This is a genomic window from Xanthomonas arboricola pv. juglandis, assembly GCF_001013475.1.
Classification (GTDB): Bacteria; Pseudomonadota; Gammaproteobacteria; order Xanthomonadales; family Xanthomonadaceae; genus Xanthomonas; species Xanthomonas arboricola.
This window is the reverse complement of sequence record NZ_JZEF01000002.1, coordinates 236004-291837: the sequence shown is the minus strand read 5'-3', so window position 1 is coordinate 291837 and position 55834 is coordinate 236004. Positions and strand designations below refer to the sequence as shown.

The following is a 55834-nucleotide window of genomic DNA, read 5'->3' as shown; positions in this document are numbered from 1 at the left end:
ATGTGCTGGATCGGGAAGGGGGCGATGTCATCCTGCGTGTCCGTCACATGTCCCCCCTCCTTGTGCAGGAGGGTGACCAGGTCGAGTATGGCTAGGCGTTGGGAGTACAAGGCAAGCAGGCGACAGGCGCAATCCATGTGCACATGGAAGTGGATAGCCGCTACTACCAGCATTACGAAAACTATGTCGGCGACCTCGTAAGTGGCCGTCTGTCCATCGATGCAGCGAGACGGGACCACGGCATCGAGCCCAGGCCGTTCGTGGATGACGGGACAATCCGTATCGGTGAGTCGTCGGAGATGGTGCGGCAGGTGCAGCAGACATTGAATGCCGAAGGCTTTCGAGGTGCTGACAACCAGCCGCTGCAAGAAGATGGCGTCTACCGCCTTTCGATGCAGGCTGCCGTTATCAATTACCAGCAAGCGCATGGCCTCTCCCAGACCGGAGACGTCGACCCTGCAACGTTGCAGCAGATTGCTCCGCTCACGTTCCCGCCAGAGGTGAACAAGGACGATTACAACACTGCGCCGACGTATCAAAACATCCAGGGGGCCGTGCAATCACAAGACCCACTCCATCGCCAGGCAGAAGATGCCGTGCGCCGCCTGGAACAGGGGCTGGGCCGTGACTATGACGACAACAGTGCCCGGCTGGCAGCAAGCAGCGCGTATCTGGCCAGGGATAACGGGCTATCAAGGATCGATCACATCGTGCTGAGTACCGAGACAAGTTCTGTGCGGCAGGGCGAGAACGTATTTGTTGTTCAAGGGGCGCTCGACAACCCTGCCCACCTGATAGCGCACATGAAAACAAGCGACGCCATCGCACGGCCAGTAGAGCAGTCACTGAGTCAGTTGCAGGCGCTTGGCGAGACGCAACAGCAACAGCAACAAGCGCAACAGCAAGAACAGCAACAGGAACCTTCGATCACTCCACCTCATCGAATGGTGTGAGGTAGCAGCCCCGCTCACCGGCGGCATACCAGGCAAAACCCAGCGAATTTGTGTCCGCGTTTGTGTACGCGGCGCGCCAGCGTTATTCCGGAGGTGCGACGGTGACGACCAGCTCGCCGTTGCGCATGCGGATGTTGAGTTTGCTGCCGATGGTGAAGCCGAGTTGTTCCAGCCAGCGGCCGCGCAGGCGCAGCGTGGGGATGCGTTGGTGGCTGTCGGGGTAGTAGCCGTAGCCGACGGTGCAGTGTTGCGGGGCGCGCGGGTGGCCTGGGCGGCGCGGCTTGGTGGGATCGGGGCGGGGCTCGGGGATGGGGGTGCGCTCGAGGTAGGGCCGCGGCGGGATCGAGGGGTCGAGCGAGTGCCAGCCGATCTCGGTGGGTGGTGGCACCGTGGCGCGCTTGCGCGCTGAGGTGGGGCGGGACGTGGGTCGACGCATGGCAAAGCCCTCCTTGACGAACAGGCCCCGCCGCCGGGTGGCGACGGGATGTCGGGAGGTTAGAAACCGCTAAGAGTCGGCGGGCGTATTTCCCCGAAGGGTGTTGTATTAGCCGCCCTCCCGACGCAGGCATCGCGTCGGTTGCGCCCGCAAGACGCCGCAGGCACAAAAAACCCACCGGTTTGACGGAGGTGGGTACCGCTTCAACGTCGTTGACCTTGGCAAGGACGGCTATGGCATGGTCCAGCTCAAGGACAGTGGCGCACGCGGCGTTAGCTCTCCCAATCTGGCGGCACCGAATGAGCCAAGCCGCACATTGACCCCTGCAGAAGCGGGACACCCGGACCATGCCATGCATCAGCAAATCCGAGGCAAAGTGGAGCAGCTGGACGCCGCCAACGGCCGCACGTTCGACGCTACTAGTGAACGGATGACAGCCAGTCTGCTGACGTTAGCAAAAGACAACGGACTAACCCGGGTGGACCACGTGCTACTCAGCGAAAGGACCAGAGACCTGCCCGCTGCGCAGACCCTGTTTGTAGTGCAAGGCGATCCAAAGGATCCGGCCATGCTGCGCGCCCATATGCCAACGGCCGACGCCGCGCAGCGGCCTGTTCAAGAGAGCTTTACCCAACTGGAATCTGTCAACCAGCGACTAGCGCAGGAGCGCACGCAAGAGCTGGTAGTGGAACAGCAGCGCTCGCAGGAGCAACAACAGGGGGGTCCCATTCCGTCGCTTTGAGGCGATGACGTGCCCGCACTTGTCATCATCAAAGGTTAGCAGCCCTTGATCAACAAGGAACGGCGCTGATGCCTAAGTGAATCTGAGCCCGTCCTTCATTTTAACCACCCGTTTCCTGCGCTCTGGATCTTATCCGATCTACAGTTCCAACCGCTTTGCGGAAGCATGGATGAATATCAACTTCCTCAAACCTTGGCTGATGATTCCCTTGATAGGAGTACACAGTTTTACTTCCACCATCACCCCCAAGCACGAAGTCTCCAATGAAGCCTATTTCGTAGAGTATTTTCAGTAAACCTTGAACGTCTACGTTATCTGCGATCGCATTAAACCAAGGCTGATTCAACTCCGTTTCGACCAGCATGTCTAATACCATCGCTTCCAACTCATCAGCCTTTAGATGATATTTATAGCGGTAAAACTTTGTTTTCCAGTAGGAGAAAATATCTACGAGGCCGGGAAACTGATTGGAGTACTCAGTGCAGAGATCATCTAATTTCCACTCGGAGTAGCCTAGTTCAGCTGCCTTCAAAGCTTCAACATCTGGAGTGTCAGATTCACATTTTTCTGAGTAGTAGCGAGCAAGTTGAATAAGCTCTCTAGGCCGGCTGAGTGTTCGTTCAACCAGCCAATTATCCGTATTACTTGTCCCAATAGTAGTTGGAAAAACGGTTAAGAACGGGTTCGGAGATTCCGGCTCGCCAGCCTCCTTCCGATTGAAATTAATTCTCTCGCCAAGGAGCTGGATGAGACTATCCTTTTCCCAGCGGAGGCGCTCTATGTTTCGGTACTTGTCTGAGTGTTGCGTCTTTGTAATCAGGATTGAGTAGACATCTTCTCTAAGAAAGATACAAACAAAAGCATTGTTTGTTTTTGAGGAAATATAGTTCGCAGCTGTGAGCAATCCAAGAATCAAATTATTAGCTGTTTCAGAATTATTCCAACCTAGATCAAGGTCATCAACAAGAACTACAAAGCTCGCAGCTTTAGCAATTTCCAGGAAGTGGTGCTCGAGTGCCTCTACGTCTGCTACGTCTCGGAGTTCACGCTCAATATTTATTCCGAACTCCCCAAGATTTGTGACTTTGCCCTTTATGCGCGAAAGTACGTCTGCAATATTCTCAACAATGTCTTTAGATGTTCTATTTTGTTGGTTAGCTATATTTCTAGCAAACTCAAAGCTTTCAACACTGAATTTGTTGCGCTCTCCGTGGCCCACAGCGCAAATACAATCGAGATATATCTGCCTTAACCAAGTATGGGTAAATAGAATTTCCTCTCCCATTCCAGAGGTAAGATCCTTGTCATTAAGGATTGTTTTAATCGACTGGAATTTCGGAGACAAGTTAAGAATATGCGACTGCCTGGCATTAGCAAATGTGTCGCTAAGCTTTTTACGGACGGCACTCTTGCCTGCACCTTTTCTGCCAACCACCAGACTCTTCTGCTTCCTAGCAAGTCGATCTACGGCGTCTTGGCTGATGAAGTAGTGCAAGAGATTGGGGTCCTTTTCAGCACTATCGTCTCCCCAGTTTATATTAGAAATTTTCATCCAGCTCCTTTGATGCCTGGTGTTGGCGGCTAATGCTTAAATTAGAAATTCACCGCGAAGAGGTTTTGGCCTAGCGCTTTGAATCGCGTAAATATTTTTCGCAATGGGCTGAAACCTTAATAGACGTTTAGCAATCATTCGCCGCCGAGTATCCGTGTAACTGAGTTTCCGCGAACTATACTTAGGCATTGGCTGTACAGATTTAGCCAATAAGCTTTATCCTTGCTCTCGCTCATTATGCTTGAGTAGCTATCTACTTTCTCCATGAGTTCAAGCGCTACTCGCTCCTTAGAATCTGATTGAATGCTGATTGGTCCAGATATGCTTACAGAGTCACTTGCCATGGGCTTTCTCGTATGGATTTAATTGACAACCCTATTTACGCACTGCATCTAAAGAAAAATAGGTGAGATTAACTTATCATTTTAATTTTTGCCCTCATAAGTACGACTACAAATCCTATCAATCCTCACTCCGCACCAATCCTCGCCACCTTGAGACGGCGAACCGAAAGCACACGGAATATCAAAACTGTTGGGAATAAGATGGCAGCCACTCGAAACTGAAGCGTCGGCGCTGCTCCCTCTTTCGGCCAGAGGGAAAGCCAGATCGCGAGTGCGGCAAGGCAGCACAGTGTCAGCATCAGCAATCGCTTGGCAGCGCGTAAGGAGAACGGCATTGCTAACGCAGGAGCGGCCATCACCAGAAATCCGATGCCGCTGATCAATGCTCCCGTCTGTCCCTCACGTACCTGGCCTGCTGCAAATAGCGCCACCAGCAGTGCGCCTGTCGCCGCGAGCATGACGCCGGCAAGGCCGGCCAGCAGCTTCAGGAGTTTTTGATAGCGCATTCTTTGCTTCCTAGTTCTTGCATTACGCAGCACTTCCGAGTGGCGTTGGCTTGAGCCTGCTAGGACTTGTGACGCCGATAGTGGTTGTTGGTACTTGTGCTGCGGTAACTGCCGCCCTTGTGCGAGGCGCCGTGGCCTGCGCTGTAGTAACCACCGTGACTGGTGGTGTGGTGCGTGCCGGCGGCCCTGACGCGCGCTTGCGCTGTTGGGGTAAACACACCCAGTGCGGCAACAGTCAGTGCCACGATGCTCCATGCCTTGCTCAACATTGTTTCTTCCCCCTGAAGAAATGTGTGGCTTTGCGGCTGCGTTACATACTGCGTGGCTTGATCCTCGCCGAGTTTTTGGGTTGCGTCAATGCGCTTGCGCGAGTAATCGTTTGCTCTATCGGCTTTGCCCTCATCCGCCCTGCGGGCCCCTTCTCCCGCGTGCGGGAGAAGGGCTTGGTGAGTTTGGTTATGGGCTGCTTTTTGTCGTTGACGCGGTGGTTGGGCTTGGCAGCGGCAGCTTATTGTTGAGGTCGGTAATCTCTGCGACGTTGTTATCGGTGATGACGCGCAGTTGCGCGGCTTTTGCACTTGCGGCGTTGGTTAGCGGTAGGCGTACCTGCGTGGTGATCGGCTGCAGATTGTGTGGTGCCGCGAGTGCCGGGAATGGGGCTCTTGCCAGCGCCTTGCCACGCGCATCCTCCAGCACCACAAACCCAGCCGGTGCATCGGCGTGGCCGAGGCTGTGCACGGTCACCTCAATGGCATCGGCAGTCACCCGCACATCGCCATGACCAATACCCAGATCCGGGCGTAGTTCGACCGGGGTAGTTGCTGCAATGCGTTCGAGCTGCAGGATGGTGGTGCGGCCTGCGGGGAAGTCGATGTCGATGGCTGCGCTTTTTTCGAAAGCGCGCTCTTGCGTCTTGGCGTTGCTGTCGAGCTTGCCGTCATTGCCCTTGCTCACGCCCTGGGTGATGCGCCATTGGCCTGGGGCGATGTTCCAGCCGGTCATGCTGGCGTGCTGGTTTTTATTCGATGTGTTGTAGGCGATGACGGTGAAGCGGTCTTGCTGGGGTGCGGGGATGGCGATGGCTACTTGGGTTGCGGCCTCTGGATCGGCGAAGCGCCAGCTCACGGTGTGGCCGGGGTAGGTCTGGTTGCGCTTGAGCGCCACGCCGCCCAGGCGTGCGCGTTGCAGGTTGACGGTGGGGGATTCCACGCGGTCGCTCCACCAGTGGCCTTCGGTGTTCATGTAGAAGTTCTGCAGTTTCTCTCTTGCCTCGCTGCGGTAAATGGCGGCGAGATAATCCAGATTGCCGGTGTGCTCCCAGGCCGCATGGTGCGGGAAGTCCGGGGCGTTGCCGTCGTCTTTATTTGCGGCGTCGATGAGCTTGCCGCTCCAGTCGCTGCGCTTGCCCATGACATCCAGAAAATTCTCGTTGAGCAGCGACAGGCCGTTGGGGCCGCTGTTGGCGACGCGGTAGTTAATGGGTTTGAGATAGCGATCTTCGCCGGTGAAGCGGTAGGCGGCCCAGAAGGTGTGCAAGGTGTCGGCGCCGCCGCTGCCTTCGAACAGCTCGCCGCCGCGGGTTTTGCCGGTTTGCCAGTTGATCTCGTTGGGCAGCGCCCAGTTGCCCTTGGCGTTGGTGTAGGCGTGGGCGAGATAGCCGTCCGCCAGGCCGGTGACGATGCGGCGGCTGTTGGGGTCGGCGTTATAGCCGCCCAGCAGGATGGCCGGGTGCACGATGGGGAAGGAGTACGGTTTTTGCCATTGCCAGTTGGGCTCGCGGTAGACCTTGCGCCCGCCGAACCAGTTGCTGGCGAACAGCAGGTGGCCCTGCGGGTTGACCTGGATGATGGTGTCGAAGGCCTTGACCGTCTGCATCAGGCGCTCGACGGTGCGTGGGTCGCCCCAGTTGAGGTACAGCAGGGCGCTGTTGAGGTTGATGCCCTCCTCGTACGAATGCAGCTCGTCGGTTTCGATGGTGGACAGGCCGTTGGTGAACATGCCGTTGCGGTAGTTGGCATCGGACAGCGCCAGCATGGAGGCGTTGAGCATGTCCGGGTCCACGCCCATCAGCGCAACGCCGGGCCATTGCTGCACCAGGTCCGAGTCGTCGGAGATGCCGCCGCCGAAATCGCCGTAGGCCACCTGGCGCTGCTCGATCCACCAGCGGATGTAGCGGCGGGTGGCGCTGAGGTCCTGCAGCTGCCAGAACGCCCAGGCGGGCACGCCCTTGGGCACGCTGGGCAGTTCGACAGGCAACGCGCCCTGGTTGGCGTAGCTGACGTCGTTCCAGTACTGGCGGCCGAGGGCGTGGTCCGGGTCGACGCGCAGCAGGTCGGTGATGTCCGCGTCCAGGCGCTTGTAGAGCAGCTGGCGCTTGGAGGTGGTGTGCTCTTCCACCAGAAAGCCCCAGTTGTCCTTGACCTGGTTGAAGCGGTCGGCGACGTGCTCGGCGATGGCCTCGGCGCGCGGCTTGAACACCAGCTGCAGCTGGGTGCCGTCGAGCGCGTTGGCATCGAAGCCGGGCGCGGCGGCGGCGATGCTGAGCATCAGGCTGTCGTTGCTGAGGATTCTGTCGCGCAGGTCCAGCCACAGCGTACGGGCCTGGCCGGGGACGACGGCGACAGAGACATCGATCATGTCGCGCGCGGGCCAGATGGGGTCCTTGATGCGGATGTTGAGCGGGATGCTGCCGCTGTGGGTGGCCGGCAGGGTGAGCGCCGGCAGGGTGATGGCGATGCCGTCCAGGCCGTCGTGCATGTTCTCCCAGCCGTAGGACCAGCTGCGCATCAGCGCCTGGTCCGGCGGCGGGTCGCCCAGGCTGGAGGGCACCAGGATGTGCACGATGGGCTGCTGCGCGCTTGCCGCGGCCTTGTCGCTGGGGCGTTTGCGCGCCGGCGCCTTGGTGGGCAGCGCGATGACGGTCTGGCGCTCGCCGGGCGGGTAGCGGCCGGCGATGACATCGCGCAGCGGGGCGAGGTTGTCGTAGTCGGGCTGGATGTCGCTGCGCACGGTGTAGCTGAGTTGCGCGCTGCCCTTGGGTACCTCGCCCGGCTGCACGTTGTAGGCCCAGATTTCCTGGATGGGGGTTTCCTGCGCGGTGTTGGCAAAGCGCAGCGTGCCGCCGCGGCGCTCGGCGAACTGGTCCACGCTGCGCACCACGCCCTGGCTGCGCGCGAACAGTGGCTGCGGCTGTGCGTTGGCCGGGGCGTAAGTGGCCTGGCCGTAGGCGGCGCCGCGCAGCTCGATGCGGTTGACCGGCTCGTCCGGCAGGGTGAGGGCCAGCGCCTTGCCGCCTTCGACATAGGTGTTCCAGTCGGGTAGCTGGAAGTAGTCGTCGCGCCCGGGCAGGCGCGAGCGGTTGTAGACGCCGGGCCAGGTGGTTTCAGCAATGCCGTCGGTGGCCTTCCACATCCATTGCTTGAGGTCGCGTGCATCGGCGAACTCCACCTTGCGGATGCGGGTGACCGGCGCATCCAGTAGCGGCGGTGCGTGGCCGTTGTCCCAGCCGTAGCGGTGCAGGAAGGCGGCGTGTTGCGCGTTGCCGGTGGGTGCTTCAGCGCTGGCGGGCTCCTGCAGGCGTACCAGCGCGGCGGCGCCGCTGGCGTCGAGCATGCGGTCGTAGATGCGGATCTCGTCGAAGTCGCTGCCGCGCAAAAAGTTGTAGCGGCTCTGCACCTGGTGCGGCGACATCACGCGGCCGGCCAGGCCGAACTGGTCCAGCGCGGCGTCGAAGTCGAGCGCGCCGCCGTTGGCACAGGGCGCACCGCAGTCCACGCGGGCGGCTTCCTTTCCATCCACGTACAGGCGCACGCCGCGGGTTTCGTCCCAGGCAAACGCAATGTGGGTCCAGTCGCTGGCGGTGGGATTCTTGTCGAGCTTGAAGGAGACGCGGGTGCGCGCGAGGTTGGCGTCGGTGACGAAGGCATCGAAGCCGTGGCCGTTCCAGTCGATGCGCAGCCAGCCCATGTCCCAGCTGGTGTGGTCGGCGTAGCCGACACGGAAGATCACGAACGGCGCCTCGCCCACGGGATAACGCGAGCGCCAGAAGAAGCCGAGCGTGCCGCGCTGGGTGTAGAGGTTGCCGGGTGCGTTCCACGACAGCACGCCGTCGTCGGCCCATTCGATGGCGTTGCCGCGTTTGCCGGTGGGCACCAGGGTGATCTTGTCGCGGAAGTTGGGCACGCCGTCGCCGCGGGCCACATCGGCCTGCAGGTCGCGGTCGGCCGACACCCGGAACAACAGCTCCGGCGCGGTGGTGGTGGCCGCGCTCACCGGCAGCGCGATCAGGCACAGCATTCCCAACAAGAACTTCGACACGCTCACCTCGTCAATTCCAAAACGTAAAACAGCCACCGCGCTTGCACGCGGTGGCGACGACGCACTTACAGACCGTTGGCGGTGCGCCACTTGGGAATGTCGTCCTTCAACAGCTTGTCCGGCCAGGTGCCGTGCCAGGCATAACCGACGCGGCGCTCGTTGGGCACCTAAGGCAACGCATGCGCAGCGATCAGGCGTCGGATCGGGGCACGCTGCGCGTGTGCGCAGCGGGCAGACAGCGGGTCAGAACTTGTAGCGCAGGCCCAGCAGGTACTGGCGGCCGGTTTCGGCGTACTGCAGCGGCAGCTGGCCGGTACGCGGCGAGGACACCCATTCGTCGGAGGCTTCGTTGGTGAGGTTGATGCCTTCCAGGCTCAGCTCCAGCTGCTTGCTGATCTTGTAGCGCAGCGAGGCGTCGAGGATGGTGGTGCCGGTCATGCCGTGCACGCCGTCGACGTTGAAGCCGGTTTCCGCACCCGGTGCCTGGGTGAGGTAGTCGTCGCGGTTGGTGGCCGACACGCGCCCGGCGAAGGATTCGCCTTCGTAGAACAGCGTGGCATTCCACGACGAGCGCGACAGCCCGAGCAGGTCGTTCTTCATCACCGGTACGCCGCTGCTGGCCAGGTACTGGATCTGCGAATCGACCCAGGTGTAGTTGAGCTGCACGCCCAGGTTGGCCCACTTGCCCGGCAGGAAGGTGAAGGGCTGGGTGTAGTTGGCTTCCACGCCCTTCAATTCGCCGCCCGGGGTATTGAGCGGGATGCTGAAGGCGAAGTCGTCGTTGACGGTGGCGCCGGTGCCCTCCAGCAACGAGGCCGGCAGGCCGCTGCTGGAGTACGGACGCACTTCGCGCGCGGTCTGGATGAAGCTCTCGATGTCCTTGTAGAACAGGCCGACACCGAGCATGGCGCCTTCGTTGAAGTACCACTCCAGGCCGAGGTCGACATTGGTGGCTTCGATCGGGTCCAGGTCCGGGTTGCCGCCGGCCACGGTGCGCGCACCACCGGCCACCGCCACGGTCACGCCGGGGGTGAGGCTGCCCAGGCCGGGGCGGCTCATGACCTTGGCCGCGCCCAGGCGCAGCAGCAGGTCCGGAGCCAGCTCGGCGACCAGGTTGAACGAGGGCAGCGTGTTGTTGTACTTGCGGCCCACGGTGGTCAGCGCCGGTGCGTTGTTGATCAGCGCATAGCCGGTGGACTCCTGCTCGGTGCGCACATAGCGCACGCCGAAGTTACCCGACAGCGGGATGGCGCCCAGGTCGGTGGAGAACTCGCCCATCAACCACACGCCGCGGTCCTTTTCCTCGACGCTGCGGCTGTTGTTCACGCGCGGCGCCACGGCGAAGGTGCCGCTGTTGCTGTAGATGCCGAACAGGTCGGCCACCGCATCCAGGTTGGGCACCACCCAGCTGGACGGGCTGCCGTTGATGCCCTTGAGCCCGGCCTGTTCGGTCAGGTCGGCCGGCACGATGGTGCTGCCGTTGGCGAAGGTGGGCACGGCCAATTCGTTGGCGCGGCGCAGCTCGACGGTGCTGAAGCTGTAGTTCTTGGCCAGCACGCCGCCCTTGAGGCGGAAGCCGGGGCTGATGTTCCAGTTGAAGTCGATCTGGCCGGTGTCGAAGTCGTTGTCCACCGACTGCGGACGCAGGCGGATTTCGGCCAGTTCCCAACCGGCGGGGTTGGTCGGGTCGATACCGTAGTTCAGCACCGGCGCGCGGCTGTTGCCACGGTAGTCGTAGCTGTACCCGTCGACGTCGTACTTGTCCATGATGATGGTGGTCTGCACCGGGTTCTCGTGCGCAGAGCGCGAGGTACCGACCCGGGCATTGATGCTGAAGTCGTCGTTGAAGCGGTGCTCCAGGTCCAGGCTGACCTGGGTGAACTTGGTGTTCCACTCGTCGTGGCGGTTTTCCGAGCGGATATCGACATTGTCGAACTCGCCATAGACCAGCGCGTTGTTGCGGATCTCGCCGTTGCGCACGATGGTGCCCGGCTTGCCGTCGCGCTCCGGCCGGCGCGGGGTGAGCCCGTCGCGGTTGCGGCTGAAGGAGATCGCTTCGATATAGTGCTCGTCGCGCTTGGCGTCGATCTTGGAATACAGCGCGTCCAGCGACAGCGTAGTGCGGTCGGTGAGCTTCCACTGCAGCGAGCCGGTAACGCCCAGGCGCTGCTGGTCGTGGATCTGCTGGGTGTAGCGCGGGAAGCGCGGGTGGTAGACATCGGCCGAGCGCGCTGCGGCGTACGGCGAGGCGGCACTGAAGTTGCCGTTGCTGGGGCCGTTGGCCCAGCGGCCGGTGTTGGCGCCTTCTTCCAGCACCTCGCGCTCGGTGTAGGCCACCGACAGCAGGGCGCCGAAGGTGTTGTCGGCCCAGGTGTTGGCGATCAGCGCGGCCACGCGCGGGTTGGCCTTCTCGGCCATGGCGTTGTAGGCGGCCTGGCCGCTGGCGGCGAAGGTGAAGCCGTTGTAGTCGAACGGGCGCGCGGTGCGCAGGTCGACGGTGGCGCCGAGCGAGCCTTCTTCCACATCGGCCGAGGCGGTCTTGCGCGCGATCAGCTGCGAGAACAGGTCCGAGGCGAACACGTTGAAGTCGAAGCCGCGGCCACGGTTGGTGCCGCCGCTCTGGTCGCCGGCGCCCACAGTGGTGAGCGCTTCCATGCCGTTGATGCGCACACGGGTGAACTCCGGGCCCAGGCCGCGCACCGAGATGGCGCGGCCCTCGCCGGCCTCACGGGTGATCACCACGCCGGGGATGCGCTGCAGCGACTCGGCCAGGTTGAGGTCGGGGAACTTGCCGATGTCCTCGGCGACAATCGCATCGACCACGCCGGCTTCGCCGCGCTTGATGTCCAGGGCCTTTTCCACCGAGGCGCGATAGCCGGTCACCGTGACGGTGTCCAGGTCGACGGCCGGTTCTGCGGGCGCTTGGGTGGTTTCTTGTGCTGCCAAGTGGCCGCTCAGCGCAAGGCCGATCGACAACGCCAGCAAGGTAACCGGTGTCTTCCGGCTGGTGGTCCGTAATTGCATGTCCTCCCCTCCCAAGGGTCCATGAACAACATGAAAGTCTGGTTGTGAGCGGCAATGACACCGCTGGTCAAAACGACGTTACCAGCTGAATTCTCCCGTAACATCTTGCAGCGCAGCAGAAAACGTCACCAAATTTGCCCAAAAGGGGTGCAAGCGGTCACTGCGCGTCGCATCATGGGCCTCGCCCGGCGCGTTTGGCGCCGGGTAGAATGACACCGATGGTCATCCTGACGCGCAACGGTTCCCCCACACCGTGACGCACCACACAGCCGAGGTAATTGCCGCATGAGTCGTGCCCGTATCCTGTGCTTTGGAGAGTTGTTGCTGCGCCTGGGGGCGCCTGGTCACGAACTGCTGCTGCAGCAACCGCGGCTGGACGTGCACTGCGGCGGGGCCGAGGCCAATGTCGGCGTGTCGCTGGCGCATTTCGGCCATGACGTGGCCATGGTCAGCACGGTGGCGGACAACCCGCTGGGTGCGGCGGTGCTGGGCGAGTTGCGCCGCCATGACGTGGACACGCGGCATGTGCGGCGGGTGGATGGGCGCATGGGGCTGTACTTCCTGACCACCGGCGCGATCCACCGCCCCAGCGAAGTGGTCTACGACCGCGCCGCCTCGGCGTTTGCGCTGGCCCCGGCCGACGCCTACGACTGGCCGGCCCTGCTGGACGGGGTGCAGTGGCTGCATCTGTCCGGGGTCAGCCCGGCACTGGGTGCGGACGTGGCGCAGGCCACGCTGGCGGCGGCACGCGCGGCGCGTGCGGCCGGGGTCAAGGTCTCGTTCGACGGCAATTACCGGCCCAAGCTATGGCAACGCTGGCAGGGCGATGCGCGCGGCATCCTGCACCAGCTGTTCGCCTGTGCGGACGTGGTGTTTGCCGACTACCGCGACATCGGCGTGGTGCTGGGCGGCGAGTTCCCGCAGGACACGCTGGAAGCGCGCGTGGAAGCGGCCGCGCAACAGGCCTTTGCCGCATTCCCGCAGCTGCAGCTGATGGCCTGCACGCAGCGCGTGGCGCATAACGTGGACCACCACAGCCTGGGCGCACTGCTGGTGCCACGCAGTGGTGCGGTGGCGCGCGCGCCCAGCGAGGAACTGAGCCCGATCATCGACCGCATCGGCGGCGGCGACGCGTTTGCCGCCGGCGTGCTGCACGGCCTGATCGAAGGCTGGTCGCTGGACGACACGGTGCGCTTCGGCCTGGCGGCCGGCTGCCTGAAGCACTCGATTCCCGGCGATTTCAATCCGCTGTCGGTGGCCGATGTGCAGGCCTGCGTGGGGGATGCGCGGTTTGATGTGCGGCGCTGACGCGCTGACGCGCTGGGAATTGGGAATTGGGAATTGGGAATCGGGAATCGTAAGAGCTGAAAGCGCTGGCGCTTCAGTCTTCTGGTCGCCTATCTGGTTGAAACGCTGCAGCGTATGAAGCGCGCTGCAGCGCGACCTGACCAGAAGCGGTTAACAAACTACTGGGCGGGGCCATCAGGCACCCGCTGCATCTGTTGCCCACCCCACTTCAGATCGCCGCCTTACGCCTACCGCGCGCGCGGCGCTTGTTCGCGACCCATGCCATGACGGCGCTCACCAGCACCACGCCCACCGAGGCCGGTACGCTGAAAAACGAGGCAATCAGCAGCGCATCCTGCCAAGGAGGCGCCGAGCCGTCCTGCATCACTGCAGTGCACACGACCGCGGTTGTGATCGCAAAATTGGCGGTGGCTTTCAGCGCAAAGTGCACTCGCATAACGCGCAACAGCACGGCGCACACGGCGCTGACGAGAAATGCCAGTAAGAGATGAGCGATCAGTTTGTCCATCGGGTGCTCGTCGAACCAGTTACCGGGAGCCACGACGCAACACTGCAGCAGCGTGCCGTATCAACGCGCATCCCGCCGCAGGGCCGCGCAACGCCACCACGGCCGGACCTATTAAGACGGCCGGCATGATCTGCCGGCCGTTTTCAACCTCATTGGGCTGGGAATTCCAGGCGCGGAGCAACCGCTCTTGCGATTCTCCATTCCCGATTCCCGATTCACCCCAACTCGATGCAATCGAACTTCACGTCCGTCTCTACATCGGCGTCGTAATCCACATCGTCGCGCTCGAAGCCGAACAGCTTGAGGAACTCGTGCTTGTAGCCGGCGTAGTCGGTGAGCTGGAACAGGTTCTCGGTGGTGACCTGCGGCCAGAGCGCCTTGCAGGCGTCCTGCACGTCGTCGCGCAGTTCCCAGTCGTCCAGGCGCAGGCGGTTTTCGGCGTCCACCTCGGCGGGCTGGCCGTCTTCGCGGTACAGGCGCTCGCGGAACAGGCGGTCGAGCTGCTCGATGGTGCCTTCGTGCAGGCCCTTTTCCTTCATGATCTTGTAGACCATGGAGATGTACAGCGGCATCACCGGGATCGCCGCGCTGGCCTGGGTGACCACCGACTTGAGCACCGCCACGTTGGCGCTGCCGCCGCGCTTGGCCAGGCGCGCGTTCAACCGCTGCGCGGTGTGGTCCAGGTCGACCTTGGCCTTGCCCAACGCACCGTGCCAGTAGATCGGCCAGGTGATCTCGGTGCCGATATAGCTGAAGGCCACGCTGCGCGCGCCGTCGGCGAGCACGCCGGCGCCTTCCAGCGCGTCGATCCACAGCTCCCAGTCCTGCCCGCCCATCACGGTGACGGTGTCTTCGATCTCCTGCGCGCTGGCCGGCTCGATCGAGGCCTGGATGATGGTGTCCTTGTTGGTGTCGATGGCGGTGGCGGTGTAGGTGTTGCCGATCGGCTTGAGCGCCGAGCGCTTCACTTCACCCGTGCCCGGCAGCTTGCGCACCGGCGAGGCCAGCGAATAGACCACCAGGTCGACCTGGCCGCCCATCTCGGTCTTGATCAGCTCGATGACCTTTTCGCGCGCGGCATCGGAAAACGCATCGCCGTTGATCGACTTGCTATACAGGCCCGCAGCCTTGGCGTGCTTGTCGAACGCGGCGGAGTTGTACCAGCCGGCGGTGCCGGCCTTGCTGGGGCTGCCGGGTTTTTCGAAGAACACGCCGAGCGTGTCGGCACCGAAGCCGAACGCGGCGGTGATGCGCGAGGCCAGGCCGTAGCCGCTGGATGCGCCGATCACCAGCACCTTCTTCGGGCCGTCGTCGCGCACGCCGCGTGCGCGCGTGGCCGCGATCTGCTCGAGCACATTGCGCTCGCAGCCAAGCGGATGCGTGGTGGTGCAGATGAAGCCGCGCACTTTGGGATGGATGATCAACGTGGACTCCTGGTCAGCAAGATGCTGGCGGCATCTTAATCGCTGGCCTGCTGGCGAAACAGCCTGAGGCGCACCACACGCCGCTGTATGGCGTTGCGTGAAGCCCGCTTGCAGCGCCAGGCATGCCGCACGACCGGGCATGCATCTTCCTCGCACGGACGCGAACGAACGGCGATCACCATCGATTTCCTGCGTCAGCGCCTGTGCTACTTTTGCGCCTGCCGTGCCGTGCCTGGCCGCGCCTGATGGCGATCGTCGAGGCTCCTCCCACCGTGCGACCGGTATCCGAGCGAATGTCTCTTCGAAGCGAGCGCGTCACGCAGCTGGGCTCGGTCCCGCGGTTTCGGCTTGGGCCCTTGCTGGTCGAGCCGGAACGGCTTGCGCTGATCGACGACGGCCAGACCATCGCGCTGGAACCGCGCATGATGGAAGTGCTGATCGCGCTGGCCGAACGGGCCGGCGAGGTGGTCAGCGCCGAGCAGTTGCTGATCGAGGTGTGGCACGGCAGCTTCTACGGCGACAACCCGGTGCACAAGACCATCGCCCAACTGCGCCGCAAGCTGGGCGACGACAGCCGCCAACCGCGCTACATCGAAACCATCCGCAAGCGCGGATACCGGCTGCTGCCCAAGGTGGTGTTTCCCGACGATTATCGCGGTGCGGTGATGGGCACGCAGGTGTGGGGACACGGCAGCCCGTACGTGGGGCTGCAGGCGTTCGATCCCGCACATGCCGAGGTCTTCTTCGGCCGCAGCCATGCGATTGCGCAGGTGCTGGGCGCGATGCGCGCGCAATTGCACAGCCAGCGCGGGCTGGTGCTGGTGAGCGGTGCCAGCGGCTGCGGCAAGACCTCGTTGCTGCGCGCCGGCGTGGTGCCGTTGCTGGCGCAGCCCGGCGGGCTGGATAGCCTGGAAGCCATTGCGGTGGCGTATTGCAACCTGGTGCAATGCCGTGGCGGCGATGTGCTCGACACGCTGGCGCGCGCGCTCGGCGACTGGACAGCCGGCGGGCGGGCGGTGTTTTCGCCGGCGCAGATGGCGGCGTTGCCCGAGTGGCTGCAGCGCCCTGCCCCGCTGCATGCGGCCATTGGCGAGGCGATGCGTCAACGCGCACCAGCGCGCGACAGCGCGCAGACCCAGCGCCATCTGCTGCTGGTGATCGACCACGCAGAAGCGCTGGTGGCCACGCCCGGGATCACCGATGCCGACCGCGCCGCACTGGCCGCGGCCTTGCAGGTGCTGTGCAGCAGCGCGCAGGTGGCGGTGCTCATGCTCACCCGCAGCGATTTCTACCCGCGCCTGATCGACGCCTTGCCGCAGATCGTCGAACTCAAACGCGGCGACGGCCATGTGGATCTGCTGGCGCCGCGCGATGGCGAGATCGGCCAGATCATCCGCGTGCCGGCGGCCATGGCCGGGCTGCGCTTCGAAGAGGACCGCGACAGCGCCAGCCGGCTGGACGATGTGCTGCGCGATGCCACCGCGCGCCAGCCCGATGCCCTGCCGTTGCTGCAGCATCTGCTGCATGCCTTGCACGCGCAACGCAGCGACGACGGCCTGCTGACCTTTGCCGCCTACCGCGCATTGGGCGGGCTGGAAGGCGCCTTGGCGCACCATGCCGAACACACCTTCCGTGCCCTGCCGGCTGCCGCACAGGCGGCATTGGGCGAGGTACTGAGCTTGCTGAGCGTGATCCATCCCGACAGCGATGCGGTGACCGCGCGGCGTGCGCTGTGGTCGGCCCTGCCGGCGCACGGCGCAGCGCGCGTGCTGGTGGATGCCTTCGTGCAGGCGCGCCTGTTCGTCAGCGAGCTGGTGGCCGGCGAGCCGGGGTTTGCGGTCGCGCACGAGGCCTTGCTGCGGCAATGGCCGCGCGCGGCCGAGTGGATCCACGAAAACCGCCGTCTGCTGCAGGCGCGCAAGCGGCTGCAGCTGGCCGCACAGCGCTGGGCTGCCGAAGGCCGGCGCAGCGATCACCTGCTCAACAGCGGCCGCCCGTTGAGCGAAGCGCGCGAGGCGGCGCGGCGCATGCCGCAGGATCTGGATGCGCTGGATCACGCGTTCCTGCATGCCTGCGAGCGCTCGCAACGCCGCCGCCGCGGCCTGTATGCAGCGGCGGCGACCTTGCTGGTGGTGCTGGCGAGCGCGTCGATGCTGCTGGGCTGGCAGGCGCGGCAAGCGCAGCAGGTGGCCGAACAACGGCGCGACCAGGCCCAGCAACTGGTGAGCTACATGCTGGGCGACCTGGCCGAGCAGTTGCGCACGGTGGGCAACCTCAAGCTGCTCGACAGCGTGGGCAGCCGCGCGCTGCGTTATCTGGAAGACCTGCCCAGCGCGAGCATGCAGCCGGGCGATCTGATCAACCACGCCCGTGCGCTGCGCACCACCGGCGAGGTGCTGATGAACCAGGGCAAGCTGGACGAGGCGCAGGCGGCATTCACGCGTGCCGCCGCCACTGCCGAGCAGGCGCGTGCGCGTGCACCGGCGTCGCTGGAGGCGCATGCCGAAACCGGGCAGACCGCGTATTGGCTGGGCGATCTTGCCTACCGGAGCAAGCAGTTGCCCGTGGCACAACGCTACTGGTCGCAGTACCTGGCCGCCTGCGAACACCTGGTGCGCGCCGCGCCGCAGGATCCGCACTGGCAACTGGAACTGTCCTACGCCCTCAACAACCTCGGCACGCTGGCCAAGGAGCAAGGCCGGACCGGTGCGGCGATCGGCTTGTTTGCGCGCTCGATCGCCCTCAAGCGCCAGTTGCTGGCGCGCACGCCGGACAACGCAGCGCTGCGCTACGAGCTGGTGGACAGCCTGTCCTGGCTGAGCCTGGCGCAGGAAATGCAGGGCTCGCTGGCCCCCGCCGAGCAGGGCTACCGCGAGCAGATCGCCGTGCTGCGCGTGCTGGTCGAGCACGATCCCGACGCGCATGCCTGGCGCAGGCGTCTGGCCGGCGCGCTGATCCGCGTCTCCAACCTGGCGCTGGCGCGCGGCCAGCTGCACCAGGCGCAGACCGATGCGCAGGACAGCCTGCGCATGCTGCAGGCGCTGGTGGCCTTGCAGCCGGACAATGTCGCCTGGCGCCGCGATCTGGCGCATGCCGACGCCCAGATCGGCTGGATGGCCGCGCTGGACGGGCAGCCCGAACTGGCGGTGCGGCACCTCGAGCGCGCCCGCCAGACCATGGCCGGGTTGCTGACACAGGCGCAACCGCTGCCGGAGTGGCAGTGGCTGGACGCCATCATCGCGCTGCGCCTTGAGCGCGTGCAGCGCACGCGCGCGGGCGACCACGCCGATGGCCTGGCGCCGATCGTTGCGCAACTGGATGCCCTGCACCGCGCCAGGCCCGACGATCTGCTCGGCCTGGCCGCCCTGGCCCAGGCGCTGGTCTGGCAGGGCGAACAACAGGCCGCCGCCGGCGACGCGGCCGGCGCACGCGCGGCGTGGAAGCGCGCGGTGGCGGTGTTGGGCAAGGACATCGGCAACAGCCGCGACAAGAACCTGCTGGACCCCTGGATTCGCGCACAGGTGCATCTGGGCCAGCGCAGCGCCGTTACGCAACAGCTCGGATGGCTGTATCACGCGGGCTACCGCCACCCGGGATTCGTCTCCCTCTATGCCCCGCTTTTCAAGGAACAGGACAGCTCATGACGGACTTCAAGATCAAGCTCACGGTGGCGCGGGTGGGATTCGGCGGCAACACCGGTGCCGGCGAGTATTTCTACAGCTTCGCCCCGGACCTGCTGATTGTGGACAAGCACGACAAGGCATCGACGCTGCTCTATTACTTCGATGAGGACGTCGTCCCCCGGCATTTCAAGATCAGGAGCCTGCTGAGTTCCGATGCCTTGAAACAGATCGGGCAACCCACGATCAGCCCCGACGGCCGCAGCGTGCAGGTCACCAACGCCAATAGCGTCCCGACCCTGATCTTCCTGACCATCATCGTCGAGGACGAAAGCCGGAAGGACAAGAAGACCTGGTTCAGCTGTGACCCCCAGGTGGGCAACGATCCGCAGATCAACCCGCAGGAAACCCCGCCCCGGCCGTAAGCCCTGCGTCGACAACCGTCTGGCGGCTCGCCGCCAGGCGGTGTGTTGTTGCGGTGTGTTGTTGCGGTGTGTTGACGCAGTGCGTTGATGCAGTGCGTCGGCGCGGCATAGCGTGCGCATGCACGGGACCTGGGCCAGCGACGACCAAACCACTGCCGCTGGCACCTACGGTCGACCTGCACACTGGACCAGCTGCCACGGAGGAGACTCCTGGCGGTCGCGATATATCTCGCTGTGACCTGGCTGGCGTGCGCATTGCCGGGCGCTCCGGCCAACCGTAGATGGCGGCAGGCAGGCCTGCCGCGGTGTCGCCAACGACACCTGGCGACGTTTCTTACCCCACGCAGTCCGGCGCGCGCGGCTGGATGCCGGCCGGCGCGTCCGCCAGGCCGGTGGTGCAGTGCGGCGCCACCGGGTGCAGCCGGTCATCGCGCTCGGAGCCGTTGCTGAAAGCCACCTTGAACTGGCCGCGGCTAGACCACGCGCCGGGCGTGCCGGTGCCGACGCGGTGGGTGCTGCCAACGCCGCGCCCTGCCCTTGGCCCACAGGCCGGGCCCCGGCTGCAACCGCCCTGGTCGGTATGGGCGAACAAGCTGTCGCAGGTCCGGGCCGCTGCGCCCTGCGCGGTCAGGTCGCAGGGCGCCACGCCGACGCGCAGGTCGCGCTCGGTTGGCGGCTGGGTATGCAGCGCGGCCTGGACCCAGGCGATCGGCAAGTCGGCCTGGGTGGGCGCCGCCCAGGCGCTGGTGGACAGCACGACGATCAGCACGAACAGATACCGGACCAGGCGCATGACGGACTCCGCAGCGGACCGGAGCGCGGCGCGTCCCCGAGCGACCTCGGTGGCCGCCGGACGACCTTCCCGCCTGGCCGCCCGCACGACCTGACGGCAACCTTACGGTTGTTGCCCAATCCTGCCGAAGCCGGGAAATTCCTTATGAAACAACGCCATGCAATCCGGCGAGAGCGCGTCATGCACCATGGTGGCGATGTGTCCGAGCGTTGCGCCAGTTCCCGCATGCGGCGGTGACAGCTCCGCAGAGCCCCGCCCTTCGGCTGGGAGGACCGCCCTTCGACTGAGCCGAATGGGCCAACGCCAGCACCGACAACAGCGAACTCGGCCAGCGAAGGGCAGACGACCAGCGCTCCGGGCTGACCGCCGGCTGTTCCTTCTCCCTGCGGGAGAAGGTGCCCGCAGGGGCGGATGAGGGTACGGGCGAAGCCTCGTGCCATCTCATCTCAGGAGTGGCTCTGCCCCGTACCCTCACCCCGCCCCAGCTCTTGCGATTCCCGATTCCCGATTCCCGATTCCTGAGTCCGCTCTGACCACTCCCCACTCCCGACTCCCCAATCCCCGCCCTCAAATCACCCGCAACGTGATCGCCTTCAACACCGCCCTTGTGCGGTCGCGGGTGCCGAGCTTTTCCAGAATGGTGGAGACGTAGTTCTTCACCGTGCCTTCGGCCAGGAACAGGGTGCGGGCGATCTCCTTGTTGGAATAGCCGCCGGCGAGCAGGCGCAGGATCGCCACCTCGCGCTCGCTGAAGGTCTCGCGCGGGGGCTGCTGGTCGCGGAACTGGTAACGCGCCCGTACCGGGTCGGTGCTGACCGGCTGCAGCAGGGTCTCGCCGTGGGCCACCCGCTCGATCGCCTCGCGCAGGTCTTCCGGGGCGGCGTCCTTGAGCAGGAAGCCCTGCGCGCCGGCCTCGGTGGCGCGCAGCAGCAGGTCGCTGTCGTCGAAGGTGGTCAGCAGCAGCACCGGGGTGCGGTCGCCACGGGCGCGCAGTTGCTGCAGCGCCTGGATGCCGTCCACGCCGGGCATGCGGATGTCGCTGAGCACCACATCCACCGAGGTGGTGCTCAGCGCATCCAGCAATGCCTGGCCGTCGTCGGCCTCGCAGACCACCTCCACGCCCTGTTGCTGCAACAGCGCGCGCAGGCCGGCGCGGACCAGGATCTGGTCGTCGGCCAACGCGATGCGATGGGCACTCATGCCGGTAGCCTCGCGATCAGGTGCATGCCGCCAGTGGGCGTGCGGCCAAGCTCAAGCTGCCCGTGCAGGGCGGCCAGGCGTTCGCGCATGCCGGTGATGCCGTTGCCTTCGCGGATGCGCTCGGCCCGGCGGCCATCGTCGCAGATGTCCACCTGCAGCTGCGCGCCCACGCACTGCAGGTGCACCGCGACCTCGTTGGCGTCGGCATGCCGCACCGCGTTGGTCAGCGCCTCCTGCACCAGCCGCAACAGCAGCTCGGCCACGCGGGCATCGGTGATGCGCACGGCCGGGTCGATCTGCAGGCGCAGCGCCGGGCGTGGGAACGGTGCGGCCAGCGCGCGCAAGGCGGTCTGCAGGTCCAGGCCCTGATCGTCGCGCAGCGACTGCACCACGTTGCGGATGTCCGACAGCAGTTCGGCCGACAGCTGCTCCACCACCGCGACCTCGTCGCGCCGCGCCAGCGCCGGGTCGGCACCGAGCAGGCGCAGGTTGATGCGCATGGCGGTGAGCTTGTGCCCGGCCACATCGTGCAACTCGCGCGCCAGGCGCAGGCGCTCGGCATCGCGCGCGCTGTCGGCCAGCAGCGCGCGGGTGGCCAGCAGGTCAGCATTGACGTAGGCCAGCGCATCGCGCGCGCGCTCGGCGCTGCGCGCGTAATGCGCGGTCAGCGCGGCAAAGGCTTGGAAGCTGGTGTAGATGATCACCACCAGCAGTGGGCGCGGCATGTGCGCCTGCACGAAGACCGCATACATGGCCGCATTGAGCGCCAGCATCAACGCCAGTACCTGCGGCGGTTGCCAGCGCATCGCCGCCTGCGCGACCACCAGCACCAGTAGCACCGGCGAAGTACCGGTGCGCGGCTCCAGCCAGACCATGGCCACCGCCAGCAATGCCTGCAGCAACAGGGCGCCATGCTGCGGCAGCGGCCGTGGCGGCAGAAGGGAACGCAACAGGAACAGCAGGGTGAAGGCGATCAACGTGGTCCAGCGCCATTGCCCATACGGTGGCAGCTCCGGGCCGAACGACAGCATGACCCCGACGATGGTGAGCACGCCGGCCAGGTTCAGCGGTTTGGTGATGTCGCGCAGGAGGCATGTCATGTGGCGATGCTGACCGCCGCGCGGCCACTCGGCAATGGTGCGCGTGCAGAAAGTGACTTCCGGCAGGTGGGATCAATGACCTGCGGCCCCTGCGATCCATGCGGCGCGTGCGCACACTGACATCACCAGCCCACCCATCGCCACGGAGTCACGCCATGTCTGCTTCCAGTCTGTTTCTCGCCCTCACTCTGGTCTGGGGGGGCTATGAACTGCTGCTCAGCCGCCGTCGCCGCGCCAACGATGGCGGCGCGCACGACCAGGGCACGCTGCAGCAGCTGTGGTGGGTGCTGTCTGTGGCGGTAGCCATTGCGGTGGCGCTGGCCTATAGCGGGCTGGCGCGCTGGCCGCAGGGCTGGTACGCACCGCTGCAGTGGGCCGGCTGCGCCCTGATCGTCAGTGGGCTGGCGTTGCGCGTATGGGCCATCCAGGTGCTGGCACGCTGGTTCACGGTGGATGTGACCATCCAGCCCGACCACCAACTGGTGCGCAGCGGCCCATACCGCTGGCTGCGTCACCCGTCCTATACCGGCGCGCTGATGGCGTTCTACGGGCTGGCGCTGGGCATGGGCAATGGGTTGTCGGTGGCGGCGATCGTGGTGCCGGTGACCTGGGTCTTCCTGCACCGCATCCGTATCGAAGAGGCCGCGTTGCAGCGTGCCTTTCCGCTGGCTTACCCGGCTTATGCAGCGCAGAGCCGGCGCCTGCTGCCGCTGGTGTGGTGAGAGTTGATAAGGCTGCGGCGCAGCACCGCTGCGCTGGGCCTTGCCGGGCTTGCGTCCTGCAGATCGCGCAGCGGTCCACCGGCCACACCGATGGTCTTACACTCAGCGGCTAACCCGCCGCTGCCGTTCGTCTTCGATGATCATTTCCGCCGCTTCCGACTACCGTGCCGCCGCGCAGGCGCGCCTGCCGCCGTTCCTGTTCCACTACATCGATGGCGGGGCGTACGCCGAGCACACCTTGCGGCGCAATGTCGCGGATCTGGCCGATATCGCGCTGCGCCAGCGGGTGCTGCGCAACATGTCGGACCTGAGCCTGGGCACCGAACTGTTCGGCGAGACGCTGGCGATGCCGGTGGCGTTGGCGCCGGTCGGGCTGACCGGCATGTACGCGCGGCGTGGCGAAGTGCAGGCCGCGCGCGCGGCGGCCGCACGCGGGATCCCGTTTACGTTGTCCACGGTGTCGGTGTGCCCGATCGAGGAAGTGGCGCCGGCGATCGCGCGGCCGATGTGGTTCCAGCTGTACGTGCTCAAGGACCGCGGCTTCATGCGCAACGCGCTGGAGCGCGCCAAGGCGGCCGGGGTGACCACACTGGTGTTCACCGTGGACATGCCCACGCCGGGCGCGCGCTACCGCGATGCGCACTCGGGCATGAGCGGGCCCAATGCGTCGCTGCGGCGCATGCTGCAGGCGGTGACGCATCCGCGCTGGGCCTGGGACGTGGGCTTGCTGGGTCGCCCGCACGACTTAGGCAATATCTCGACCTACCGCGGCAGCCCGACCGGCCTGCAGGACTACATCGGCTGGCTGGGCGCCAACTTCGACCCGTCCATCGCCTGGAAAGACCTGGAATGGATCCGCGAGTTCTGGACCGGGCCGATGGTGATCAAGGGCATCCTGGACCCGGACGATGCGCGCGATGCGGTGCGCTTCGGCGCCGACGGCATCGTGGTGTCCAACCATGGCGGCCGCCAGCTCGACGGCGTGCTGTCCAGCGCGCGCGCATTGCCGGCCATAGCCGATGCGGTGAAGGGGCAGCTGAAGATCCTGGCCGACTCGGGCATCCGCAGCGGCCTGGACGTGGTACGCATGCTGGCGCTGGGCGCCGATGCGGTGCTGCTGGGGCGCGCGTTCGTCTATGCGCTGGCGGCCGGCGGCCAGGCCGGCGTGGAGAATCTGCTGACCCTGATCGAGCGCGAGATGCGCGTGGCGATGACCTTGACCGGCACCCATTCGATTGCCGAGATCAGCAGCGATGCGTTGAGCCGGGTGACGCGGGAGAACGTGGTCTCGCCTTGATGGGATTCGGGATTTGGGATGCGTTGGTAGCTGAGAGCGGGTGGTCTGCGACTTGGCTGCAGGGCCCTTGCCCGCCCACCCTCGCAGGACACGCCGCAAGTACGTCCTTGTAGGCTCTTACGCGGCATCCATGCCGCGTAAGGTCCCGCGACGGTGAGCGGGCAAGGGCCTGTCGAGAGGGTCGGTGCACATGGTCAGGCTGTGTGCGTGATGCGTGTCTGATCGAATGAACGTAGCGAGCAGTCGTCGGGTCGGTGCGGGCTGCGCGCAGGAGCCGCGATGTACGCGTTACATGCCGGGCTCCGAGCATCGACCGCGCCCGCCTGGTGGCGGCGCAGCCGTCTTGTTGGCTCTTAGTGGTTGTCGTCGCCGGTGGGCAAGTATTGCTGCAACGCCAGCACCGATTCCCAGGGATCTGCACGCTGACGCTTGGCACGCTGCAGGGCCTTGTCCATCGGGAAGGCATCCGGGCCGCTGATCTTGCCGAGTTCTTCCCAGCGTAGCGGCACGGCGACGGTGGCCTTTTCGCGTGCGCGCAGCGACCACGAACACACGCTGGTATTGCCGCGCCCGTTGCGCAGCCAGTCGACGAAGATCACGCCGTGGCGCTTGGCCTTGCTCATGGTGGCCACGTAGCGGTCCGGGGCGTGCGTTGCCAGTGCCTGGGCGAAGGCCTCGCAGAAATCGCGCGCCTGCTCCCAGTCCGCTTCCGGCACGATCGGCACCACCACATGCAGGCCCTTGCCGCCGGACAGGCGCACCGCACTCTCCAGGCCTGCACTGCGCAGCTTGGCGCGGATGTCGCGCGCGGCCGCCACCACGTCGGCCCAGGACACCCCGTCGCCGGGGTCCAGGTCGAACACCAGCCGATCCGGATGCTCCGCATCGTCGACCTGCGCGCCCCAGGGATGCAGTTCCAGCGTGTTCATCTGCACCAGCTCGAGCAGGCCGGCGGCATCCTCGACGTAGATGTAGTCCTCGGTGCCGCTCTTCTGCTGCAGCGGAATCGCCTTGATATGCGTGCCCAGGTGGCGGCCTTCGTGCTTCTGGAAGAAGCAGTCGCCACCGGCGCCATCGGGGCAGCGCAGCAGCGACAAGGGGCGGCGTGCGATCTCTGCCAGCACCAGCGGCGCCACTGCGCGGTAATAGTCGGCCACATCGCCTTTGCTGATGCCCGCTGCAGGAAACACTACCCGCTCGGGATGGGTGATGGTGATGCCGTCCGTGGACGTGGACGTGGACGTGGATTTGGATTTGGATTTGGATGTTGTGGACTTGGACGCCGTGGATTTGGAGACCGTGGACGTGGGCGCTGCAGCCTTTTTGGATGTCGTGGTCGCGGTCGTCTTCGATGCCGTCGACCGCACGCGCTTGCTGGCGGTGCTGGTGGATACTTCGACCGTCGTTCTGGAGGTTTTCTTCGTTGCCGCCTTGCGCGCAGGTGCAGCGGCCGTGGTCGCAGCACCGCCCTTACCCGCAGCACGCGCCTTGCCTGGCGTGGCGCGGTCACCGCCCAACTCGCTCATGGGCTTGTCCTCGCGTAGACGCTTGAATGCGGCCTGCCGCAGCAGACCTTCCTTCGCCCAGCCGCGAAAGGCGACCTCGGCGATCAAGACCGGCCGTACCCAATGCACATCGCGTGGCCGCCCGGGGATGTGCGTCGGCAATTCCAGCGTGGCGGTGTCGCTGTGCAGCGCCTGCAACAGCGCGGTGATCTTGCCGAGCAAGGCATCGTCGAAGCCGGTGCCCACACGCCCGACGTAACGCAGCGTCTTGCCCTCGCGCTGCGCCATCAGCAAGGCGCCGAAGCCGCTGCGCGCGCCCTTGGGGTCGGTGTAGCCCACCACCACGAACTCGTCGCTGTCTTCGTGTTTGGTCTTGACCCAATCGGCACTGCGCCCTTCACGATACCGTGCATCGGCGAGCTTGCTGACGATGCCTTCCCAGCCGGTGCCGGCACTGGCCGCAAAGACTTCCGGGCCGTGGCCGATCACATGGTCGCTAAACGCCAGCGTGCCCGGCACATCGCCCAGCACGTCGTGCAGCAACTGCTTGCGTTGCAGCAGCGGGGTGTCGCGCAGATCCACTCCGGCCACGCCGAGCAGGTCGAACACGATGTAACGCAGCGGCTGCGTGACGCTGCCATCGAGCGCGCGTTGCAATGCCGAGAAGTCGCTGCGCCCATGCGCGTCCAGCACCACCAGCTCGCCATCCAGGCGCGCATCGCGCACCGGCAGGGCCTGCACTGCGCGCACCACGTCCGGGAAGCGCTGCGTCCAGGCCTGGTCGTTACGCGAGCGCAGCTGCACCTGGCCATCGACCATGTCGGCCAGCAGGCGGTAGCCGTCCCACTTGATCTCGTGCAACCAGCGCTCGCCATCCGGCGCCTGCTCGCGCAGCAAGGTCAGTTGCGCGCGCAGCTCGGTTGGGCATGGCGCATCGCGCGCGCCGTCCAGCGCCAGAGCGCGGGTACGCCACTGCCTGGCGTCCGCGCGCGCCGGGCGTGCGCGTTTGCCGGCTGCAGTTGTCTCGGCGCTCGCCGTTGCCGTCGGCGCGCGCCGCGCCCGGCTGGCCTTGGCACGGGTTGCCGGCGCCACTGCAGCCGATGCGCCAGCGGCCTGCTGCGCCACCAGCGCATCGGCATCCAGATCGGCCGCGTACGCATCGCTGCGCTTGAACAGCAGCCATTGCGGTTTGCCACCGCGCATCTGCGTGCGCACCAATGCAAAACCGCCGCGCAGCAGCGTGCCCTGCAGTTCGAATTCCAGCTTGCCGGCTTCCAGTGCCGCCAACGCATCGCCTTCGCACTGCCAATGCCCGTGGTCGAACACATCGACATGCCCGGCGCCGTAGTGGCCTTGCGGAATATCGCCCTGGAAGCTGGCATACGACAGCGGGTGATCCTCCACCTGAACTGCCAGGCGCTTTTCGCCCACGCGCAACGATGGGCCCTTCGGCACGGCCCAACTCTTGAGCACGCCGTCGGCTTCCAGACGGAAGTCGTAATGGCGCGAGCTGGCGTGGTGCAACTGCACGACGAAGATCGGCTGCCTGCTGGCGCGCGCCGGCGTGTCGCCGGCCGGCTCCGGGGTCTGGTCGAAGCGGCGCTTGGCGTTGTAATCGTGCAATGACATGGGCGGGGCCTAGCCGGCCTTGCGGCGCGGTGCCGCCTTGCTGGCGGTGGTTTTGGTGGTCTTGGCCGCGGTCTTCTTGGTGGCCTTCTTGGCCACTTTCTTGGTGGCGGTCTTTTTGGCCGACCCGGTTGCCGGCGCGCTGCTCTTCTTGGCCGGCGTGCGCGTATTGGCCTGCAGGCTCTTCTGCAGCAGCGACATGAAGTCGACCACGTTGGTGCTGGCGTCTTCGTGTTGCGGTGGCTCGACATCCACGGTGGTGGTGCCGCCCTTGGCCTGGATGCGCTTGCGCAGGATCTGCTCGAGCTTGCCGCGGAACTCGTCGTGGTAATCCTCCGGCTGCCAGGTGCCGGACATCGACTCGATCAGCTGCTTGGCCATCTCCTGTTCCTTGGGCGTGATGCGGTACTCGCCCACCGCGCCGGCCGGCAGCTTGAAGTCCTGCGGGTCCACCACTTCCTGCTGGTAGCGCAGCAGCAGCAGGATCAACGCATCGCCCTGCGGCATCACCGCGGCCAGGTATTCGCGCGTGCGGATGACCACCTTGGCAATGCCCACCTTGCCGGTGTCGCGCAGCGTCTCGCGCAGCAACACGTAGCCTTTTTCGGCCTTCTTGCCCGGCACCAGGATGTAGGGCTTTTCGAAATAACGCGGGTCGATATCGGCGGCGTCGACAAAGGTTTCCACCTCCACGGTCTCGTGGCTTTCCGGCGAGGCTGAGCGGATGTCCTGCTCCTCGACGATGACATAGCTGCCCTTGTCGTATTCGAACGCCTTGACGATCTCCTTCCAGGGCACCTCATCGCCGGTGTCGGCGTTGACGCGCTCGAAGCGGATCGGCTTCTTGTCGCGCGAATCGAGCATGCGGAAATGCAGATCCACCTTGCGCTCGCCCGACATCAACGACACCGGCACATTGAGCAAGCCGAACGAGAGGGTTCCGGTCCAGATCGGTCGTGCCATCGGCGTGTGACTCCGGGTGTCGTGTGAGTTAACCCATAGCTGTAGCGCGGCCACCGTGATCCAAGCGTGAGCCGTGCGTCAGCAGCTGCCACTGCGCCCCCTTCACTAGGCGCGCGGTGAACTGCGCATCCATCCCGATGACCAGGAGCACCGCATGTCCCGCGACCCACTGCGCGACCAACCGACCCAGCCGGGCGAACAGCACGGCAAGCGCGATGCCGAACACTATGAAGACCGCGGTGCCGGCGATGCGCCCGACACGCTGGTTCCTGCCAATGGCGACACCCCGGCCAAGACGCCGGGCACCGCGCCGTCGACCGTGGCAGACCGCTGAAACCAGCCGGCTGATTCCCCGCCCGGCAGCACCGCCAGGCGGGCCAGGTTACGCCCGGCCTGCCCGCTGCAGCTGGGCGAACTCCTCGTCGGCAAACAGGCGCGAGCGCACCAGAAAGCGCACGCCCTCGCCGTTTTCCAGCGAGAACATGCCACCGCGCCCCGGCACCACATCGATGATCAGCTGGGTATGCTTCCAGTATTCGAACTGCGAGGGGCTGATGTAGAACGGCGCGCCGCCGATCTCGCCCAGCAGCACGTCGCGGTCGCCGACGATGAAGTCGCCCACCGGGAAACACATCGGCGATGAGCCATCGCAGCAGCCGCCGGATTGATGGAACAGCACATCGCCGTGGCGTGCGCGCAGCGTGTCGATCAACTGCAACGCCGCCAGCGTGGCCATCACCTGCAACGGCGGGTCTGTCTGCGTGGTGGTGCCCTGCATCGTCTGCCTCCTGCGGCGCGGTCACGCCGCCATGTCGAGCACGATACGCCCCTCGATCGTTCCGGCGTGCATGCGCGCGAACACGTCGTTGATGTTGTCCAGGGTGTCGGTGGCCACGGTCGCCGCGACCTTGCCCTGCTCGGCGAAGGCCAGTGACTCCTGCAGGTCCAGCCGGGTGCCGACGATCGAGCCGCGCACGGTCACGCCATTGAGCACCATGCCGAAGATGTCCAGCGGGAACTGGCCCGGTGGCAGGCCGTTGAGCGACACCGTGCCGCCACGCCGCACCATGCCGATCGCCTGCTCGAACGCCTTGGGCGATACCGCGGTGACCAACGCGCCGTGTGCGCCACCGATTTCCTTCTTGAGGTAGGCCACCGGATCGGTGGTGCGCGCATTGACCGTCACCGTGGCGCCCAGGCGCCTGGCCAGTGCCAGCTTGGCGTCGTCCACATCCACGGCGGCCACGTTCAGTCCCATCGCCTTGGCATATTGCACTGCCATGTGGCCGAGCCCGCCGATGCCGGAAATCACCACCCACTGGCCCGGCTTGGTATCGGTGACCTTCAGGCCCTTGTAGACGGTGACGCCCGCACACAGGATCGGCGCGACCTCGACGAAGCCGATGCCCTTGGGCAGATGCCCGACGTAGTCCGCGTTGGCCAGCGCGTACTGCGCGAAGCCGCCGTTGACCGAGTAGCCACTGTTCTGCTGCGCCTCGCACAGGGTTTCCCAGCCACCCAGGCAGTGCTCGCAATGCCCGCAGGCCGAGTACAGCCACGGGATGCCGACGCGGTCGCCTTCCTTGATGTGCTTGACGCCTTCGCCGACCGCCACTACGTGGCCAACACCTTCGTGGCCGGGAATGAACGGCGGGTTCGGCTTGACCGGCCAGTCGCCTTCGGCGGCGTGCAGGTCGGTGTGGCAGACGCCACAGGCTTCGATCTTGACCAGGATGTCGCCGGCAGCCGGGCGCGGCACCTCCACCTCCTCGATCACCAGAGGCTTGCCGAACTCGCGTACCACTGCAGCTTTCATCGTCTTGTCCACATTGCACTCCTGTCGCTGTCGTTGAGGAACCTTAGCCCCGGGCCGCAACCGGGGCCTTGATCGAGGTCAAAGCCGCGGCGCGCACGCACGGCGCCAGCCGATCGTCGCCGCGCACGAGCGCGACCGGCATGGGTGTCAGAAGAAGCCCAGCGCCTTGGGCGAATAGCTCACCAGCAGGTTCTTGGTCTGCTGGTAATGGTCGAGCATCATCTTGTGATTCTCGCGGCCAATACCCGACTGCTTGTAGCCGCCGAACGCGGCATGCGCCGGATAGGCGTGGTAGCAGTTGGTCCACACGCGCCCGGCCTGGATCGCGCGGCCCATGCGGTACAGGCGCGACGCATCGCGACTCCACACACCGGCACCCAGGCCGTACAGCGTGTCGTTGGCGATCGCCAGCGCCTCGGCTTCGTCCTTGAAGGTGGTCACCGACACCACCGGCCCGAAGATCTCTTCCTGGAACACGCGCATCTTGTTGTGGCCCTTGAACACCGTCGGCTTGACGTAGAAGCCCTCGGCCAGCTCGCCATCGAGCGTGTTGCGTTCGCCGCCGATCAACACCTGCGCGCCCTCCTGCTTGCCGATATCGATGTAGGAGAGGATCTTTTCCAGCTGCTCGCCGGAGGCTTGCGCACCGACCATGGTGTTGGGATCGAGCGGGTTGCCCTGCTTGATCGCGGCCACGCGCGCGAGCGCCTTTTCCATGAACCTGTCGTAGATCGATTCCTGGATCAGCGCGCGCGAGGGACAGGTGCACACCTCGCCCTGGTTGAAGGCGAACAGCACGAAGCCTTCCACCGCCTTGTCGAGAAAATCGTCGTCTTCGGCCATGACATCGGCAAAGAAGATGTTGGGCGACTTGCCGCCCAGCTCCAGCGTCACCGGGATCAGGTTCTGGCTGGCGTATTGCATGATCAGCCGGCCGGTGGTGGTTTCGCCGGTAAAGGCGATCTTGGCGATGCGCGGGTTGCTGGCCAGCGGCTTGCCGGCCTCAAGCCCGAAGCCGTTGACCACGTTGAGCACGCCCGGCGGCAGCAGGTCGCCGATGACTTCCATCAATACCAGGATCGAGGCCGGGGTCTGCTCGGCCGGCTTCATCACCACGCAGTTGCCGGCGGCCAACGCCGGTGCCAGTTTCCAGCACGCCATCAGCAGCGGGAAGTTCCACGGAATGATCTGCCCGACCACGCCGAGCGGTTCGTGGAAGTGATAGGCGATGGTGTCGCTGTCGATCTCGGAGATGCCGCCTTCCTGCGCGCGGATGGCGCCGGCGAAATAGCGGAAGTGATCCACGCACAGCGGCACATCGGCATTGAGCGTTTCGCGCACCGGCTTGCCGTTGTCCCAGGTCTCGGCATGGGCGAGCAGTTCCAGATTCTGCTCGATGCGGTCGGCGATCCTGAGCAGCACATTGGCGCGCTCGGTGGTGGAGGCCTTGCCCCACGCGTCCTTGGCCGCATGCGCGGCATCCAGCGCGGCTTCGATGTCCTGTGCGTTGGAGCGCGCGATCGAGGTGAACACCTTGCCGTTGATCGGCGTGGTGTTGTCGAAGTACTGGCCGCTGTGCGGCGCCACCCACTTGCCGCCGATGAAGTTGTCATAGCGCGGTTTGAAGATGGACTGCGGGTCGGTATTCAGCGGCTTGGCGGATGTGACGGCATTCATCGGTGTCTCCTGCGGTACATGGGAGGAAGCCCGTGACGGGCGTCTCCGGTGTCACGCAAGGGCGATGCCAGGTTTTGCCTGCTGCACTGCGTCAGCCCGATCGCGCCGCGGGTGCTGCCGATGGGCGCGGTCTTCGCTGCGGCGCATCACGCGCGGCGCTTGCGCTGTGTCCGCAAACATGGTGTTTATCGCGACAGTGATCTTCTGGACTGTCGCAGATTGCGACACGAGGTGGCGGATGGCGATGTCGACGGAGCAGCAGCTGGGCCGGGCGCGGCGCTCGTTCTTCGAGCGCGGCGCGATGCCGGCCGGGCAGGTACCGGACGCGATCCTGCAGTCGTGGCGACGTTGCCAGCGCCAGGGCCTGGCCGCCGAGGCGGCACCGGCGATCGAACCGGTTAGCGCCGCACGCCTGCGCGAGATGCGCGAACGCCACGAGACCCTGTGGCGGCGTGCGCGCGCCGAGCTGGAAGGGCTGTCGGCCGACGCAGCGGCCACCGGCAGCGTCGTGCTACTCACCGACGAGGCTGGCTGGATCCTCGATGCCGAGGGCAGCACCGGCTTTCTCGAGCGCGCCGGGCGGGTGGCACTGATGCCCGGCGCCTGTTGGAGCGAGAGCGTGTTCGGCACCAATGCCATCGGCACCGCGATCGTGGAGAGCCGCTCGATCGAGGTTCGCGGCGGCGAGCACTACCTCGCCCCGCACGGCATCCTCAGCTGTGCCGCGGCACCGATCTTCGACCCTTACGGGCAGCTGGTGGGCGTGCTCGACATCTCCGGCGACGCGCGTCTGCAGCACATCCACGCGCTGGGACTGGCGCGGCGCGCGGTTGCCAGCATCGAGCACCGCTACTTCGACGACGGCATCGCCGATTGCGAACTGCTGCGCGTGCACCACGACCCGGCCCTGCTCGGCACCGCGCGCGAGGGCCTGCTGGCATTCCGCGGCGGGCGCCTGGTGGCAGCCAACCGCGCCGGCCTGCAGCTGTTCGGGCTGGAGCGCCATGAACTGGGGCGCGCGCGCTACGACGCGCTGTTCGAGGAGCCGCTGACCCGGCTGCGCCACGACGGCGCCCTGTTCGATCGCCAGGGCCGCGCCCTGTACGGGCGCGTGGACGAGCGCGGCGACGCGCGGCCGCGCCGGCGCGCCACGCAGCCACCGATCACGGTCTCGGCCGCCCGCCAGGACGGTGATCGCGATGCGCCGCTGTTCGAGGCCGAGATCGAGCGCCTGCTCGGGCGCGCCTGCCGGGTGCTGGATGCCGAGCTGCCGGTGCTGGTGCAGGGCGAGACCGGCACCGGCAAGGAGGTGTTCGCGCGCGAGCTGCACCGCCGCTGCACGCGCGCCGCCCGCCCGTTCGTCGCGGTGAACTGCGCCGCGCTGCCCGAGGGCCTGATCGAGGCCGAGCTGTTCGGCTACGAGGACGGCGCCTTCACCGGAGCGCGCAAGCACGGCAGCCCGGGGCTGCTGCGCCAGGCCGAGGGCGGGGTGCTGTTTCTCGACGAGATCGGCGACATGCCGCTGGCGCTGCAACCGCGGCTGCTGCGCGTGCTGCAGGAGCGCGAACTGTCGCCGCTGGGTGGCGGCAAGCCGGTGCGGCTGGACTTCGCGCTGATCTGCGCCACCCACCAGGACCTGCAAGCGGCGATCGCCGACGGCCGCTTCCGCGCCGACCTGTACTACCGCATCGCCCATCATGCGGTGGCGCTGCCGGCGCTGCGCGCGCACGCCGACCGCCCGCTGCTGGTGCAGGAGCTGTGGCAACGCCTGGGGCAGGGCCGCCGGCTCAGCAGCGACGCGCTGCGGGTTCTGGCCGACTACGACTGGCCGGGCAACCTGCGCCAGCTCTCGGCCTGCCTGCGCACGCTGGTGGCGCTGAGCGAACCCGGCGAATGCATCGACCGCGACGCACTGCCGGGCTACCTCGCCACCCGGACCGCAGTGGCGGCGGCCGCCGGTGCCGCACCGGCACCGGCCGATAGCCTGGAGCAGATGGAGAAGGCGGCGATGCGGCAGGCGCTGGACGCCTGCGGCGGCAACGTCGCGCAGGCGGCACGCCGGCTCGGCATCAGCCGCAGCACGCTGTATCGCCGGCTCGGCCCGCAACGGGCCTGACGCCGGCGGCATTCATCGCCCACCGACGTGGCCCAGGAAGGCGCGGATGCGCGGATGCGCATGTGCGCCATCGAAGAACGCCTCGGGGCGGCCGTCGAAGGCGATCTGCCCCTGGTCGAAGAACAGCACCCGGTCGGCGACCTCGCGCGCGAACCCCATTTCGTGCGTGACCACGATCATGGTCATGCCCGAGGCGGCGAGCTGGCGCATCACGTCCAGCACTTCCTTGACCATCTCCGGGTCCAGTGCCGAAGTGGGCTCGTCGAACAGCATCACCCTGGGCTGCATCGCCAGCGCCCGTGCGATGGCCACGCGCTGCTGCTGCCCACCGGACAGCGCAAACGGGTACTTGTGGGCGTGCCGCTGCATGCCGACGCGGGCCAGCAGCGTCTGCGCGCGCGCCTCGGCTTCGCGCCTGGACAGCCTGCGCGTGCGGCGCGGCGCCAGCGAGACGTTTTCCAGCGCAGTCATGTGGCCGAACAGATTGAACTGCTGGAACACCATGCCGACCTCGCGGCGCAGCGCGTCCAGCCGGCGCGGATCGTCGTCGACCTCGATGCCGTCGACCTCGATCCGTCCGCTGTCGTGGCGCTCGAGCCGGTTGAGCGTGCGCAGCAGGGTGCTCTTGCCCGAGCCGGACGCACCCAGGATCACGCATACCTGGCCGGCCAGGAACCCGGTGCTCACCCCGCGCAGCACGTGCTGCGTGCCGAAGCGCTTGTGCACCTGATCGAGCTTGATCAGAACCTCGCTCATGCGCGTGCTCCCTCCACGTCCAGGCGGCGCTCGACCGCGTTCGAGATGCGCGTCAGCAGCGTCGTCAGCAGCAGATAGATCAGCGCGACCGTGATCATCGCCGGCAGCGGCTGGAAGGTGGCGGCCTGCATGCGGTTGCCGACGTTGGTCAGTTCCACCACGCCGATCGCATAAGCCAGCGAGGAATCCTTGAGCAGCGCGACGAAGTTGTTGACCAGCGGCGGCAAGGCGACCTTCAGCGCCTGCGGGAACACCACGTCGACGAAGGTGTGCCAGCGCGACAACCCCAGCGACCGCGCCGCCTCGCCCTGGCCGCGCGGCACCGCCAGCAGCCCGGCACGGATCGCCTCGGCGTTGTACGCGCCGGCGTTGAACGCCAGCGCCACGCAGGCCGAAGCGAATTCCTCCATCTTCAGCCACGGCGCCAGCGCCGGCAGCGCCAGGAACACGAACAGGATCTGCACGATCAGCGGAGTGCCGCGGATGATCCAGACATAGAACGCCGCAGCCCAGCGCAGCGGCGCGAACGCCGCCAGCCGGCCCAGCGCCGCCAGCAGCCCCATCAGCACCCCGGCGGCACCGGCCACCACGCTCAGCTCGACCGTGGTGCGGGTGCCTTCGGCGAAGATCTGCGCGTTCGAGGCGATCGGCTCGGGCGCCAGCGACAGCGGGATCCACAGCAGCCACAACGTCAGCATCAGCAGTGCGGTGGTCGCGGCGATGACCAAGGTGCTGCGTTGTCGGGTGGACCAGCCGGACGGCCAGCGGGCGAGGAAATTGGTCATGGCACCTGCCTTGTCAGGGGAACGTCACTTGCAGCGGATGTCTTGGTCGAAGTATTTGCGCGAAACCGCGGCATAGCTGCCGTCGGCCATGACCTGGGCGAGCGCGCGATCGTAGGCGGCGGCCAGCCCGGCATTGCCCTTCTGGGTCGCCGCGGCGATGTGCTCGACGAGCAGCAGATCGCCCACGTGCAGGCCGGCGCGCGGATCGCTGGCGACCGCCGCGAGCGCGACGAAGCGGTCGGTCACCCAGGCATCGGTGCGCCCGCTCGCCAGCGCGGTGCGGGCGTCACGGTCCTGCGGAAAGTTGCGGATCTGTCGCGGCTTGGCCAGCCGGCGCAGGTTTTCCAGGTAGGTCGAGCCGGTCTGCACGCCGACGACCCTGCCGGTCAGGTCGGCGGCCGAACGGATGTTCGGGTCGCGCGCGACCACCACGCTGCCCGAGCAGTAATGCGGATGGGTGAAGGTCACGGCGCGGGCGCGCTGCGCGGTCACCCCGTGCGAGGACACCACCAGGTCCCAGCGGTCCTGCAGCAGCCCGGTCAACAGCGAGTCGAAGCCGAGCGTCTTCCACTTCAGTCTCAACCCCATCCGGCGTGCGACCAGCTCGGTGATCTCGATCTCGAAGCCGGACAGGCGGCTGCCCTGGAAGTAGTTGAACGGCGGGAACTCGCCGCCGGTAGCGACGATCAGCGTGCCGCTGCGGCGGATCTCCTCCAGCGGGCGGGCCGGCGCGGACGCGGCGGCCAGGACGAGCACGAGGAGGACAAGCGGGCGCACCAGGTTCATCGGCACTCTCTCTGACTGACAGGGTAGACGGATGGATCGCCGTCCGGCATGTCCGCAGACCGCACCGACGGGGGGGCGGACCGACTATGCCATCCTCGCCGGTCAAGCAGAACGACTCACTCTGGAGCGTTGTGCGCAGGTATGCAGCAGATCGCCGCGATGCGCTGGTCAATCTGGCCTGAGCCGGCCCTCGGTGCGGCGCGCACGCGTCGTGCGAGACCGACGCAGGCATGCGCGGCCCGGATCCCGGCCGGACGCAGGGCAGCGGCGGTGCGCGGCGCAATGAAGGCCGCGTTGATCTGCGCCGCCAGGCGCGATGCGTTTCAGGCCTTGCGGGTGGAGAGCAGGATGCTGGTCTCGGTGTTGGCGATGCCCTCGATCGCACGGATCGCATTGAGCACCTTGTCGAAGGCTTCCAATGTGTCGGCACGCAGTTCCGCCAGCAGATCCCAACGCCCGTTGGTGGTATGCAGCGCCACCACGTTCGGGTTGCCGCGCAACCGGCGCCGCACATGTTCGCCTTGATGGCCGTCGATCTCGATCGTCATGACCGCGCGGATGCGGTGCGGCTCGCTTTCCGGGCGCAGCCGCACGGTGTAGCCGACGATGACGCCGTTGCCCTCGAGCCGCGCGATCCGGTTCTGCACGGTCGCGCGCGCCACCCGCAGCTTTCTCGCGATGGCGACCACGGGCATGCGCGCGTCGTCGCGCAACAAAGCGATCAGCTGGCGATCGGTCTCGTCCATGGCATGCCAAATGCAAACGGGGCTTGGCAGAATGTATAGGGTTGCGTGATTTCTGACAATTGCCTCTGTTCAAACTGGCATCCGTACGCGCCAGACTAAATCCGTTGCCGCAACCTCACGGAAATCCTTGATGACGCACTTCGTGGACGTAACGACGATGTCCCGGCTGATCGAGCAGATCGGGCTGGGCCGCTTCATCGGCGAGCTCGCCGAAGCGATCACCGAGGATTTCCTGCGCTGGCCGGAATTCGAGAAATCCGCACGCCTGGCCAACCACTCAGAGTTCGGCGTGATCGAGTTGATGCCGGTATCCGATGCCGAGCGCTACGCCTTCAAGTACGTCAACGGCCATCCGCGCAACACCGCCGACGGGCTGTACACGGTGATGGCCTTCGGCGTGCTGGCCGAGGTCGCCACCGGTTATCCGGTATTGCTGTCGGAGCTGACCGTCGCCACCGCGCTGCGTACCTGCGCCACCTCGCTGATGGCCGCACGCGCGCTGGCCCGGCCCGATGCGCGGCGCATGGCGCTGATCGGCAACGGCGCCCAGAGCGAGTTCCAGGCGATCGCGTTCCACCTGCACCTGGGCATCGAGGAACTGACGGTCTACGACATCGACCCGCGCGCCACCGACAAACTGGTGCGCAACCTGGCGGCCTATCCACGGCTGTCGATCGTGCGCGCCGGCTCGGTCGCGGACGCGGTACGCGGCGCCGACATCGTCACCACCGTCACCGCCGACAAGACCCGCGCGAGCGTTCTGCGCGCGGACATGCTGGCGCCGGGCATGCACATCAACGGCGTCGGCGGCGACTGCCCCGGCAAGACCGAGCTCGAGGCGGCGGTGCTGCGCGCGGCGCGGGTATTTGTCGAGTACGAACCGCAGACCCGCATCGAAGGCGACATCCAGCAGCTGCCGGCGGACTTCCCGGTGACCGAGCTCTGGCGCGTGCTGGCCGGCGCCGCGCCCGGCCGCCGCGACGCGGCGGAGATCACCGTCTTCGATTCGGTCGGCTTCGCGCTGGAGGACTACGCCACGCTGCGCTACGTCCACCGCCAGGCGCAGCAACGCGACCTCGGCGTCCGCATCGAACTGGTGCCCTGGGCGGACGACCCCAAGGACCTGTTCCCGTTCACCCGCAGCACCCGCGCGCGCGCGCGGCGGGTCGCCTGAGTCCGCCTGGAGACCATGCCATGTCCGTCCCGTCCCCGTCCCAGACGCCGTCCGCGGTGGTGATGATCCGTCCGCACCGTTTCGCGCCGAACGCCGAGACCGCGGCCGACAACGCGTTCCAGACCGCAGCCGCCGGAAGCGACGCCGCGGCGCTGGCTGCAGACGCGCACCGCGAGGTCAGCGTGGCGGTCGAGCGGCTGCGCGCCGAAGGCGTTCAGGTGCACCTGTTCGAGGACACCGGCGAGCGCGGGACGCCCGACTCGGTGTTTCCGAACAACTGGTTCTCGACCCATGCCGACGGCCGGATCGCGCTGTACCCGATGTATTCGCCGAGCCGTCGCCGCGAGCGCCGCGACGACGTGATCCAGCTGCTCAAGGACACCTATCGCGTGCGCGAGGTGGTCGACTACTCCGGACTGGAGGCGCATGGCCAGTTCCTGGAAGGCACCGGCGCGATGGTGCTCGACCACCCGGCGAAGGTCGCCTACATGGCCCGCTCGAACCGGGCCGACGCGCGGGTGCTGACGCGCTTCGCGAGCGACTTCGGCTTCGAGCCGCTGGCGTTCGATACCCGCGACGCCTCCGGCCAGCCGATCTATCACACCAACGTGATGATGTGCATCGCCACCCGGTTCGCGCTGGTGGGCCTGGGCAGCATCTCCGATCCACGCCAGGCGGAAGCGGTGGGCGCGCGGCTGCGGGCCGCAGGGCGCGAGCCGATCGAGCTGGAGCCCGCGCAGCTGGCGGAGTTCGCCGGTAACGCGATCGAGCTGGGCGGCCGCGACGGCCGGATCCTGGCGCTGTCGCAGCGCGCCTGCGACAGCCTGAGCGCCGCCCAGAAGCGGCGCATCGCCGTCAGTGCGCGCCTGCTGCCGCTGGCGGTGCCCAGCATCGAGCTGGCCGGCGGCTCGGTGCGTTGCATGATCGCCGGCATCCACCTGCCGGCGCGCCGCTGAGCGCGCCGGGCACGCACGCACGCGGGCGCCGCACCGCGCCCGCGCGCAAGAAGCCAACCAGCCCGGCCGATTCGGGGCGCAGCGACTCGACGCCGGCTGCTGCACGTGCGAGGACAACACGCGCACGCTGTCGCGCACAGGTAGCGGCACTTGCCTTCAGGCTCTCGTCGCCGCACACCATTTCGTGCATGAGTGGCACAGGCTCGCGTGCAAGCCCGCAGCTCCCGCCCGCATCTCGGCCTGACGCATGCGCACACCCCTCCGCCCGCGCGTCCTGCCGCGCGCCCTGTCTGCAACACGCCTGCCCTCTGCTGCGCCGATATCGCGCAGTTGCTGTCCAGCCAGAGCGGTTGTCCTCGCGCAGGAGAAACCGGTCTGCGTGGGCGCGATCGATGAGGATCATGGCGGGACCTGGTGTGGCGTGTCGATGGCAACCCTTGCGGCGGCGGCGCGCCCGGGTGCGCTCCTACAGGCGGTGTGCGCGTTGTTGCATGCGCGCCGCCTGCGGCCGGATCAGCCGCCAAAATCCCATTGCGGTCGGACTGTGTGTTGGCGGTGCATCCGCGCGCTGCTGTGCCGCCACGTGATGGCTCCGTCGCGCCCGGGGCGCTCCTACGGGCGGTGCGTGTCGTTGCATGCGCACCGCCTGCGGCCGGATCAGCCGCCGAAATCCCATTGCAGGCCGACCGTGTAGGTGCGGTCCGGACCGGGTTCGTAATAGCGCCCGTTGGCGTCGTTGACGATCACCGAGCCGATGTAGTGCCGGTCCAGCGCATTGTCGATGCGGGCGAAGGTGCGCAGCCCGCCCAGCGTGGTGGTCCAGCGCCGGGACGCTTCCAGGTTGACCAGCGCGTAGCCGGGCGCACGCTCGCTGGCCAAGTCGTTGACCACGGTGGCGTCGGAGGCCACCGTTTCGGCGGCGAACTGCCATTGCAGCGGCTGCCACTGCCAGCGCGCGAACAGCTGCTGACGCGGCACGCCCGGCAGGCGCGCGCCGCTGGCCACCGGCGCGGTGGGCGTGGCGCAGCCGCTGCTGGCGCAGGTGAGGTAGCCATCGCGCACGGTGGCATCGACGAAGGTACAGGCCAGCTGCAGCTGCTGGGTGGTGCCCACCGGCTGATTCCAGCTCAGCTCCGCGCCCTGGCGGCGGGTGGCGCCGATGTTGCGGTAGGTGCTGCGGCCGTTGGTGTTGCTGGCCACCGCCAGTTCGTCGTCGGTGTCGGCGCGGAACAGCGCCACTTCCACTGCTGCGCCGCTTTGTGCGCGCCACTTGCTGCCGATCTCATAATTGCGGCTGGTCGCCGCGCCCAGATCCAGCGCCAGGCCGGCGCCGCCGTCGCTGCGATAGCCCAGCTCGTTGAAGGTGGGCGTTTCGAACCCGCGTCCCACCGAGGCGTAGAAACGCAGATCGTCGGCGGCACGGAACACGATGCCGGCCACCGGCGTGGTCGCCGAATAATCGCGTTGGCCGCTGTCGTCGGGATTGCGCCCGACGATGTAGTGGTCGTCCGAGTCGAAGCGCACTTGGCTATGGCGCACGCCCAGCAAGGCCGACCAGCGCGGGCTCCATTGCCACCAGGCCTGCGCAAACTGGTCCACGTTCTCGACCTGGTCGCGCTGGTTGCGGCGCAGCGCGCCCTGCACGCCCAGCGTATCGCCGACGAAATTCTCGTAACCGGTGCGGTGCTGGCGTTGACGATCCACGTTTGCGCCCACGGTCAGCTGCAGGGGCCGGCCCAGGGCCTCGCCTTGCCAGGCCCAACGCGCGTCGGCACCTTCGTAATTGCTGTCCAGATCGATCACCCCGCCCGAGTGCAGCGGATTGCGCTGCACCGCCACCGGGATCGCCAGGAACTGCTCCACGCTGCGCTGCCCGCCGTAGGCCATCAGCCGCAGCGTCTGGCTGTCCAACTGCTGGGTGAAGATGGCGCCGGCCTGCGATTGGCGCACCGATTTGCGGGTGTTGAACTGGGTGGCCACCGACGTGGCCTGCGCCGGGTCGGCAGTGAACTGGGCGCGGGTCAAACCGAGCGGATCCTGCGCATCCGGTGCGTCCAGGTAATTGAGCACCAGGTCCAGCCGGCGGCCTTCGGCCAGATCGAAGCCGAGCTTGGCGTTGACCGAATCGCGCTTTGCGCGGCTATGGGCGCGGAAGCCGTCGGTTTCGAAATGATTGGCGGCCAGGTTGTAGTGCACCGCGCCCTGCTGGCCGAGCAATTGCGCACCCGTGTTGACGGTGGCATTGCTGCCGTAGGTGGCGCGCAGCCGCCACGGGTCGCCCGGCTTGCCGTCGGCGCTCCACAGCTGCAGCACACCGCCGGAGGAGTTGCCGTACAGCGCCGAAAACGGCCCGCGCAGCACTTCCACCCGCTCGGCGCCCAGCACGTTGAAGTGCGAGAGCTGGCCCTGGCCATCGGGCATGCTGGCCGGGATACCGTCGACCAGCAGGCGCACGCCGCGCACGCCGAAGGTGGAACGCGCACCGAAGCCGCGGATCGACAGTTGGGTGTCCTGCGCGTAGTTCTGGCGATCGCGCGCCACCAGGCCGGGGATGCCGTCCAGCAGTTCGGACACCTGCGCGCCGCGGCGATTGTCGTCGTCGGCTGCCACCACGGTGAACGAGGCCGGCAGGTCGAAGTCGTCCACCCCGCGCACGCGTGCGGCGTCCACCTGCACGGTGGGCAATCGCTGGATCGGTGTGGAGGCGGGCGGCGCCGGATCGGCGGCCAGGACGGGCGGTGCGGCGCTCGTGGCGAACAGGCCGCAGGCGGCGGCCAACAAGGTAAGTCTGGGCATGGGCGTAGTGTCCCTCATCCGTACTGTGGCCGCATCGTTGCGTACGGAACGAAGCATGCTACGCCGGCCATGGGCTGCTACGATGAAGTGGTTTGGCCCAGCCGCGGCCGAACATCCCGGAAGTCCCTCACTCTTTCGTCCTTCAGCGAGTCATGCCGTGTCCTTCTTTGCAAACGTGGAACAGGTTCCAGGCGACCCCATCCTGGGCCTGACCGAGGCCTACAACGCCGACAGCCGCCCCAACAAGGTCAACCTGGGCGTGGGCATCTATTACGACGAAAACGGGCGCATCCCGCTGTTGCGCGCCGTGCACAAGATCGAGCAGCAGCTCGCGCTGGACGCCAAACCGCGCGGCTACCTGCCCATCGACGGCCTGGCCGCCTACGACAAGGCCACCCAGGAGCTGCTGTTCGGCGCCGAGTCGGCGCTGGTGGCCTCCGGCCGCGTGGCGACCTCGCAGACCGTCGGCGGCAGCGGCGCCTTGCGCGTGGGCGCGGACCTGCTCAAGAAGCTGCTGCCCACCTCCACCATCGCCATCAGCAACCCGAGCTGGGAAAACCATCGCGCGGTGTTCGGCGCGGCCGGCTTCGAGGTCGTGGACTACACCTATTTCGATGCCGCCAGCCATGGGCTGAACTTCGACGGCATGCTCGCCGACCTGGCAAAACTCGAACCGGGCACCGTGGTGCTGCTGCACGCCTGCTGCCACAACCCGACCGGCGCGGACCTGAGCAAGGAGCAGTGGAAGCAGGTTGCCGGGCTGTTGAAGGAACGCAACCTGTTCCCGTTCGTCGACATCGCCTACCAGGGCTTTGACAAGGGCATCGAGGCCGATGCGTATGCGGTGCGCCTGCTCGCTGCCGAAGGCATCGACAGCTACGTGGTCGCCAGCTCGTACTCCAAGTCGTTCTCGCTGTATGGCGAGCGCGTGGGCGCGCTGTCGGTGGTCTCGGCCACCGCGGCCGAAGCCAAGGCCGTGCAGTCGCAGGTCAAGCGCATCATCCGCACGATCTACTCCAGCCCGTCCACGCATGGCGCCGCATTGGTGGCCGGCGTGCTGACCAGCCCGGAGCTGCGCGATCTGTGGGAGCAGGAGCTCACCGAGATGCGCGAGCGCATCCACGCCCTGCGTGCGGGCCTGGTGGCCAAGCTGGCCACGCTGGGCGCGCCGGAGTTCGAGTTCATCCAGCGCCAGGCCGGCATGTTCTCGTACTCGGGCCTGACCAGGACCCAGGTAGACCGCCTGCGCGAGGAATTCGCGATCTACGCCGTCGGCACCGGCCGTATCTGCGTGGCCGCGCTGAGCCAGCGCAACCTGGACTACGTGGCACAGGCCGTGGCCACCGTCAGCCGCATGTAAGCGAGCGCATCGCGATCGGCCACCGCGGCCGACGCCTGCAGACCGGGAGCGCGCCAGCCTCCCGGTTTTTTTATGCGTGTTCGCCGCCCTACGCGTGTGCAGAGCTGCGCCAAGGCCCGCGTGGTACACGTCGGTAGACCTAGTCTTGGGCAACACATTCGCGCATGTTCGATCAGGTTTGCTGCAAAACGCGCATCCAGTGATCGAAATCTAACGGCGCAATGGCGACAATGGCAGACCACTTCCTACACAGGCTGCCCGCTCCCATGTCGCGTCCCTCGCTGACCCGCTTCCTGATCGAAGAGCAACACGCCGGCCGTATCGACCCGGAATTGCGCCAGCTGATCACCATCGTCTCGCGCGCCTGCAAGCGCATTTCCATCGCCGTGAGCAAGGGCGCCCTGGGTGGCGTGCTTGGCGATGCCGGCACCGGCAACGTGCAGGGCGAGGCGCAGAAGAAGCTCGACGTGCTCAGCAACGACATCCTGCTCGAAGCCAATGCCTGGGGCGGCCACCTGGCCGCGTGCGCGTCGGAAGAAATGGATCACAGCCAGCCGGTGCCCGACCAGTACCCCAGCGGCGACTTCCTGCTGCTGTTCGATCCGCTGGACGGCAGCTCCAACATCGACGTCAACGTCTCGGTGGGCACCATCTTCTCGGTGCTGCGCGCGCCCAAGGGCACCGAAAAGCCCGGCGACGAGCACTTCCTGCAGCCGGGCACCCAGCAGGTTGCCGCCGGCTACTGCATCTACGGCCCCAGCACGATGCTGGTGCTCACGCTCGGCCACGGCACCCACGCCTTCACCCTGGAGCGCGAGGAAGGCAGCTTCCTGCTGACCCAGGCCAACATGCGCGTGCCCGAGGACACCGCCGAATACGCCATCAACATGTCCAACCAGCGCCATTGGGAACCGGCCATGCAGTCCTATGTCAGCGACCTGCTGGCCGGCAAGGACGGCACCCGCGGCAAGGACTTCAACATGCGCTGGATCGCCAGCATGGTCGCCGACGTGCACCGCATCCTCACCCGCGGCGGCATCTTCATCTACCCCTGGGACAAGAAGGACGCGTCCAAGCCGGGCAAGCTGCGCCTGATGTACGAAGCCAACCCGATGAGCATGCTGGTGGAGCAGGCCGGCGGCGCGGCCACCACCGGGCGCGAGCGCATCCTGGACCTCCAGCCGACGCAGCTGCATCAGCGCGTGCCGGTGTTTCTGGGGTCGAAGAACGAAGTGAACGAGGCCACGCGCTATCACGTGGAGTTCGACAAGGCGCAGGGCTGAACTTTCGGCGCAAGCCACACGCCGCGCTGACGCATGCCAGACACCCGCCCCGTGCGGGTGTCTTTGTTTGTGACCACGGCTGATTGTGCAATCAATGATGGTCTGCAGAGCGACGAGAACTGCGCCAGCAGCCACATCCTGCCGTCAGTTGACTCACCACCGGGCAGCGGTGAGTATCGCCCTCGGGCCGGAGTGGGACGGTCTACGGGAAGTCGATCTCTACGCGCAATGCCTTGCAAGCAGTCGCCTGACTGCCCACAGGGATCACATATCGATCAGGGAGTTCACATGAAGACCGCATGTGTTGCACTGGTGGCTGCCGTCATGTTGCAGGCCACACCCGCCTTCTCCGCGCCAACCGCGCCATCGCCACTGGTCGGAACCTGGCTGCTGGATACCAGCAGCCTGCCGATGCCACCGGCTGCACGACCCAAACGTGTTGTCCTGGAGTTCAAACAGGTTCCAGGCAACAAGTGGGCCACCAGCGCCGAGATCATCGAACACGACAACAAGACGCTGCAGGCGCAATCCACGCTGTTGCTGGACGGCACACCGGGCAAGGCCTCGGGTACCTACCTGGTGGATCGCGCCGCAGTCAAAATGCCCGAGCCCGGCGTGCTGGTGATGCAGTTGATGTATCAAGGTGTCCCGGCATCCACACGCACCTATACGGTCAGTGCCGACGGCAAGGTCATGACCGAGATTGAAGCGTACTTCAAGGACGGCAACCCGGTGATGCGCACGGCGTATTTCAAACGCGCGGCAAGTCAGTCCAAGTGAACACGGGCGAGCCGACGCCGCATCGCGGCGCGGCTCGTTTATTTGAGGAGCAGCGGCAGTTTGAAGGCAGGGAGCCTGTATGCGACATCTTTCAGCGATCGATCTTGCAGCCACATTGCGGCGCAGCAGGTCGGTCGAGCAGTTCCTCGGAAAAAGTCCAGTCGATGCAGCATACATTCGCCATGTCGAGTTACGGCCGGCAAACAATTGCATCGAGGTATGGGTGTATGACGTCAAGGACGTTGGCAGCGAAGACTATTCGGATCTGTATGACTTCGCATATTTCGAGCCAGACGGACCCTGTGCCCCTGCCGCCATCTTTGCGGACGCTGCTGCTGCCGTGACGTATGCCAGCACATTCCTGGCGGCGGACCCTACGCGCTGGACCAACCTCGGGATTGCCGAGTCCGAATACCTTGACTACCTTCGGGCAGGCAGGCCTTCCGGTTGGCCGGTTGCCATCTGACCCTTCATCTCGACGCCGACCAGGCAAGCGCTTGGGTTCAACCGCCAGCCATCGCCCCGATATCGTAGTTGAGCCAACCAGAGCATCCATGACCGAGATCAAATTCACCGAAGGCGAGCGGGCGGCGATCACCCGCAAGATCCAGCTGTATTTCAGCGAGGAACTGAAGCAGCAGATCGGCCGCTTCGATGCGGAGTTTCTGCTGGATTTCTTCGCCGAAGAAGTGGGGGCCTATTTCTACAATCGGGGCGTCTACGATGCGCAGGCCATCATTGCCAGCAAGCTGGACGACCTGGGTGAAGCGATCTACCAGCTGGAACGCCCTACCGACTTCAAAAAGTGATCCGCCACCTCACGATGCCACAGCACTGAGAAGTCCCACGTCGCTGCTGCGAGCAGGGACAACATGCGCGTGCCAGAGACACCGCCGAATACGCCATCAAGTCGCGGCGTTCCGCTGCGTTGTTCAAGGATTCCCGCAACTCAAGGGTGTTACTGAGGACTTCCGGTCTCCAGCTGGCCAGCATCCTTGAGAAGTGCAAGCGCCCACTCCACACGCGCCGATGCGGTGGCGATCAGGTCATCCGGGTGCTCGCCCAGCAGCGCGCGCAGTTGATGCGGCGCGAACACCAGGTCGACGAAGTGGCTTGCCAACGCAGATGGATTGGCCGGTTGATCCGGGCCGTCCAGGATCGTCATCTGCACCCGCCGCAGCCCGCCCTCCCAGCCGATACGGTTGACTTCAGCGGCAAGCGCTGGCGCGCGAATGGAGGTGCCGACGACCAGGCGCATCATGGCCACCGTCTGGGGCTGTAATGCATGCGCAAGTATCCCTTGTCCTGCGTGTCTCAGGCGCCCCTCCAGATCCATGGGCACGCTGGCTGCGGCAGGCAGCGGCTGGGTGTCGACATCGCGACGGACCACCGCCTCAAAGATGGCGTCTTTGTTGGCATAGCGCGCGTAAAGGCTTGCCTTGCCCGCGCCTGCCAGCCGCGCGATGTCCTCGCACGAGGTGTGCTCGAACCCGCGTTCCAGGAAGAGTTGCAGTGCCGCATCGAGTAAGCGCCGTTCGACATCACCCGCCTTATCGAGTGGCGGCCGTCCGCCTTTTGATTTTTGCTTGACCGCTTTCATGCACGAAAACTTACACGCCGCTTGCATTGCCATCAACTGAACGTTATCGTTCAGTTATTCGCTGCGTGGTCTGCCAAGCCGGCGAATGGCCTGGGTGCTGCGTGACAGACAGCCTGCATCTTCTGTTGCAGTTCCCGTTGCCGTCGTTGGCGCAAAAGACCCAAGCGAGAGGCAAGTCATGACGTCAGATGTGAGATCCCCAATCGTTGTTGCAGGCGCCACCGGCGACCTGGGTTGCCGCATCGTCTTTGTCCTGCAGGACCAGGGCGCCGCGGTGGTTGCGCTTGTTCGGCAAGGCGCAGGCAAGGACCGTACTGCGGCCCTGCAACGCAGGAACATCACGATCCGCTACGTCGAGATGGAAGACGCCAACTCATTGCGTGAAGCGGTCGGGAATGCGGCATGCGTCGTTTCCGCGCTCAACGGCCTGGAAGACGTCATGCTGGGTCAACAGGGAAAGCTGTTGCATGCAGCGGTCAGCGCCGGCGTGCCTCGCTTCATCCCGTCTGATTTCTCGCTGGACTATACGAAGACGCGGCCGGGCGACAATCGAAACCTGGATTTCCGGCGCCGGTTTAGAGACCAGCTGGATGCCGCGCCGATCGCGGCCACCTCGGTTCTGTGCGGCGGTTTTCTTGAGCTTCTTGAGGGCAGTGCGCGCCTCGTGGTGCCGGGCCGTCGCGTCATGCATTTTGGCGACGCACATCAGCAGCTCGATTTCACCGCCAAAGATGACGTCGCCAGCTACACGGCGGCGGCCGCACTGGATTCCACGGCCCCACGGGACCTGCGCATTGCCGGCAACAGCATTTCGCCCAACGACATCGCGCAACTGCTCACCCAACTCACCGGGCAGCGCTATCGCACGCTCAGGCCGGGCGGGCTCGGGACGATGTCGGCAATCATCAGTGCGGTGCGTGCACTCACGCCCGCAAGCGATGATCCCTTCCCTCCCTGGCAGGGCATGCAATACCTGCGCGACATGATGAGCGGGCGCGGCAAATTGGTCCCACTGGATAACGATCGCTACGGTGCGCGCTCCTGGCAAACAGCCCGCCAGACACTGGCCAACACCTATGTACGGGAGTCTTGAGATGCGCGATGGCATTGCAGCGTTCCACATCCAGGTTGCACAGGCAGAGCTGGATGACCTCGCACACCGGCTTAGGCAAACGCGGTGGCCAAGTAGGGAAACCGTGGAGGACCACAGCCAAGGCCCACAGAGCGAGCGCATCCGGCGCCTGGTGGACCGCTGGCAGTCTGGCTACGACTGGCGTGCGACAGAGCGGAGGCCGGCGCTGCCGGGCTGGACGACCACGACCATGCGCATGGCGACGGGGCGCCGGAGCGCGGCGGCTTCGGCCAGGCGCAGGACGTGCTGTCCGAGTTCGGGCACACCCACGACCACGCCGAAGCCGCCACCCTGCTCGACCCGCAGACCCGCGCGTTGCTGCGCGCCGCGCTGGACCAGATGTGGCAGTCCGAGGGCGAGCTGCGCCAGGGCCACCCGGAGCGTGCGTTGCCGTTTGCCAACAAGGCGCTGGGCTTCATCAAGCAGGTGCAGCAGGCCGAACGCATCTACCTGGCGCGGGTCGGCACGCAGCTGCCGCCGATCGACCCCGGCCGCCGCCTGAGCGGCGACCGCGCCGGCCTGGGCGACCGTGCCGCCGGCCTGGACAGCCGCCCGGATCCGGACCCGTCGGCGTTGCAGTTGTGGGACGCCCTCGGCGAGCAGGCCCCGGTACCCGACGCCACCCTGGCCCGCTACGCGCAGTGGCTGCAGACCCAGCAGGAGCGCCTGCAGGATCCGCGGGGCCTGGCCGCGGCGGTGGAAACCCTGCGCGCCGAACCCGACTGCGCCAGCTGCCGCGCCCAGCTGCGCGCCCAGGTCTGGCGCACGCTGTTCGCCCCGCCGGCCCCGCTGCACCGCCGCGCCCCTGCCGACGCGCGCGGCCAGCGCTATCTGGATGCCCTGCGCCAGGAGCCGCAACCATGATGCTGCCACCGCCCCGGTTGACCGCACGCGGCAGCGTGCGCCGCGCGGCGACCCGCCACGTGGGGCCACGGCGGGCTGGATGCACGCAAACGGAGCCGCAGGCATGACGCTCGCGCTGCCCTGGCTGGTCGGCAGTGCCTTGTTGCTGCTGGTGATGCTGAGCTGGTTCCGGCTGCTGCGCGCACATGCCCGGCAACCACGCGCGCGGCTGTGGCTGTTGCTCGCCGCCCAACCGCTCCTGGCCGGCCTGCTCTACCCGGTGCTGCTGCCGCCGCCGCGGGCCGGCAGTACGAGCGAACTGCATGTCGCCACCGCGGGCACCCAGGCAGACCAGGTTCGCCCGACTGCTGCGCCGTGGGTCGCCCTGCCCGAGGCGCCCGCCTTGCCGGGCGTGGCACGCGTACCGGACCTGGCCACCGCGTTGCGGCGCGCGCCCGGCACCACCGCGCTGGTCGTGCATGGCAGCGGCCTGCCGGCGCGCGACCGCGACGGGCTGCGTATCCCTGTGCGGCTGGCGCTGGCTCCGGTGCCGACCGGTCTGGTCGCCGTCTCCACGCCGCCGCCGGCCGCACCCGGCGAACGCATCGCCATCAGCGCGCGCGTGCAGGGCCTGCCGGGCGCGCGGGTGGAGCTGCTGGATCCCGCCGGGCAGGTGGCCGACACCGCCGCCACCGATGCGGCCGGCCAGGTGCAGCTGCGTGGCCAGGCGCGCGCACCGGGGCAGGTGCTGTTCGCGCTGCGCCTGCGCGATGGCGCAGGCGCCGAACGCGGCCGCGTGCCGGTGCTGATCGCCGCGGTGCCGTCCGCACGCGTGCTGTTGCTGGCCGGCGCGCCGCAGCCGGAACTGAAATACCTGCGCCGCTGGGCCAACGATGCCGGCATGCAGGTGCGCAGCCAGATCGCCGTCGGCCCCGGCGTGCAACTGGGCGAGGGCGCTGCGCTGGATGCCGCCAGCCTGGATGTGCTGGACCTGCTGGTCATCGACCAGCGCCGCCTGGTCGCCCTGGGCAACGCGCAGCGCCAGGGCGTACGCGCCGCGATCGGCCGCGGTCTGGGCGTGCTGGTGCGCACCGACGGCCCCCTGGATGCTGCCGCCCGCGCCGCGCTCGGCGAGCTGGGCCTGGCCGTGACAGGCGGCAGCACCGGCGCCGCGGTCGCCGCGCCGCGCTCACTGGCATCGCCCGGCGCCATCGACGCAGCCGCAGCGCCGGCCGACGCCGCGCCACTGCCGCCCCTGCAACGCCGCACCCTGCAGCCGCAACAGGCCGATGCCGTGATCGCCGCACGCGCAGACGACGGCAGCGCATTGGGCTGGTGGCGGCCGCAAGGCCGCGGCCGCATCGGCATCGGCCTGATCGAAGACAGTTTTGCCCTGGTCCTGGCCGGCCGCAGCGACCTGCATGCCGCGCTGTGGGCGCAGCTGGTGAGCGCTGTCGCCCGCGCGGGCGGCAACGCGCCGGCTGCGGTGCAGACTGGCTGGTCGCAGCAACGCATGACGCTGTGCGGCGTCGCCGCAGACGCAGACGTCGTCGGCCCTACGGGTACGCCCCAGGCGCTGCTGATCGATCCGGCCAGCGGCACCCGGGCCTGCGCCGCCTACTGGCCGGCCGCCGCAGGCTGGCATCGTCTGCAGACCGGCACCGAACAGCGCTGGCTCTATGTCCGCGCGCCCGGCGATGCCCCCGCGCTGCACACCCAGCAGACCCGCGACGCCACCGTTGCGATGGCCACCGTCGACGCTCCCGCAAGCGTCGGCGCGCCAACAGCGCAACCCGGCGCCCGCTGGCCCTGGCTGCTGGCCTGGCTCACGCTGGCCGCAGCACTGTGGTGGCTGGAACGACGCAGGCGCTGACTGCGGCAGTGCACTGCCACATCAGCGCAGGCTCGCGTGCGGTGCGCTGTCAGACAGGGCTTTGGCACTCCACCGCACTGGAAAACAGCAGTGCTGCAACATCGGCAACGTCTTGGCGACAAACTCAACGCGACTGACGCGACCACACCCGGCAACAGTTGTTCGCCGGCAACGCCACATCGTCGAGCAACTGCAAGCCCACCGACGCCGCCAGTGCATCCACCGCTTCGGCATCGCGAATGCCCGATGCGGCATCGCGCTCGCGCAACATCGTATCGAACGCGCGATTGCTCTGGCTGGTGAATTGGCCATCGCGGTTGAACGGCCCGTACACCACCAGCAACGCATCCGGTGCCATCACCGCCGGCAGCCCCGCAAACAACGCCTGTACCTGCGGCCAGCCCATGATGTGCAAGGTATTGGCGCTGTAGACCGCGTCGTAGCCGGCAGGCTCGCCCGCCTGCGCAGGCGGCAATGGCGGCGTGGGCGCCAGGCCCGGTGTCGGCGTCAGCACCGCCTGCAATGCAATCGGTGGCGGCGTATTCGGCAGTGCCGCCTCGTCCAGCCACTGCGTCATGCCCGGCAGATGGTCGGCATGATCGCTGGCCTGCCAGCGCAACCACGGCATCGCCGCCGCAAAATGCACCGCGTGCTGCCCGGTCCCGGCGCCGATTTCCAGCACATTGCGGCGGTCGGCAAAGTGCCGTTGCAACACCTCCAGGATCGGGTCGCGGTTGCGTGCGGAGGCTGGCGAAAAGGGTTTGGTCATGGAAGACATCCAGGAAGAGCGAACCCGATTGTCGCGCGCGCAAGCGACATTGCGCAGTGCGCACGACGGCATCGATGCAGCGCCGCGCCCGCATGCGCGTGCATCAACGCAGGCCTGCAAATTCCGTGGATGCTTGCAGGTTGCCTGGATGGCGCTTGCAGCTTGCCCGCCGCAAATGCGCGGCACCGCGGGGCGTTAGGTTCAACGCGCCGCCGGCAATGCGTCATACGCGCGTCGCACCGCATCCTCGCCATAGCGCCGCTCCAGCCGGCGCACGATGAAGTGCCCGCGCGCCATCGCCTGGAAGTGGCGCATGAACACCGTATTGAGGGTTGCGCCGCTCACCGCACCGACCAGCGGCACCGCCTGCACGGCGAGTTTTTCGCCGACATTGACCGAGAACTTGGCCGCAACGCGCGACACCAGCGACACCAGCACCGGCGCGCCCTTGCTGGCAAACCCGTGTGCGGCAACGTAATGCGCCGCAGCGCTGAGTTGTTGCGCCATTGCAGCGCGCACCGCGAAGTAGCCCGATTCGGCGCCGTCGTCGCTGACACTGCGCCCGCCATGCGCCAGCACTTCCAGACAGGCCAGCGCGGTGTCCGGATCGTGCAGCGATTCGCCTTCGGAACGGGCGATATCGGCGATGGAGCGCAGCATCACCGTGGTGGTCACCGGCAGCTCCACCAACAGCCCGGGCAGGCCGAAGAATCCACCCGCACCACCGGCGACAGCCACCGCCATGGTGTGGCGTGCGGTGGACGCAGGCTGCTGCAGATCGGTCGTGCCGCGCAGGCTCAGTAATGCCGATTTCATCGCCACCTGCAGCGCGCGGCGGGTCACGCCGTCGATGCTGCGGGTGACCAGCTTCGGCAGCCTTCGGCTGATCAGGCTCTCGATCGGCGCGCCCATTGCATTGGCCAATCGGGCGGCCACGCCGGGGTTTTCCAACAGCGCGTGCGCGGTGGCCAGATCGCGTTGCGCGGCAACGTCCATCACCGGGATCGGAAGCGTCGTCATGCCTGCTCTTCGTCGTTGGGGGCTTGCGTCGATGGTACCCAGCACCGTGTGAGCGCCGGCCGAGCGGCCTCGGCCGTCGACAACATCCTTCTGCAACTGGCCGGCAAAATGCGCGATCATCGAGATTCACGCAGCCAAGCTGGTCAGATGAATCGTGAGATCCGCCACAGCGTCGTTATCGCGGCCGCGCCGGAAGTGGTCTGCGTCGCGTTGTCCGAGCCCATGCAGCTGGCTTGCTGGTGGACGCGCGAGGTGAGCCTGGTCGAGGACCGGGTGCGGCTGGACTGGAGCCGGCAGGGCTGGCGAGTGGAGTTGAGCATCGACGACGGTGCCGACTACCGTCTGGTGCGCTGGCGCTGTCACGCTTCCAACATGCTCGACACCGACGCCTGGAAGGGCACGGTGATGCGCTTCGATTTGCATTCCACCAGCCAGGGCACACGGGTGGAGTTCGAACACTCCGGCTATCGCGACTCGCCCTGCAAGGAAGCCTGCGCCCGCGGCTGGCGCTTCTTTCTGGGCAGCAGCCTCAAGCGCTATGCGGAAACCGGCCAAGGCATGCCGTCGGCCGACATGCGCAGCCCCGAGCTGCCCGACAGCGGCGGTCGCGCGCCGCGCTAGCGGCGGCCGATGTCACCGGTGCCCGCTGGCAAGGTCGCAACATGGTGGCTGCGCAGGTGTCGGGCCATGTGGCCTGGCCTCCCCACTGTCCTGCCCGAGCGCCACCTGGTGGGTCGGGTCGGGCGGGCCGAATCCGCTCATGCGGTGCGCGGCTGGCCCATGGCAGGCGGCATGCTGCCGGGCAGTTGCGCATCCACCGTCACCGGGCTGTCGCCGCGCAGCAAGGCGCGCGCCTCGGCATCGCTGGCCACCGCCGGCGGCGAGCCGCGCAGCGGCAGGCCGGCAGTTTCGCGCACGAACAGCATGGTCACCAGGCCGATCGCCGCCGCACCCATCAGGTAGTAGGCCGGCACCAGCGGGTCGCCGCTGCGCTCCACCAACCAGGCGGTGACCAGCGGCGTGGTGCCGCCGAACAACGACACCGACACGTTGAAGGCGATCGACAACGCGCTGTAGCGCACCGGGGTGTAGAACAGCGCCGGCAACGTGGACGGCATCGAACTGGTGAAGCACACCAGCGCCAGACCGAGCAGCATCAGGCCGGCGAAGATCAGCCCGTCATGGCCGCTGCCGATCAGCAGCAGGCAGGGGATGGCCAGCGCGAACAACGCGATGCAGGCGCCGATGATCATCGGCCGGCGTCCCAGCCTGTCGCTGAACAGGCCGCCGACGATGTTGAGCGGCATCATCACCAGCATCACCAGGATGATCAGCAACAGGCCCTTGCTCTCCGCATAGCCCATGGTGACGCTGAGATAGCTGGGCATGTAGGTCAGCAGCATGTAGTCGGTGACGTTGAAGACCAGCACCAGACCCACGCACTTGAGCAATTGCGGCCAATGCAGGCGCAGCATGGTCAGCAGGCCCTGCGCGGCGGTTGCGCGTTCGCGTTGTTCGGATTGCTCGGTATAGGCGCGAAATGCGGGGGTTTCTTCCAGTTTCATGCGCATGTACAGGCCCAGCAGCCCCAACGGGCCGGCAATCAGGAACGGCACCCGCCAGCCCCAATCGAGCATCTGTGCCTGGGTCACCGTCATGTGCAGCGCCGTCACCGTGGCGGCGCCGGCGATGTAGCCGCCCAGGGTGCCAAATTCCAGCCAGCTGCCCATCAATCCGCGATTGCGGTCGGTGGCGTATTCGGCAATGAAGGTCGCCGCGCCGCCGTATTCGCCGCCGGTGGAGAACCCCTGCAACAGCCGCGCCAGCAACAGCAGCGCCGGTGCCCACAGACCGATCCTGGCGTAGGACGGAATCAGGCCGATGCTGAAGGTGCCCAGCGCCATCAGGATCATGGTCGCCGCCAGCACCTTCTGCCGCCCATAGCGGTCGCCGAGCGGGCCGAACACCAGCCCGCCGATCGGCCGCACCAGAAACGCAACGGTGAAGGTGGCAAAAGTGGCGATCAGCTGCGCGGTGGGATTACTGGCCGGGAAGAACACCTGCCCCAGGGTCACCGCCAGATAGCCGTACACGCCGAAGTCGAACCACTCCATCGCATTACCCAATGCGGCGGCGCCCACGGCCTTGCGCAGCATGCCGCGATCCACCACGGTGACCTCGGCCAGTTGCAGTTGGCGGCGGCGCTTGAACCAACCGAAGTGCGAGGCAATCGTGCGGGTATCGTGCATGTGTTTCGTCTCCGTGTGCGGCCATCGCTGCCCGCTCGCCCTGGCAACGCACAGGACACGGCGCATCAGGCAGGCATGGCAATGGCACATGCACCGAGATGACGCCGGAGGCATTCCCGGACGGCCGCGTGGACTCAGCGACGCTGCGGGACAGACAACCAAGGGATGGGCAATGCCCAAGGGCTTGATCAGCCCGTTATGTTACTACAGCGCGCAGATCGCTGCAGCCGCGATACGGCGGCACTGCGAAAAACCGCTTGTTTCAAGGCATGTGGAGCATTCGGCGCGCACATCGCGCCCTCGGTGCACCGCACATTTGCCTGCCGCCTTGCGCGCCATCGATCAGGTGCGGTGCATGCTCACACCAGTTCCTCACCCAGCTGCGACAGCAGCGGTTGCAGATCCTCGCGCGTCTGCGGGCGCACTGCGCGCGCAACTTCCACACCGTCGCGCAGCAGGATGATGGTCGGCCACAACTTGACACGAAAAGAGCGGCCCAAGGGCCGCCCTTTTCCATCTTCGACCTTGCGGTAGTCGAGCGCCGCAACGCCACCCAGCAATTTCTGCAACAGCGGCTGGGCGGCGATGCAGTGGCCGCACCAGTCGGTACCGAACTCCAGCACCTGCAGACCGGCCTGTGCATCCACATCGCTACGTTCGGGCGCCTGGGTGGCGTAGTCGCGAACAAACCCCATCGTCTGACCGCTCCGTTGTGCTTACGACAATGCGCGCTGGATCTCTTCCAGCGGCAGGTTGGTCAGATCCTTGGCCAGATCGCCGACCAGGCGTTGTTGCGTTTCCTTGTGCAGCAACGGGCGAACGCGGCCCAGCGTGGTCGGGTCGGCCACCAGCACCAGATGCGTGTACTCGTGCTTCAGCGCACCATCGTTCAATGCATGCGACAGCTGCTTGGCAAAGGTCATTTCGTCCATGTCCGCCTCGCTGAGATCCT

Annotated in this window: 46 protein-coding genes, 1 other RNA gene and 3 pseudogenes (2 of these 50 only partly in view); 22 read left to right on the top strand and 28 right to left on the bottom strand. The window is 66.5% G+C overall.

Annotation, left to right across the window (positions count from 1 at the left end; all coding sequences use genetic code 11):
- Positions 1-95, top strand: partial view of a hypothetical protein gene (locus XARJCFBP2528_RS23300; RefSeq protein WP_016904143.1) — the 3' end only. The gene continues 394 nt to the left of window position 1, outside the view; the window shows 95 of its 489 coding nt (coding positions 395-489); the start codon falls outside the window, past its left edge; its stop codon occupies positions 93-95.
- A gap of 48 nt (positions 96-143) precedes the next feature.
- Positions 144-953 carry a peptidoglycan-binding domain-containing protein gene (locus XARJCFBP2528_RS06615; RefSeq protein ID WP_016904144.1) on the top strand — a complete coding sequence of 270 codons (810 nt, stop codon included), beginning with the start codon at positions 144-146 and terminating at the stop codon, positions 951-953.
- An 82-nt stretch (positions 954-1035) separates the two neighbouring features.
- Here XARJCFBP2528_RS06615 and XARJCFBP2528_RS06610 read toward each other — a convergent pair whose 3' ends face one another.
- The gene (locus XARJCFBP2528_RS06610; protein ID WP_026064734.1) at positions 1036-1389 is read right to left on the bottom strand and encodes a SymE family type I addiction module toxin; all 354 of its coding nucleotides are present in this window, start codon (positions 1387-1389) and stop codon (positions 1036-1038) included.
- A gap of 202 nt (positions 1390-1591) precedes the next feature.
- Here XARJCFBP2528_RS06610 and XARJCFBP2528_RS06605 point away from each other — a divergent pair.
- Positions 1592-2131, top strand: a pseudogene (locus XARJCFBP2528_RS06605) (XVIPCD domain-containing protein); the annotation flags it as partial.
- A gap of 100 nt (positions 2132-2231) precedes the next feature.
- On the opposite strand, the gene XARJCFBP2528_RS23295 reads toward XARJCFBP2528_RS06605, so the two are convergent.
- The 5 genes from XARJCFBP2528_RS23295 to XARJCFBP2528_RS06580 all read right to left on the bottom strand — a co-directional run bounded on the left by XARJCFBP2528_RS23295 (position 2232) and on the right by XARJCFBP2528_RS06580 (position 11874).
- Positions 2232-3683: a P-loop ATPase, Sll1717 family gene (locus XARJCFBP2528_RS23295; protein ID WP_144422354.1), complete on the bottom strand. Its 1452-nt coding sequence runs from the start codon at positions 3681-3683 to the stop codon at positions 2232-2234.
- Between the two features lie 469 nt (positions 3684-4152).
- On the bottom strand, positions 4153-4533 hold the full coding sequence (locus XARJCFBP2528_RS06595; protein WP_016904148.1) for a hypothetical protein: 381 nt from the start codon (positions 4531-4533) through the stop codon (positions 4153-4155).
- A 59-nt stretch (positions 4534-4592) separates the two neighbouring features.
- The gene (locus XARJCFBP2528_RS06590; RefSeq protein WP_039815487.1) at positions 4593-4802 is read right to left on the bottom strand and encodes a hypothetical protein; all 210 of its coding nucleotides are present in this window, start codon (positions 4800-4802) and stop codon (positions 4593-4595) included.
- A 187-nt stretch (positions 4803-4989) separates the two neighbouring features.
- Positions 4990-8829, bottom strand: a complete 3840-nt coding sequence (locus XARJCFBP2528_RS06585) for a LamG-like jellyroll fold domain-containing protein (RefSeq protein ID WP_374057774.1) — start codon at positions 8827-8829, stop codon at positions 4990-4992.
- A gap of 264 nt (positions 8830-9093) precedes the next feature.
- On the bottom strand, positions 9094-11874 hold the full coding sequence (locus tag XARJCFBP2528_RS06580) for a TonB-dependent receptor (protein WP_047124511.1): 2781 nt from the start codon (positions 11872-11874) through the stop codon (positions 9094-9096).
- A gap of 285 nt (positions 11875-12159) precedes the next feature.
- Here XARJCFBP2528_RS06580 and XARJCFBP2528_RS06575 point away from each other — a divergent pair, with 285 nt between their 5' ends.
- Positions 12160-13182, top strand: coding sequence for a sugar kinase (locus tag XARJCFBP2528_RS06575; RefSeq protein ID WP_026064416.1), 1023 nt, complete (start codon positions 12160-12162; stop codon positions 13180-13182).
- Positions 13183-13390: 208 nt separating this feature from the next.
- Here the strand turns inward: XARJCFBP2528_RS06575 and XARJCFBP2528_RS06570 are convergent, their stop codons facing one another.
- Positions 13391-13690: a hypothetical protein gene (locus XARJCFBP2528_RS06570; RefSeq protein WP_026064417.1), complete on the bottom strand. Its 300-nt coding sequence runs from the start codon at positions 13688-13690 to the stop codon at positions 13391-13393.
- 215 nt (positions 13691-13905) lie between these two features.
- Positions 13906-15114, bottom strand: a complete 1209-nt coding sequence (fabV, locus tag XARJCFBP2528_RS06565) for an enoyl-ACP reductase FabV (RefSeq protein ID WP_016902901.1) — start codon at positions 15112-15114, stop codon at positions 13906-13908.
- A gap of 293 nt (positions 15115-15407) precedes the next feature.
- Between fabV and XARJCFBP2528_RS06560 the strand changes: the two genes are divergently transcribed.
- Positions 15408-18758 carry an nSTAND1 domain-containing NTPase gene (locus tag XARJCFBP2528_RS06560; RefSeq protein WP_026064418.1) on the top strand — a complete coding sequence of 1117 codons (3351 nt, stop codon included), beginning with the start codon at positions 15408-15410 and terminating at the stop codon, positions 18756-18758.
- Positions 18755-19159 carry a hypothetical protein gene (locus XARJCFBP2528_RS06555; RefSeq protein WP_016902904.1) on the top strand — a complete coding sequence of 135 codons (405 nt, stop codon included), beginning with the start codon at positions 18755-18757 and terminating at the stop codon, positions 19157-19159. Before XARJCFBP2528_RS06560 ends, XARJCFBP2528_RS06555 begins: the two co-directional genes overlap by 4 nt.
- Before the next feature lie 334 nt (positions 19160-19493).
- Here the strand turns inward: XARJCFBP2528_RS06555 and XARJCFBP2528_RS06550 are convergent, their stop codons facing one another.
- The 3 genes from XARJCFBP2528_RS06550 to XARJCFBP2528_RS06540 all read right to left on the bottom strand — a co-directional run bounded on the left by XARJCFBP2528_RS06550 (position 19494) and on the right by XARJCFBP2528_RS06540 (position 22252).
- A complete protein-coding gene (locus XARJCFBP2528_RS06550; protein WP_016902905.1) occupies positions 19494-19952 on the bottom strand; it encodes a hypothetical protein in 459 nt (152 codons plus the stop codon).
- A 567-nt stretch (positions 19953-20519) separates the two neighbouring features.
- A complete protein-coding gene (locus XARJCFBP2528_RS06545) occupies positions 20520-21152 on the bottom strand; it encodes a response regulator transcription factor (RefSeq protein WP_016902906.1) in 633 nt (210 codons plus the stop codon).
- Entirely contained in the window at positions 21149-22252 is a 1104-nt protein-coding gene (locus XARJCFBP2528_RS06540) for a sensor histidine kinase (RefSeq protein ID WP_016902907.1), read from the bottom strand. The genes XARJCFBP2528_RS06545 and XARJCFBP2528_RS06540 overlap by 4 nt, the downstream gene beginning before the upstream one ends.
- A 155-nt stretch (positions 22253-22407) precedes the next feature.
- Here XARJCFBP2528_RS06540 and XARJCFBP2528_RS06535 point away from each other — a divergent pair, with 155 nt between their 5' ends.
- Together XARJCFBP2528_RS06535 and lldD are read left to right on the top strand one after the other, a co-directional pair.
- On the top strand, positions 22408-22974 hold the full coding sequence (locus XARJCFBP2528_RS06535) for a methyltransferase family protein (protein ID WP_016902908.1): 567 nt from the start codon (positions 22408-22410) through the stop codon (positions 22972-22974).
- Between the two features lie 136 nt (positions 22975-23110).
- Positions 23111-24271 (top strand): FMN-dependent L-lactate dehydrogenase LldD, encoded by a 1161-nt coding sequence (lldD, locus tag XARJCFBP2528_RS06530; protein WP_016902909.1) that lies wholly within the window; start codon positions 23111-23113, stop codon positions 24269-24271.
- Positions 24272-24491: 220 nt separating this feature from the next.
- Here the strand turns inward: lldD and XARJCFBP2528_RS22155 are convergent.
- The 3 genes from XARJCFBP2528_RS22155 to ku form a co-directional block, all read right to left on the bottom strand.
- A non-coding RNA gene (locus tag XARJCFBP2528_RS22155) (sX9 sRNA) lies at positions 24492-24565 on the bottom strand.
- 59 nt (positions 24566-24624) lie between these two features.
- Complete coding sequence (gene ligD, locus XARJCFBP2528_RS06525) at positions 24625-27405, bottom strand: non-homologous end-joining DNA ligase (protein WP_026064420.1); 2781 nt, start codon at positions 27403-27405, stop codon at positions 24625-24627.
- A 9-nt stretch (positions 27406-27414) separates the two neighbouring features.
- Positions 27415-28365: a non-homologous end joining protein Ku gene (gene ku / locus XARJCFBP2528_RS06520; protein WP_016902911.1), complete on the bottom strand. Its 951-nt coding sequence runs from the start codon at positions 28363-28365 to the stop codon at positions 27415-27417.
- 154 nt (positions 28366-28519) lie between these two features.
- Between ku and XARJCFBP2528_RS06515 the strand changes: the two genes are divergently transcribed.
- On the top strand, positions 28520-28699 hold the full coding sequence (locus tag XARJCFBP2528_RS06515; protein WP_016902913.1) for a hypothetical protein: 180 nt from the start codon (positions 28520-28522) through the stop codon (positions 28697-28699).
- Positions 28700-28747: 48 nt separating this feature from the next.
- Here XARJCFBP2528_RS06515 and XARJCFBP2528_RS06510 read toward each other — a convergent pair whose 3' ends face one another.
- From XARJCFBP2528_RS06510 to adh, 3 genes are all read right to left on the bottom strand, one after another.
- Positions 28748-29143 (bottom strand): DUF779 domain-containing protein, encoded by a 396-nt coding sequence (locus tag XARJCFBP2528_RS06510; protein ID WP_016902914.1) that lies wholly within the window; start codon positions 29141-29143, stop codon positions 28748-28750.
- A 21-nt stretch (positions 29144-29164) separates the two neighbouring features.
- A complete protein-coding gene (gene adhP / locus XARJCFBP2528_RS06505) occupies positions 29165-30193 on the bottom strand; it encodes an alcohol dehydrogenase AdhP (RefSeq protein WP_026064421.1) in 1029 nt (342 codons plus the stop codon).
- 135 nt (positions 30194-30328) lie between these two features.
- A complete protein-coding gene (gene adh / locus XARJCFBP2528_RS06500) occupies positions 30329-31858 on the bottom strand; it encodes an aldehyde dehydrogenase (RefSeq protein ID WP_016902917.1) in 1530 nt (509 codons plus the stop codon).
- A gap of 238 nt (positions 31859-32096) precedes the next feature.
- On the opposite strand from adh, the gene XARJCFBP2528_RS06495 reads away from it, so the two are divergent.
- Positions 32097-33974: a sigma-54-dependent Fis family transcriptional regulator gene (locus XARJCFBP2528_RS06495; protein ID WP_016902918.1), complete on the top strand. Its 1878-nt coding sequence runs from the start codon at positions 32097-32099 to the stop codon at positions 33972-33974.
- Positions 33975-33986: 12 nt separating this feature from the next.
- Here the strand turns inward: XARJCFBP2528_RS06495 and XARJCFBP2528_RS06490 are convergent, their stop codons facing one another.
- From XARJCFBP2528_RS06490 to XARJCFBP2528_RS06475, 4 genes are all read right to left on the bottom strand, one after another.
- On the bottom strand, positions 33987-34730 hold the full coding sequence (locus tag XARJCFBP2528_RS06490) for an amino acid ABC transporter ATP-binding protein (protein ID WP_016902919.1): 744 nt from the start codon (positions 34728-34730) through the stop codon (positions 33987-33989).
- Positions 34727-35515 (bottom strand): amino acid ABC transporter permease, encoded by a 789-nt coding sequence (locus tag XARJCFBP2528_RS06485; RefSeq protein WP_016902920.1) that lies wholly within the window; start codon positions 35513-35515, stop codon positions 34727-34729. Before XARJCFBP2528_RS06485 ends, XARJCFBP2528_RS06490 begins: the two co-directional genes overlap by 4 nt.
- Before the next feature lie 24 nt (positions 35516-35539).
- Positions 35540-36301 (bottom strand): ABC transporter substrate-binding protein, encoded by a 762-nt coding sequence (locus XARJCFBP2528_RS06480; RefSeq protein WP_016902921.1) that lies wholly within the window; start codon positions 36299-36301, stop codon positions 35540-35542.
- Between the two features lie 323 nt (positions 36302-36624).
- Positions 36625-37047 (bottom strand): Lrp/AsnC family transcriptional regulator, encoded by a 423-nt coding sequence (locus tag XARJCFBP2528_RS06475; RefSeq protein WP_016903899.1) that lies wholly within the window; start codon positions 37045-37047, stop codon positions 36625-36627.
- 130 nt (positions 37048-37177) lie between these two features.
- On the opposite strand from XARJCFBP2528_RS06475, the gene XARJCFBP2528_RS06470 reads away from it, so the two are divergent.
- Positions 37178-38221: an ornithine cyclodeaminase gene (locus XARJCFBP2528_RS06470; RefSeq protein ID WP_026064673.1), complete on the top strand. Its 1044-nt coding sequence runs from the start codon at positions 37178-37180 to the stop codon at positions 38219-38221.
- Between the two features lie 20 nt (positions 38222-38241).
- A complete protein-coding gene (ctlX, locus tag XARJCFBP2528_RS06465) occupies positions 38242-39177 on the top strand; it encodes a citrulline utilization hydrolase CtlX (RefSeq protein WP_016903901.1) in 936 nt (311 codons plus the stop codon).
- Positions 39178-39834: 657 nt separating this feature from the next.
- Here the strand turns inward: ctlX and XARJCFBP2528_RS06460 are convergent.
- The gene (locus XARJCFBP2528_RS06460; RefSeq protein WP_026064674.1) at positions 39835-41973 is read right to left on the bottom strand and encodes a TonB-dependent receptor family protein; all 2139 of its coding nucleotides are present in this window, start codon (positions 41971-41973) and stop codon (positions 39835-39837) included.
- A gap of 157 nt (positions 41974-42130) precedes the next feature.
- On the opposite strand from XARJCFBP2528_RS06460, the gene XARJCFBP2528_RS06455 reads away from it, so the two are divergent.
- The 5 genes from XARJCFBP2528_RS06455 (at position 42131) to XARJCFBP2528_RS06435 (ending at position 46205) form a co-directional block, all read left to right on the top strand.
- Positions 42131-43333 carry an amino acid aminotransferase gene (locus XARJCFBP2528_RS06455; protein ID WP_016903903.1) on the top strand — a complete coding sequence of 401 codons (1203 nt, stop codon included), beginning with the start codon at positions 42131-42133 and terminating at the stop codon, positions 43331-43333.
- A 266-nt stretch (positions 43334-43599) separates the two neighbouring features.
- On the top strand, positions 43600-44616 hold the full coding sequence (locus XARJCFBP2528_RS06450) for a class 1 fructose-bisphosphatase (protein WP_016903904.1): 1017 nt from the start codon (positions 43600-43602) through the stop codon (positions 44614-44616).
- Positions 44617-44928: 312 nt separating this feature from the next.
- Positions 44929-45396: a hypothetical protein gene (locus tag XARJCFBP2528_RS06445; protein WP_026064675.1), complete on the top strand. Its 468-nt coding sequence runs from the start codon at positions 44929-44931 to the stop codon at positions 45394-45396.
- 79 nt (positions 45397-45475) lie between these two features.
- On the top strand, positions 45476-45862 hold the full coding sequence (locus XARJCFBP2528_RS06440; protein ID WP_026064676.1) for a hypothetical protein: 387 nt from the start codon (positions 45476-45478) through the stop codon (positions 45860-45862).
- An 88-nt stretch (positions 45863-45950) separates the two neighbouring features.
- A complete protein-coding gene (locus XARJCFBP2528_RS06435; protein ID WP_016903907.1) occupies positions 45951-46205 on the top strand; it encodes a DUF2164 domain-containing protein in 255 nt (84 codons plus the stop codon).
- Between the two features lie 149 nt (positions 46206-46354).
- Here the strand turns inward: XARJCFBP2528_RS06435 and XARJCFBP2528_RS06430 are convergent, their stop codons facing one another.
- Positions 46355-46996: a TetR/AcrR family transcriptional regulator gene (locus XARJCFBP2528_RS06430; protein ID WP_016903908.1), complete on the bottom strand. Its 642-nt coding sequence runs from the start codon at positions 46994-46996 to the stop codon at positions 46355-46357.
- Positions 46997-47174: 178 nt separating this feature from the next.
- Between XARJCFBP2528_RS06430 and XARJCFBP2528_RS06425 the strand changes: the two genes are divergently transcribed.
- From XARJCFBP2528_RS06425 to XARJCFBP2528_RS06415, 4 genes and pseudogenes are all read left to right on the top strand, one after another.
- Positions 47175-48089, top strand: coding sequence for an NmrA family NAD(P)-binding protein (locus XARJCFBP2528_RS06425; protein WP_016903909.1), 915 nt, complete (start codon positions 47175-47177; stop codon positions 48087-48089).
- Position 48090: 1 nt separating this feature from the next.
- Positions 48091-48315, top strand: a pseudogene (locus XARJCFBP2528_RS22150) (epoxide hydrolase N-terminal domain-containing protein); the annotation flags it as partial.
- Positions 48285-48992: pseudogene (locus tag XARJCFBP2528_RS06420) on the top strand (hypothetical protein); the annotation flags it as partial. The pseudogenes XARJCFBP2528_RS22150 and XARJCFBP2528_RS06420, both read left to right, overlap by 31 nt.
- Positions 48964-50844 (top strand): carboxypeptidase regulatory-like domain-containing protein, encoded by a 1881-nt coding sequence (locus XARJCFBP2528_RS06415; RefSeq protein WP_374057755.1) that lies wholly within the window; start codon positions 48964-48966, stop codon positions 50842-50844. The pseudogene XARJCFBP2528_RS06420 and the gene XARJCFBP2528_RS06415, both read left to right, overlap by 29 nt.
- A 124-nt stretch (positions 50845-50968) precedes the next feature.
- On the opposite strand, the gene XARJCFBP2528_RS06410 is transcribed toward XARJCFBP2528_RS06415, so the two are convergent.
- Together XARJCFBP2528_RS06410 and XARJCFBP2528_RS06400 are read right to left on the bottom strand one after the other, a co-directional pair.
- Positions 50969-51613: a DUF938 domain-containing protein gene (locus tag XARJCFBP2528_RS06410; protein WP_016903913.1), complete on the bottom strand. Its 645-nt coding sequence runs from the start codon at positions 51611-51613 to the stop codon at positions 50969-50971.
- 201 nt (positions 51614-51814) lie between these two features.
- Positions 51815-52609: an EcsC family protein gene (locus tag XARJCFBP2528_RS06400; protein ID WP_039515733.1), complete on the bottom strand. Its 795-nt coding sequence runs from the start codon at positions 52607-52609 to the stop codon at positions 51815-51817.
- 171 nt (positions 52610-52780) lie between these two features.
- Between XARJCFBP2528_RS06400 and XARJCFBP2528_RS06395 the strand changes: the two genes are divergently transcribed.
- Positions 52781-53254, top strand: a complete 474-nt coding sequence (locus tag XARJCFBP2528_RS06395) for an SRPBCC family protein (RefSeq protein WP_016902955.1) — start codon at positions 52781-52783, stop codon at positions 53252-53254.
- A 137-nt stretch (positions 53255-53391) separates the two neighbouring features.
- Here the strand turns inward: XARJCFBP2528_RS06395 and proP are convergent, their stop codons facing one another.
- The 3 genes from proP to XARJCFBP2528_RS06380 form a co-directional block, all read right to left on the bottom strand.
- Positions 53392-54882 carry a glycine betaine/L-proline transporter ProP gene (proP, locus tag XARJCFBP2528_RS06390; protein ID WP_016902954.1) on the bottom strand — a complete coding sequence of 497 codons (1491 nt, stop codon included), beginning with the start codon at positions 54880-54882 and terminating at the stop codon, positions 53392-53394.
- 359 nt (positions 54883-55241) lie between these two features.
- Positions 55242-55577: a thioredoxin family protein gene (locus XARJCFBP2528_RS06385; protein WP_016902953.1), complete on the bottom strand. Its 336-nt coding sequence runs from the start codon at positions 55575-55577 to the stop codon at positions 55242-55244.
- Between the two features lie 21 nt (positions 55578-55598).
- Positions 55599-55834: the 3' portion of a host attachment family protein gene (locus XARJCFBP2528_RS06380; protein ID WP_016902952.1), read on the bottom strand. Its footprint extends 163 nt past the window's final position; the window shows 236 of its 399 coding nt (coding positions 164-399); its start codon lies off the right edge, out of view — the gene reads right to left on this strand; it ends in the stop codon at positions 55599-55601.

What these genes read in the sequence shown, in the direction of transcription:
- XARJCFBP2528_RS06615 (WP_016904144.1), top strand. Translation starts at nt 144, where the DNA reads ATGGAAGTGGATAGCCGCTACTACCAGCATTACGAAAACTATGTCGGC.
- XARJCFBP2528_RS06610 (WP_026064734.1), bottom strand. Translation starts at nt 1,389, where the DNA reads ATGCGTCGACCCACGTCCCGCCCCACCTCAGCGCGCAAGCGCGCCACG.
- XARJCFBP2528_RS23295 (WP_144422354.1), bottom strand. Translation starts at nt 3,683, where the DNA reads ATGAAAATTTCTAATATAAACTGGGGAGACGATAGTGCTGAAAAGGAC.
- XARJCFBP2528_RS06595 (WP_016904148.1), bottom strand. Translation starts at nt 4,533, where the DNA reads ATGCGCTATCAAAAACTCCTGAAGCTGCTGGCCGGCCTTGCCGGCGTC.
- XARJCFBP2528_RS06590 (WP_039815487.1), bottom strand. Translation starts at nt 4,802, where the DNA reads ATGTTGAGCAAGGCATGGAGCATCGTGGCACTGACTGTTGCCGCACTG.
- XARJCFBP2528_RS06585 (WP_374057774.1), bottom strand. Translation starts at nt 8,829, where the DNA reads ATGCTGTGCCTGATCGCGCTGCCGGTGAGCGCGGCCACCACCACCGCG.
- XARJCFBP2528_RS06580 (WP_047124511.1), bottom strand. Translation starts at nt 11,874, where the DNA reads ATGCAATTACGGACCACCAGCCGGAAGACACCGGTTACCTTGCTGGCG.
- XARJCFBP2528_RS06575 (WP_026064416.1), top strand. Translation starts at nt 12,160, where the DNA reads ATGAGTCGTGCCCGTATCCTGTGCTTTGGAGAGTTGTTGCTGCGCCTG.
- XARJCFBP2528_RS06570 (WP_026064417.1), bottom strand. Translation starts at nt 13,690, where the DNA reads ATGGACAAACTGATCGCTCATCTCTTACTGGCATTTCTCGTCAGCGCC.
- XARJCFBP2528_RS06560 (WP_026064418.1), top strand. Translation starts at nt 15,408, where the DNA reads ATGTCTCTTCGAAGCGAGCGCGTCACGCAGCTGGGCTCGGTCCCGCGG.
- XARJCFBP2528_RS06555 (WP_016902904.1), top strand. Translation starts at nt 18,755, where the DNA reads ATGACGGACTTCAAGATCAAGCTCACGGTGGCGCGGGTGGGATTCGGC.
- XARJCFBP2528_RS06550 (WP_016902905.1), bottom strand. Translation starts at nt 19,952, where the DNA reads ATGCGCCTGGTCCGGTATCTGTTCGTGCTGATCGTCGTGCTGTCCACC.
- XARJCFBP2528_RS06545 (WP_016902906.1), bottom strand. Translation starts at nt 21,152, where the DNA reads ATGAGTGCCCATCGCATCGCGTTGGCCGACGACCAGATCCTGGTCCGC.
- XARJCFBP2528_RS06540 (WP_016902907.1), bottom strand. Translation starts at nt 22,252, where the DNA reads ATGACATGCCTCCTGCGCGACATCACCAAACCGCTGAACCTGGCCGGC.
- XARJCFBP2528_RS06535 (WP_016902908.1), top strand. Translation starts at nt 22,408, where the DNA reads ATGTCTGCTTCCAGTCTGTTTCTCGCCCTCACTCTGGTCTGGGGGGGC.
- lldD (WP_016902909.1), top strand. Translation starts at nt 23,111, where the DNA reads ATGATCATTTCCGCCGCTTCCGACTACCGTGCCGCCGCGCAGGCGCGC.
- ligD (WP_026064420.1), bottom strand. Translation starts at nt 27,405, where the DNA reads ATGTCATTGCACGATTACAACGCCAAGCGCCGCTTCGACCAGACCCCG.
- ku (WP_016902911.1), bottom strand. Translation starts at nt 28,365, where the DNA reads ATGGCACGACCGATCTGGACCGGAACCCTCTCGTTCGGCTTGCTCAAT.
- XARJCFBP2528_RS06515 (WP_016902913.1), top strand. Translation starts at nt 28,520, where the DNA reads ATGTCCCGCGACCCACTGCGCGACCAACCGACCCAGCCGGGCGAACAG.
- XARJCFBP2528_RS06510 (WP_016902914.1), bottom strand. Translation starts at nt 29,143, where the DNA reads ATGCAGGGCACCACCACGCAGACAGACCCGCCGTTGCAGGTGATGGCC.
- adh (WP_016902917.1), bottom strand. Translation starts at nt 31,858, where the DNA reads ATGAATGCCGTCACATCCGCCAAGCCGCTGAATACCGACCCGCAGTCC.
- XARJCFBP2528_RS06495 (WP_016902918.1), top strand. Translation starts at nt 32,097, where the DNA reads ATGGCGATGTCGACGGAGCAGCAGCTGGGCCGGGCGCGGCGCTCGTTC.
- XARJCFBP2528_RS06490 (WP_016902919.1), bottom strand. Translation starts at nt 34,730, where the DNA reads ATGAGCGAGGTTCTGATCAAGCTCGATCAGGTGCACAAGCGCTTCGGC.
- XARJCFBP2528_RS06485 (WP_016902920.1), bottom strand. Translation starts at nt 35,515, where the DNA reads ATGACCAATTTCCTCGCCCGCTGGCCGTCCGGCTGGTCCACCCGACAA.
- XARJCFBP2528_RS06480 (WP_016902921.1), bottom strand. Translation starts at nt 36,301, where the DNA reads ATGAACCTGGTGCGCCCGCTTGTCCTCCTCGTGCTCGTCCTGGCCGCC.
- XARJCFBP2528_RS06475 (WP_016903899.1), bottom strand. Translation starts at nt 37,047, where the DNA reads ATGGACGAGACCGATCGCCAGCTGATCGCTTTGTTGCGCGACGACGCG.
- XARJCFBP2528_RS06470 (WP_026064673.1), top strand. Translation starts at nt 37,178, where the DNA reads ATGACGCACTTCGTGGACGTAACGACGATGTCCCGGCTGATCGAGCAG.
- ctlX (WP_016903901.1), top strand. Translation starts at nt 38,242, where the DNA reads ATGTCCGTCCCGTCCCCGTCCCAGACGCCGTCCGCGGTGGTGATGATC.
- XARJCFBP2528_RS06460 (WP_026064674.1), bottom strand. Translation starts at nt 41,973, where the DNA reads ATGCCCAGACTTACCTTGTTGGCCGCCGCCTGCGGCCTGTTCGCCACG.
- XARJCFBP2528_RS06450 (WP_016903904.1), top strand. Translation starts at nt 43,600, where the DNA reads ATGTCGCGTCCCTCGCTGACCCGCTTCCTGATCGAAGAGCAACACGCC.
- XARJCFBP2528_RS06440 (WP_026064676.1), top strand. Translation starts at nt 45,476, where the DNA reads ATGCGACATCTTTCAGCGATCGATCTTGCAGCCACATTGCGGCGCAGC.
- XARJCFBP2528_RS06435 (WP_016903907.1), top strand. Translation starts at nt 45,951, where the DNA reads ATGACCGAGATCAAATTCACCGAAGGCGAGCGGGCGGCGATCACCCGC.
- XARJCFBP2528_RS06430 (WP_016903908.1), bottom strand. Translation starts at nt 46,996, where the DNA reads ATGAAAGCGGTCAAGCAAAAATCAAAAGGCGGACGGCCGCCACTCGAT.
- XARJCFBP2528_RS06425 (WP_016903909.1), top strand. Translation starts at nt 47,175, where the DNA reads ATGACGTCAGATGTGAGATCCCCAATCGTTGTTGCAGGCGCCACCGGC.
- XARJCFBP2528_RS06415 (WP_374057755.1), top strand. Translation starts at nt 48,964, where the DNA reads ATGCCCTGCGCCAGGAGCCGCAACCATGATGCTGCCACCGCCCCGGTT.
- XARJCFBP2528_RS06410 (WP_016903913.1), bottom strand. Translation starts at nt 51,613, where the DNA reads ATGACCAAACCCTTTTCGCCAGCCTCCGCACGCAACCGCGACCCGATC.
- XARJCFBP2528_RS06400 (WP_039515733.1), bottom strand. Translation starts at nt 52,609, where the DNA reads ATGGACGTTGCCGCGCAACGCGATCTGGCCACCGCGCACGCGCTGTTG.
- XARJCFBP2528_RS06395 (WP_016902955.1), top strand. Translation starts at nt 52,781, where the DNA reads ATGAATCGTGAGATCCGCCACAGCGTCGTTATCGCGGCCGCGCCGGAA.
- proP (WP_016902954.1), bottom strand. Translation starts at nt 54,882, where the DNA reads ATGCACGATACCCGCACGATTGCCTCGCACTTCGGTTGGTTCAAGCGC.
- XARJCFBP2528_RS06385 (WP_016902953.1), bottom strand. Translation starts at nt 55,577, where the DNA reads ATGGGGTTTGTTCGCGACTACGCCACCCAGGCGCCCGAACGTAGCGAT.